Below are 57,671 nucleotides of genomic sequence, written 5' to 3' on the forward strand. Positions count from 1 at the left end.
CATTGACATGCGTGCCGGTGCCTGACTGATCGGGGAAGATCACGCCGACCTTGTCGAACATCGCCTTTTCCTTGGCCTCCCCTCCGGCATAGCGGGCGAGGTAGTAGGTGTTCACCAGCGAGATGCGGCACTGCCCGGCAGCCACCGCCTCGATCATCGCGGTGTCATTGCCTTGCGGGGCCTGCTTGAAGTTGGCGACCACGCCCCTCGCCCACTTTTCCGCCTCCCCTGCCCCCTTATGGGCGATGATGCTCGACAGCAGCGAGATGTTGTAGATGTTCGAGGAAGACCGCATGCAGATCTGGCCCTTGAACTTCGGATCGGCCAGATCGGCGTAATTGGCGAGACCTTCGGGCGCGCCCTTGGCCTTGTCGTAGATGATGATCCGCGCGCGGGTCGACAGGCCGAACCACAGGCCTTCAGGGTGGCGCAGGTTGGCGGGGAGCCGCTCGGCAAGCACCTGCGAACCAACCGGAGCGAGAATTCCCGCTTCCTCGGCACGCCAAAGTCGGCCCGCATCAACCGTGATGAGCAGATCGGCGGGGCTGAATTCGCCTTCGGACTGGATACGCTCGATCAGGGCATCGGCATCGGCTTCGATGCGGTTGACCTTGATCCCGGTCTGCTTGGTGAAGTCATCGTACAAAGCCAGATCGGTATCATAGTGACGCGAGGAGTAGATGTTGACCTCGCCGGTGATCGGTGCGGCGCCTTCCTGCGCCTCCTCAGCACATCCGGGCAGCACGGCAAGGCCGGCAAGAGCAAGAGCGGTCAACGCAGATTTCGTCATGGAGAGGAACCTTCGATTACAAGTTGCGAATGACTTGCAGTATTATTACGGGAAGTGCAAGACCTAACTCTGCTGCGCGCCATGCACAAAGGCGCGCACGCTTCCGGGGTCGGGCAGCACGCCGTAGGTGCGTGCCGGATCGACCGGGAGCGCGGTTTCGACGGTAATCGCCGCGCCGTCCGATGATTCAAGCAGGACGCGGTTGCACGGGCCGAGCGGATGCACATCGCGAACCCGGCATCCGCGCGGATCGGCCACCGGCACCAGCCTGTCGGCCTGCACCAGCAGATCGAGAACGCCTGCTTCGCGGCATTCGCCGGAAAGGCTCTCCAGCGGCCACAGGCCGAAGGGGGTGTCCAACCCCTTATCCACCCGCGTCCCGGCAATCACCTGCGCGCCGCTGAAGATCGCACCGACCGCCGCTGTGGCGGGGGCGTCGTGGAGTTCCTCCGGCGTGCCGAACTGGACGATGCGCCCATCCTCCATCACCGCGATCCTGTCGGCAATATCGAGCGCCTCGGCCGGGTCATGCGTCACCAGCACCACGGTTGCCCCGGCCTCGCGCAGCAGGATGCGGCAATCGCGGCGGAGTTTGCGGCGCAGCACGATGTCGACGCTGGCAAAGGGTTCATCCATCAACAGCACCCGCGGGCCCGGCGCCATCGCCCGGGCCAGCGCGGCACGCTGCTGCTGGCCACCCGAAAGCTCATGCGGATAGCGCCTGTCCATGCCCGCAAGACCGACCCTCGCCAGCCACGCATCCGCCTCACCGCGCTGCGACTTGGGCATCCCGAAGGCGACATTGGCGGCCAGCGTCATGTGCGGGAACAGCGCGCCGTCCTGAAACACCAGCCCCACCGGGCGCGCCTCGGGCGGTGGATTGTCTCTGGCATCGGCCAGCACCGCGCCGTCGAGCACAATCGCGCCCTGCTGCACCCTGAGCAGACCGGCAGCAAGGCCGAGCAGTGTTGACTTACCGCAACCCGACGCGCCAAGCAGACAGGTGATCTCCCCAGCCGGGGCGGTGAAGGAAATGTCCTCCAGCGCCCGAACTGCACCGTAAGCATGGGCAATATGACGAAATTCGAGGCTCAATGGCGCTGTCCGCAGGATTACCGGTGAGCCGCCTTAGGCAAATTGCCCGCTCCGGCGCAAGCGGCGCTTCGCGCACAGCGGGCGGCGGCGGGCGCTGGACGCTGGGTGCGCTAGCGATTGCCGCGCTCGCCGGATTGCCGATCGGCGCGATTGTTTGGGCAGCACTTGCAGGGGGCGAGACAGACGAAGCAAGCGGGACGCTCGGTGATCTCGCCGCGACGGTGCTGCCGACCTATATCGCCAACACCGCGCTGCTGATGCTGCTGGCAGGCGGCATTGCAGCTATCATCGGGACGGGCTGTGCCTGGCTGATCGCCGCAACCCGCTTTCCGGGGCAACGCCTGCTCGGCTGGGCGCTGGTGCTGCCGCTGGCGCTTCCGGCCTACCTTGCCGCCTATATCTATGCCGATATGCTGGACTATGCCGGGCCGGTGCAGAGCGCCCTGCGCAGCCTGACCGGCTGGGGCGCCGAGGATTACATCTTTCCCGACATCCGCTCGCTGGGCGGCGGTGCCTTCGTGCTGGGCTTCGTGCTCTACCCTTACGTCTACCTGCTCGCGCGCACCGCCTTTGCCACCCAGAGCCTGACCCAGTTCCGCGCCGCGCGCAGCCTGGGCGCGCCGCCCGCCCGCGCGTTCCGGCAGGTGGCTCTGCCTGCCGCCCGCCCTGCCATAGCAGGCGGCCTCGCATTGGTATTGATGGAGGTGCTCGCCGATTTCGGCGTGGCTGAATATTTCGCCATTCCCACCTTTTCGACCGGCATCTTCAGAAGCTGGCTGGCGATGGGGGACAAGGCTGCGGCGCTGAAGCTGGCAGCAGTAATGCTGGTCTTCGTCATCCTGCTGGTCGCATGGGAAGCGCAGTCGCGGCGTGGACGCAGCGATAGTCGCGATGGCCTTGCCGCCCGCCCGACGGACGAACCGCTGGTCGGGCTCTCGCCGCTCGGCAAGGTGCTGGCCTTTGCCGCCTGCGCGCTGCCGGTGCTGCTCGGCTTCGTGCTGCCGGCGGGCTACCTGGTGAGCCTTGCCCTGAGCGAGACCGCGCAGAACGCTGCGGGAGAGATTGGCACCTACCTCAAGGGCAGCCTGTGGCTGGGGCTGGCGACGGCGCTGCTGTGCCTGATCGCGGCACTGCTGCTCGCCTTCGCCCGCGCCCGATCACCATCGCGCGCGGCGGCAGGAGCGATCCGGTTGGCAACCCTCGGTTACGCCCTGCCCGGCGCGCTGCTGGCGGTGGGACTGCTCGCACCGCTCGGTGCCTTCGACCAGAGCCTGACCCGCTTTGCCCGCGACAGCCTCGGCTGGACTGGCGGGCTGCTGCTGACAGGGACGAGCGCGATCCTTGTCTATGCCCTGTCGGTGCGGTTCCTGACGGTGGCCTATAACTCGGTGAGCGGTGGGCTGGCACGTATCCCTCCCAGCCTCGATGCTGCGGCCAGGAGCCTCGGCGCGGGGCCATCGCAGGTGCTGGCGCGGATCTATGCCCCGTTGCTTGCACCAAGCCTTGCGGGTGCAGCGGCGCTGGTGTTCATCGACACCCTGCGCGAACTGCCCGCAACGCTGATCCTGCGGCCCTTCAACCTCGAAACCCTCGCCACCCGCACCTATCGCCTCGCGAGTGACGAACGGCTGGTGGAGGCGGCGATCCCCGCGCTGATCCTGCTCGCAGCAGGGCTGCTGCCGGTGCTGGTGCTGAACCGGCTGGGGAAGCGTTAGCGCACGCCTCATCCATTCGTGTCGAGCGAAGTCGAGACACCGCTCACTGGCCTCTCGACTTCGCTCGAGGCGAACGGGCATGGACAAAACTGTAAGGCCAGCCTGTCACCGCACTTGTCCAAACCGGCTGAAGGGTTCACAAGACAGGTTACATGGCACGATTTCCCTTCTCAGCAATCGTCGGTCAGGACGAGATGAAACAGGCGCTGCTGATTGCCGCCGTCGACCCCAGCATTGGCGGGGTGATGGTGTTCGGCGATCGCGGCACGGGCAAATCCACCGCCGCGCGCGCGCTCGCCAGCCTGCTGCCGCCGATCATGGCAGCGGACGGCTGTCCCTATGGCTGCTCGAAGGAGGATCAGGCCCGCTACCCCGACGTGTGCGGCACGGGCAAGATGGTCAAGCGCGCCGTCCCCTTCATCGACATGCCCCTGGGCGCGACCGAAGATCGGGTGATCGGCAGCCTCGATCTCGAACGCGCTCTGAGGTCGGGCGAGAAAGCATTCGAACCGGGGCTGCTCGCCAAGGCGCACCGCGGGTTCCTTTACATCGACGAGATCAACCTGCTCGAAGATCACCTCGTCGATCTGCTGCTCGACGTGGCAGCCTCGGGCGAGAATGTGGTCGAGCGTGAAGGCCTGTCAGTCCGCCACCCGGCCAAGTTCGTGCTGATCGGTTCGGGCAACCCCGAAGAAGGCGAATTGCGCCCGCAGCTGCTCGACCGCTTTGGCCTGTCGGTGGAAGTGCGCACGCCCAAGGATATCGAAACCCGCATCAGCATCATGAAGCTCGTCGCCGCAAACGAGGCTGATCCGGAAGGCTTTGCCGCGCGCTGGGCGGGAGAGGACGAGGCGATCCTCAAGCGTGTCGCCAAGGGCAAGGCGCGTTTGCCCAAGCTTGTCCCCGGTGAGGACGTGCTGCGCGATGCCGCCAACCTGTGCCTTGCGGTGGGCGCGGACGGCCTGCGCGGCGAACTCACCCTGATGCGCGCCGCCCGCGCGCTGGCTGCGCTGCAGGGGGCCAAGGCTGTCACCCGCAAGCACCTGATTGCCATCGCGCCTTCCGCTCTGCGGCACCGGCTGCGGCGCGATGTGCTGGACGAGACCGGCTCCACCACGCGCATCACGCGGGCGATTGCCGAGCTGTTCGGATGACTTCGCCACACGCCGCGTCGGCCGATCCGCTCGACGATGCGGTGCTGGCGGCGCGGCTGTTCGTCCTCGCGCCGAACGTCTTCAGGGGCATGACCTTGCGCGGTTCCAGCCCGGCGCGCGAGGCCTTGGTGGCGGCGCTGAGCGATGCCCTCCTCCTGCGCCGCCTGCCGGGCCACGTCGATGATGAACGCCTGCTGGGCGGGATCGATCTGGCCGCCAGCCTGTCCGCCGGAAAGCCGATCCGCCAGACCGGGCTGATCGAGGAAGCGCGCGGCGGCGCGCTGATTGCGGGCATGGCGGAAAGGCTGGACGGCAGCATTGCCGGGCGGCTGGCGCAAGCGCTCGACGACCCATCGCATGGGGGCGAGACCGCGCTGGTGCTGCTCGATGATGCGAGCGACCCCGATGAAGCACCCCCTGTCAGCCTGACCGAGCGGCTTGCCTTCACCTGTGACCTGTCCGCCTCGCGCCGCTGGCAGGGTGTGGAACTGGCTCCGGCTGCCGGGACGCTGGCCGAAGTCGCGCCGCTGGATGAGGCCGCCCTGCGGGCGCTGGCGGCAACGGCCGAGGTGCTGGGGGTGGATTCCCTGCGGGCGCTGATCTTCGCGGGCGAGGCTGCGCGGGGCCTTGCCGCGCTGGAGGGGCGCACAACCGTCAGTGAGGGCGATCTGGCGGGCGCTGTCCGCCTCGCCCTCGCCCCCCGCGCCACGCGCCTGCCGCCGCAGGAAGCACAGGAACCGCCCCCGCCCGAGGAACCCGACCAGCCGCCACCCGACGGGCAGAACGACAATTCCGAGGATTCCGACCGCCAGCAGCAGGAGCCCGATCTGTCCGAGGTTCTGGTCGAAGCAGCCAAAGCCTCGATCCCGGCAGGCCTGCTGGAACAGCTCACCCAAGGCAAAGCGCCGCGCCGCTCCTCCTCCAGCGGCACCGGTCAGAAACGCAAGGCGGCGACGCGCGGCAAGCCATTGGGCGCGCGCCCGGGAATGCCGCGCGGCGGGGCAAAACTGGCGCTGATCGACAGCTTGCGCGCTGCCGTGCCGTGGCAGGCCGTGCGCCGAAAGGAACAGGGCGCCGACGCCGCATCTGCGATCATCATGCGCAAGGAAGACCTGCGCATCCGCCGCTTCGAGGAACGCGCCGCGCGGGTGACGATTTTCGCGGTCGATGCCAGCGGATCGGCGGCGGCAGCGCGGCTGGCCGAGGCCAAGGGCGCGGTCGAACTGATGCTGGCGCAGGCCTATGTCACCCGCTCCGAGGTCGCGCTGGTCGCCTTCCGGGGGACAAGCGCGGAACTGATCCTGCCCCCCACCCGCAGCCTTACCCGCGCCCGACGCATGCTGGCCGAATTGCCGGGCGGCGGCGGCACCCCGCTGGCAATGGGGCTGAACGTCGCCCGTGAAGTGGCCGAGGCGGTGATTGCGCGCGGACGCAGCGCGGCGCTGGTGATCCTCACCGATGGCAGAGCCAATATCGCTGCCGATGGCTCCCCCGGCCGCGCACAGGCCAAGGACGATGCCGAGGCCGCCGCCAAGGCGATCTGCGCGCGCGGGATTGATGCACTGGTGGTCGATATCTCCGCCCGTCCCGGCCCCGAAGGCGCGGCGCTGGCGCAGGCGCTGGGGGGGCGCTTCCTCGCCCTGCCGCGGGCCGATGCGCGGATGCTGCAAGCCGCGATCAACGCCGTGCAACCGATCGGCAAGGCGGCGTGAGCACGCTCGACTGGCACCGCGAAGGCCTGATCTGGCCCCACCGCGAGGCGAGCGCGTTCGTGCAGGTAGGCAACAGGCGCTGGCATGTGCAGACGATGGGTTCCGGCCCGCCGCTGCTGCTGCTCCACGGCACCGGTGCCTCGGTCCATTCATGGCGCGGCCTGATGCCGCTGCTGGCACAGACCCACACTGTGATCGCCCCGGATCTCCCTCGCCACGCCTTCACCACCGGTCATGATGCCTACGCCATGAGCCTGCCCGCGATGGCGCAGGAGATTGCACGGCTGCTCGACGCGCTTGAGGCCAGGCCCGCCGCGATCATCGGCCATTCGGCAGGCGCGGCGATTGCGCTGCAACTGGCGCTTGACCATGCCTACCAAGGCCCAATCATCGGCCTTAACGCGGCGCTGCGGCCCTTCCCCGGCGCGCTGGCGCAGATCTTCCCCGCGCTCGCCAAGACGCTGTTCGTCAATCCGCTGGTGCCGCGCATCTTCACCGGCAGCATCGACCTTGTCGGCGGGGCGGAGCGGTTCCTGTGGCGCTCCACCCATTCGCGCATCGATGCGGCGGGGCTGGCCTGTTACCGCACCTTGCTCAAGCATCCCGGCCATGCCGGCGGGGCGCTGGCAATGATGGCGAACTGGGATCTGCCCACTCTGCGCACGCGCATGGGGGAGGCCCGCAACCCCGTGCTGCTGATCCACGGCACCCATGATCCCGCTATCCCGCCCGACTGGGCGCGCGATGCGCAAAGCTGGCTTCCCGATGCGCGGCTGGAACTTCTCCCCGGGCTCGGCCATTTGGCCCATGAGGAAGCCCCTGAGGCTGTGCAGGCGCAGATCGCCGCCTTCCTCGCTCAGGCAGGTTAGGAGAGGCAGCAGATGCACAGCGGCAATTACGGCTGGATCGAGATCGTGCTGTTTTACGGCATCGCGATCGGCTTTGGCGCGTGGCAGTTCTGGAAGATGGACCGGATGCTGAAAAAGACCCGTGCGGAAAAGGCAGCCAAGGAGGCGGCCGAACGCGAGGGCGATGGTGAGGCTTCGGCGGAGTAAGGCGGACGCCGCAAGGCTGTCACACCGCAAGCAAGGGAACTGTCATCAGCACAATGTCCGCTCGCGCGCGATCATCGCGGCATGGGTGCGGTTGCGCGCGCCGAGCTTGCGGCAGATCAGCTTGACGTGGAGCTTGATCGTCGGCTCGCGCAGGTCGAGGTCGCGGGCGATTTCCTTGTTTGCCTGTCCTGCGCACAGCCCGGCCAGCACCTGCCGCTCACGCGGCGAAAGGCCGCCGGTTTCGGGCGGCTTTTCCTGTGAGGGGCGGTGGAGATCAATCGGCATATAGGTCTCGCCCGCCGCCATGAAGCGGATCGCATTGACCAGCGACCGGGCAGGCAGGGTCTTGGGGAGATATCCCGCCGCGCCCACAGCAATTACCTTGTCCGCCACGCCCGCCGGACTCAGGCCCGACATCAGCGCGACACGCTGACCCTTGCCCGCCACAATCGCCTGCTCCAGCCCGCGATAGCCGTCCATCCCCGGCATCCCGTAATCGAGCACCACCAGATCGAAAGGCGCGCCTTCGGCATTGGCGGCGTCAATCGCCTGCAAGGCTTCGGGCAGATTGGCGACGGTATCGACCGTGAATTGCCCTGCTGCTTCGAGGTAGGAACGCAGGACATCGCGCAGCAATTCATGGTCGTCGGCAATTAGGATACGCATTGATTGGTCCTTTCACGCGCCGCCAGCAGCGCAGCGCCTGCGGCGGCGGCGAGCTGGGCGGTGCTGGCGGGCTTGCCGAGCACGGCGTCGAACAGGCCGACCTGTTTCTGGTGCAGCTTGTGGATGCGCGGCAGGGCGGTCAGTAGCAGGATCGGCAGATCGGGCCTGAACCGACGCACCGCGCGGGCGAGCTCGGCACCGTTCATGCCGGGCATGTCGTAATCGGTGATGACCAGATCCCACGCCCCGGGATCATCCTTGATCGCGGTGACCGCGTCACGGACATCGAGGCACGGGCCGACCTCGGCGCCCGCATCTTCCAGCATGGCGACCAGCGTATCGACCACCGCCGGGCTGTCATCGACCACCAGCACGGTCTTGCCCGCGAGCCCTGCCACCTCGAGATCACGGTCAGGCTGGCTTCCGTCGGCATCGCCGGTCTGAGGCTGGAGCGGCCAGTAGAGTTCGAAGATCGTGCCCGCACCGGGCCAGCTCTCGATCGCGAGCGCGCCGCCATTGCTGGCGATGATCCCGGCCACGACGGCAAGGCCAAGACCGGTTCCCGCTTCGCCCTTGCGGGTGAAGAAGGGCTCGAAAATCTGGCTCACCTCCTCCGGGTTGATTCCGCATCCGGTGTCGCTCACCCGGATCATGACGGCCGGCCCCGTGGGCAGACAGCCGATCGCCAGCCTGCCGGGGGGCGGTTCGAGCGGGCCGGTCTTGACCTCCAGCTTGATCCACCCGGTCTCCCCCAGCCGCAGCGAATCGCGCGCGTTCAGGACCAGATTGAGCAGCACCTGATTGAGCTCAGTCTCGTCGGTCAGCAGCATGATCGGGGCCGAGGGCATCGCCAGTTCGATCCGGTGGAGCGGATCAGTGAGGCTGGGCTCGACCAGATCGCGAACATTGCGCAGCATCCCGCGCAGATCGACCAGCTTGGGGTGCGGAACCCGGCGGCCGAGTGTCAGCAATTTCTCCACCAGCCGCGCCGCGGTGGTCGTCGCTGTCTGGATGCGCAGCGCGTGGTGCCGCACACGGTCGTCCTCGATATGCCGCAGCAGCTCTGCCGTGCCGGATATGGCAGCGATCAGATTGTTGAAATCATGCGCGATACCGCTCGCCAGCTGGCCCACGACCTCCTGCCGCTGGGCCAGCATCAGCTGGTCGCGCAGCCGCGCCTTTTCCCGTTCCATCCCGCGCCGGTCGCCGACATCGCGGGTAACGCAGACGATCCCGCCATCAGGCGCCAGCGACAGGGCGATTTCCTGTTCGAGCGGAGAGCCATCGGCCTTCAGGCCATTTGTCTCGCCACGCCACTGGCCTGCGGCGAACAGTTCCGGCATGGCCTCGTCATTGATGCGGCGTGCTTCATCAGGGCCGTAGAGCACGCTCCAAGCCTGCCCCATCAGCGCGGCGGCATTGGGATAGCCGAACATGGCCGCGTGGGCGTGGTTCATGAAGATGAAGCGGCCCTCGGCATCGGTCAGGGCGATGCCATCGTCCGAAGCTTCGATGGCGGCGACCTGCCGGGCGAGCCGCGCTTCGGTGGCGACCCGCTCGGCCTCAGACTGCTTGCGGGCGCTGATGTCGCGGATGATCGCGGCAAACCCGTCCGGCGTGCCGCCGGTGGCGCTGCCATCCTCGGACCACATCGCCAACGAGAGCTCGATGGGAAACTCACGCCCGTCCTTGGCCAATGCAGGCACCTCGACCGTCTGTCCGACCAGCTTCGACGGCCCTTTGGCGCGCAGGCGGGCAACTCCGGCATGGTGGCCCTGGCGGTGAACCGGCGGGATGATGAGATCGAGGCTTTGCCCAAGTGCCTCGGCAGCGCTCCAGCCGAACATCGCCTCGGCAGCGCGGTTCCAAAGGATAATGCGGCTGTGCGAATCAGCGCAGACGAAGGCATCGGTGGTGGTCTGAGCAATAAGGTGTGCGATGCGCCGTTCCTGACGCGCTTGTCGCCCTTCAAGCAACGCCACCACCTGCCGCGCCATCAGCTGCAGCACCTCTGCCTCGTGCGCGGTGAAGGCGGCGCGGGGGGCAGGGTCGATCACGCATAACGTCCCGATCCGGTGCCCGCTCGCCAGCACCAGCGGCGCGCCTGCGTAGAAACGGATGTGCGGATCGTCAGTCACCAGCGGGTTTCCCGCAAAGCGTGTATCGGCGGTGGCATCGGGTACCACCATCACCCCGTCCTGATGGATCGTGTGCCCGCAAAACGAAATGCTGCGGCAGGTCTCGCGCGCAGCGAGGCCGTGACGTGCCTTGAACCACTGGCGGTCGGCATCGACCAGGCTGACCAGCGCAGTTGCAGTGCCGAACCGATCGGCGGCCAACCGCGCGATCACGTCAAGCTCGTCCTCGCTCGGTGTGTCGAGAACTGTGAGGCGATGCAGCGCGGCGAGCCGTTCGGGCTCGTCAGCGGGGATCGGGGGAGGGGTGAAGGCAGGCTCAGGCATGGCGGTGTCGGTCCGGTCGGAATGCTGCGTCAAACAGGAGTCCTGCGTGGGTCACGCGCACCTCGCGCGCAACCTGACCATACGGGCAGAATCCTTATCCTTTCGTATAGGTGGCCCCCTCCCACGGTAGCGCCACCTATCCCGCCGGAGGTCGGCCTTAACCCTTCCGCGCCGCGCAATATCCTGTCGCTACCGAGACAGAATCGACCCGGTCCGCCACATGGGGTTCAGCCACGGCAACACCGCCGCTGGACACAACCCATGACCACAAAGGACCAATGAAATGAACAAGATGTTTGCAATCGCCGCCGCTTTCGCGTCGCTCGCCGCGGCCACTTCGGCCCAGGCCCAGTCGGCTGATGCCGGCGCTGGCGCGAAGATCATCGCGCCGCTGGAAATCAGCAACGTAACCGATCTCTACTTCGGCACGATCGCTCCCTCGACCACGGTTGCCGACACTGTCACCGTGCTGGCCGACGGCAGCCGCAAGTGCGGCCCGGCGCTGACCTGCCTCACCGCCGACCACACCGCTGCCGCCTTCGCGGTGACGGGTGAAGCCGACGCCTTCTACACCATCGCGCTCCCCCGCGAGATCAAGATCGTCAACGAAAAGGGCACCGAAATGCGCGTTGCCGACTTCAACGGCTCGAAGGCTGGCGGTCAGCTCCTGAGCGGCGAAGACAGCTTCACCGTTGGCGGCACGCTGGATGTCGGCGTCCGTCAGGAAGCGGGCAAGTACACCGGTAGCTTCACCGTCGCGGTGGAATACCAGTAAGCCCTCCGTGGCAGGGGGAGAAGGGAGCCGCGCATTCCCCCGCGCGGCTCCCCGATCCCCTGGCCACTCTCTTCATCTTCCCCCAAGACCACTCCCTGCCCACGTAAGGTCTTCCCATCATGCACCGTTTCTCTCTCGCCGCCGCGCTGCTCGCGGCGCTTGCCACCCCTGTGCCTGCCGCCGCTGAACTGCTGGTCGCCCCCACCCGCGTGGTGCTGACCCCGGACGCGCGCAGCACTGAACTCGTGCTCGTCAACAAGGGCACCGAGACCGCTGCTTTCCGCATCAACATCGAAAACCGGCGCATGAACGAAAACGGCAGTCTCGATGACGCACCGACGCCCCAGGCGGGCGAGCTCTTTGCCGATGACAAGCTGCGCTATTCCCCACGCCAGCTGGTGCTGGAACCGGGCGCGCGCCAGGTGGTGCGGATCCTGGCCAGCGCGCCGCCTGATCTTGCACCGGGCGAATATCGTTCACACCTGCGGCTGATGTCCGCGCCGGTCAGCGCCGGGGCCTCGACCCTCGGGGGCGAGCCGGCGGGTGACAACAGCCTGTCGATCGAACTCGTTGCGATCCGTTCGCTCACCATCCCGGTGATCCTGCGCGTCGGTACGCTTGAGGCCAGCGTCACCATGGACAGCGCCGCCATGGCCGAGGACGCCCCCAGCCAGCTGGTGGTGCGCCTGACCCGTTCCGGCACGCGTTCGACCTATGGCGATGTCAGCTTCACCCCCGAAGGCGCCAAGGCCCCGTTGTGGGTAGTGCGCGGCGTCGCGATCTATACCCCCAACACCACCCGCGACGTGGTGATCCCGCTCCCGCCTGAAGTGCGCGCGCAGCTGGCGGGCAAGCGGGTACGGATCGACTACACATCAACCGATGCCGCCGATCCGGCGAACGCGGGCAAGCTGCTCGCCAGCCTCACCGCAGCGCTCTGATCCCATGACCCGGCCCGGTAACCACCCATGTCCCGCCGCCCCATCAGGCCACTGCGCTGGCTGTCCGCGCTGCTGTGTGCAGCCGGTCTGGTGGGAGCCGTCGCTGCCCCACTTCGGGCGCAGGATACCGACGCCGACGGGGGCCTGTTCGACCGGCTGTTCGGCACCGACCCCGCTGCGGAGCGGGCCGGTCAGGCCGCTGACGGGCTCGCCCTTCCGGCCCTTTTCGCCGACGGCAGGCTGATCGCCGACACCATCCCGCTCCACGATCTCGGCGCGGCGGGCGGGGCCTGCGTGGCGATTATGCCCCTGCTCGAAGCGCTGGAACTGGCCCACGCAGCCACGCCCGAAGGGCTGAACCTCACGCTGCCTGAACCGCGTCGCACCGTTGCCATCCCCGCCGCCCTGCTGCTGCCGAGCCCCTCGGGCGAGTGCCTGCCGCTTGCCGATGTGCCGGGTGTCCTTCCCATTAGCCTCACGCATGACCGAGTGAGCCAGCGCCTTGTCCTCACCCCGCGCGCCGCGCTTCCCGTGCTGATGCGTCTTGCGCGGGAAGAACGCCAGGCGCGGCTGCGGCCCGAGACGGCGCGACCCGCCTACGCCCTGCTCGCCCGCCCGAACCGGATCGCCGAACTGTGGAGCGCCGATCTGGGCGCTGGGATAGCCGTGGGGCCGCAGGGGCGTCAGCTCTCGGCCAATCTGCTGGCGAGCGGCGGGCTGCTGGGCATGGCCGGGCGGATCGGCGTCGGGCTGACAGCGGAAGGGCGTATCACCCCCGGCTTCGCCCTGTCTGATGCGCGCAACACGCCCGATCTGCTGGGGCCGCTGGCCGCCCGCAGCCTCGCGCTGGGCGATATTGCCGCGCCCGCACAACCGCTGATTGCCGATGCCCTGTCGGGGCGCGGGTTGATCGTGTCTTCGCGTGCGCCCTGGCGGGCCGATCTGATCGATACCATCACCCTCTCCGGCCCGCTTCCGCAAGGCTGGGAGGCCGAGCTATGGCATGAGGAACGCCTCGTCGCCGTCACCCGCGAGACCGATGCGGCGGGTCACTGGCAATTCGGAAACATCCCGGTGCGGATTGGCGCAAACCGCTGGATGGTGCGGCTCTACGGCCCCAATGGCGAAACCGAGGAACAAGTCTTCACCCGCCTCGTCGGCACCGAAATGAACGCCGAGAACGAGGTCGGCTACAGCTTCGGCATCGTCGACGGCGGGCGCCCGCTGATCGGCACCACGCTGGCGGGCGCTCCGGCAGGGCCTGCCGCCTTCGCCAGCATCGACTGGGGCATGACAAACGACGTCACTGTGCGGCTCGATCTGAGAGCAGAACGCCAAGGACAGCCTGCACTGGCGCTGGGATTTAACGGTGCGCTTGGCGAGGGGCTGTGGGCGCTGACCGGGGCGCGCGACCGCAAAGGTGGCTATGGCGGGATGCTGCGACTGGCGCGGCGGATCGGGGCGCAGGACGTGACGTTCGACCTCGCGCGGCATGGCCGCGATGCCGGCCCCGGCCTCCCCCCGCCGGTGCGCGAATTTGCCAGCGTGATGGCGGTCGCCGGACAAGGGCGCATCGGTCTCGGACGCCTCAGCCTACCCTGGCAGGCGCGCTTCCAGACCGGCGAGCGGCGCAGCGGCGGCAGCCGTGAAGTGGCCGCCGCGCGGCTGGTGCTGCCGATGGCGGACTGGCAGGCGAACCTCGCACTCGGCGGCGTGCGGGAGGGCAGCACGCCCTGGCTCGGCACGGCGGCGCTGGGTGTCACCGCCCGCCACGGTGACTGGCGGCTGCGCAGCGCCGTCAACGCCTCTGACCGTCAAGGCTGGCGGATCGACGGCGCCAGCATCAGTGCGGCGCGGCGGCTGGGCCGGGGCGGCAATGTCGCGCTCGATCTCGACTGGCAGGCCGACACTGGCAAGCTCGGCGGCGGGGTGATCTTCGCGCATCAGCTCGGCCCGCTTGGGATCAGCGCTTCGGCCGGGCGCGAGGGCGAAGGCTGGCGGGCGGGGATCGGCCTCACGATCGGGCTTTTTCGCGGCCCCGAACGCTGGCGCACCGCGCCCGCCGGGATTGCCCGTTCCGGCGCGGTGCTGGCCGAGATGTTCGTCGACGAGGACGGCGACGGCGTCCGCGGCTCGGACGAAGTCGGGGTCGAAGGCGGGCGCTTCATCGTTGGCGCAGCGCTGCGGCGCGAGGCGACCGATGCGCAGGGCCGGGTGCTGATCGGCGGGATCGCACCGGGGCCGGATGTCGATATCGAGACCCAGATGTCCTCGCTCACCGACTTCACCCTGCGCCCCGCCCATGCGGGCGACCGCCTTGCCCTGCGACCGGGCGAGATTCGTCACCTGCCCATCGCCCTGCGCCCCACCGGCAGTATCGAGGTGCAGGTTCTGCTCGCAGCCGGTGACAGGCTGACCCCTCGCTCGGGCGTCCCGGTGATCCTGCGCGATGCTCAGGGCCAAGAGGTCGCCCGGGCGATCACCGATTTTGACGGCTTCGTCCTGTTCGATGGGCTTGCCTTCGGGTCGTGGCAGGCCGAAGCGGCTGGCCAGCACACGTCGAGGCTCATCCTGTCCCGTGACAGGCCTGATGACGCGGTGCGCCTGCTGTTGCCGCCAGCGTGAAGCATGATCGTCGCCACAATGCATCTCCTGCCCCCTGAAATGCTGGTCAAGGGGCGGACTGGCTCTGCCAGGGGCCAGCAACGGGCGCCTTTATGCCTTGCGGCGCGGCATCCGGTAGGGGAGCATGAACTGCACGAGCCGCGACGAAAAGCGCCGCATGTCGAGGCTTTCCTGCACCGCCACCACGTCCTCGCCCATGAAGCGCGAGGCGAGTTCACTGCGAGCGTAGAACGGCGTGTCCTCCCACGTCCGGCGCACTTCGGCGACGCCGATGTCGGAACGGGTGCGGCGGGTGATGCCCCACTTGCTGTCGGGAAGCGCGGCAATCGGAGGCAGATCGACCGGCTCCGGCACGCCATGTGCATCAAATCGCAGGGCGCTGGCGAACAGCGAACCATCGCCGCGCTCGCCTTCATAGCATACCAGCGCGCCTTCCTTCAGGTGCGCGCGCGACCAGTGCCAGGTGTTGAAGCCCGTCTCCAGCGGCTCGGCCCCGCGGTTGTGATCGAGATAGGCCTTGCCGCTCCACGACAGGCCGGGGGACTGCATCTCCACCTCGATCCGCGCGCGCGGAGCAAGACAATGCCAGATGTGGCGTTCCTGCGGATCGAGCGCGAAGGCGGCGCGGTTGAGCACTTCGGGGATCACCCGCACCCGCCCGCGCACCGGGCGCTGCCAGGGGACGAACAGGCGCGTGTCGCCTTCATGGATGTCGATGGTGAGCGCCCCGCCCTCCCAGCGCACGCTGCTTGGCCCGATCACGAGATTGCTGGCATCGCGATCCAGCGCGCTGCGGCCCCGCTCGGTCATCGTCCAGCGCGCCTGCGGGCCGTAAAGCGCGACATTGAGCGCCACGTGATCGAGCGGATCGCTCCGCCCAGACCGCTTGTAATAGGGCGAGAACACGCTCCCGAGGAACGCGATGATCGTCAGCCCGTGCTGCCCGTCGTCGCTGATGGCATCGACATACCACCAGGAATAGCCGCCGGGCGGGATGTCTTCATCGAAACGAGGTCCTTCGCGATCACCCGCGCTGCCAGCTGCCCGGACAAGGCTGCCATCGGGACGCCTGCCGCCGGATGGGTCGCCCCGCCCGTGCAATAGAGACCGGGCAGACGGGTTTTCGGCCCCTGCCGCTGGAAGGAGGCCGCCCAACCGTGCGACGCTCTGCCATAAAGGGCGCCGCCCGTGGCCGGGAACAGGCCTTCCCAATCCTCGGGCGTCATGAGCTGGTGCGGCAGTGGCTCCTCCAGTTGCAGGCCGCAGCGTTTCAGCGTTGCCATCATGGCCCGTGTGCATCGCTCTCTCTCCTCGGGTGTATAGTGGTGAACGTCTCCATGAGCGGGGGCGTTGACGATGATCTGGATGCGTTCGCGCCCCGCCGGTGGGGGCGCATGCTCGCCCGCGCCGCGATCAATGGCGCAGACATAGACGGTCGGCTCGGACGGGGTGTTCCCGGCGCCGATCTCGCGGAATTCCTTAGGGTAATCGCGCGAGAAGAAGACGTTGTGGTGGGTAAGATCAAAGCCCTTGGTCTCGGCATGGGCATACCACACCAGCGCCGATAGCGAGCGTTTGCGCACCGGAATGGCAGGCACAGCGCGGGTAGCTGCCGCCCCGAAACGACCAGTGGCAAGCGCGCCGGGATCGCCATTGCAGATCACGACATCGGCCGGGATCACCTCTCCGCTGGCAAGCCGCACGCCGCTGGCGCGGCCATTATGGGTGAGGATTTCCGCAACCGGCGCATGGCAGCGCACCCGTGCGCCCTGCCCCTCAGCCAGCCCGGCAATTGCCCTCGCCAGCGCATGGATCCCGCCCTCGATCAGCCACACCCCGCGCGCCTCGACGTGGGCGATCAGCATCAGGGTCGCGGGCGCACTGAACGGCGAAGACCCGCAATAGGTGGCATAGCGCCCGAACAACTGCTGGAGGCGCGCATCCTTAAAATGGCTGCCGAGCGCCTTCCACATCCCGTCAAACGGACGCATCGCCAGCATATCGCCCATGCGCCACGGCCCGATCCGCCACATCATCGGCAAAGGCGTGCTGGCCTTGTCGCCGCGCAGGAAGGGTTCTTCCAGCACTTCGAAGATCCGCCGCGCCTCGGCGGTGAAGCTGGCGTAACCCCGCGCTGCCTCGGCCCCGGCAAATTCGCCCACGGCTTCGATGCTGCGCGCACGGTCGGCATAGAGATCAAGCTGGCCTGCATCATCCCACGCATGACGGGCGATCACATCGGCCTTGTTGACGGTGACATGATCCTCCAACCGCGCGCCGCAAGCGGCAAAGACCTCGTCGAAGACCTCGCGATAGGTGAAGACTGTCGGCCCGCCGTCGATTGCCGCGCCATCGACGCTGATACGCCGCGCCTTCCCGCCGACCCAGGCCTCCTTCTCGCATACGGTCACATCCGCGCCGCGCGCGGCGAGCAAGGCGGCGCTGGTCAGCCCGCCCATTCCCGCTCCGATCACGACGACTCGCGCAGTCACTCGTCTTCGCTCCCGTCCATCCGGCGATTATCATTGACCTTACGCGCGTATCTGTCCAACTATTTAGACATATGGCCTGTGAAACTTCTCGATCATGAGCAAATGGGCCGCTTTCAAGCTCGGATATGTGGCGCGCCGCAACCGGGTGTTCGCCTCGCCAAGGTTCCAGCACTGGGCCGCGCGCCTGCCGCTGATCCGGTGGATCGCTCGCAGCCGTGCCAACGGCGCTTTCGATCTCCTCGCAGGGTTTGCCTATTCGCAGGTGTTGCGCGCCTATGTTGAAGGCGGACTGTTCGATGTGCTCAAGGACGGTCCGCTGGGGCAGGCGCAGATTGCCGCGCGCATGAACCTGTCCGAAGCCGCAACGCTGACCCTGCTGCGCGCCGGACGCCCGCTGATGCTGTCGGAAGAACCGGCCCCCGATCACTGGATGCTGGGCGAGCAAGGCGCTGTATTCGCTTCCAATCCCGGTGTGCAGGCGATGGTGCGCCACCACCGGCTGCTCTATGCCGATCTCGCTGATCCGCTTGCCCTGCTGCGTGCCGACCGGGCTGAGCCGACGGCGCTTTCACAATTCTGGACCTATGCCGGGGCGCTCCATGGTGTCGCCGAGCGTGGAGAGCAGACCGCCGAATATTCGCAGCTGATGGCTGCCTCGCAACACTTCGTCGCGGACGAGGTGCTGGCGACAGTCGCCTTCCGGGACGTGACCCGCCTGCTGGATGTCGGGGGCGGGCATGGTGCCTTCCTTGCGGCAATCGGCAGTGCGCATCCGCATCTGCGGCTCGGCTTGTTCGATCTGCCGGAAGTCGCCGAGACCGGCGGGCGCGTACTGGCCGAGGCCTTCGGTGCTGAGCGCGTGACCGCGCATCCCGGCAATTTCTTCAGCGATTCCATTCCACAAGGCTATGACATGGTGTCGCTCATCCGCATCCTCCACGATCATGACGATACCCCGCGCAAGCCCTCCTCGCCAATATCCGCGCCAGCCTCGCCCCTGGAGCGCGGCTGCTGATCGCCGAACCGATGGCGCAAATTCCCGGCGCCGAGGCGATGGGCGAGGCGTTTTTCGGGCTGTACCTGTGGGCGATGGGCTCAGGCCGCCCGCGCAGCCCGGTCGAGATCGCCGCCATGTGCCGCACTGCCGGCTTTTCCCGCGCACAGCCCGTCGCAACAGCGCAACCAGTCAACGCAAGCGTCATCATCGCCACCGCCTGAGCAAAACTTGTCCAATAAATTTGACAGTGAATAGCGTAAGGCGTAGCTAACAGGTGGGAGAACGTTTTTTCGGACTTTCGAGTCGGCGTTCGCGCCGCGGAATCCGAGCACGGAGAGCGAGTCGATGAACACCCTGGCGGTCATTCTTGAAGCACCTGAGCGCATCGCGCTCCGGCCGCTTGAGATGAAGCCGCTGGATGCTGCCGACGTTCTCGTGGATATCGCGTACAGCGGCATCAGCACCGGCACTGAAAAGCTGCTTTTTACCGGGCGAATGCCGCCCTTTCCGGGCCTCGGTTATCCGCTGGTGCCGGGCTACGAATCGGTGGGCCGCATCGTCGATGCCGGGCCTGATGCGCGCGGACGGATCGGTGACTGGGTGTTTGTACCCGGTGCCAATTGCTATCAGGATGCGCGCGGCCTGTTCGGCGGCACGGCACAGCGCGTGATCGTGCCTTCGGCGCGGGCACTGCCAATCCCTGAACATCTTGGCGATGCCGGCGTGCTGTGCGCGCTTGCTGCGACCGCGCTTCATGCGATCAAGGGCGGCTTCGACCGCCGCGAGGCCCTGCCCGATCTCATCATCGGCCACGGCGTTCTGGGTCGCCTGCTCGCTCGCCTTACGCTGGCGCTGGGCGGCGCTGCGCCCACGGTGTGGGAAGTGAACCCCGCGCGCCGCGCAGGTGCATCCGGTTACAATGTTATCGACCCTGCCGCTGATGAGCGCCGCGATTATCACGCCATCTATGATGCCAGCGGCGATGCCGGGCTGATCGATGATCTCGTGATGCGCCTCGCCAAGGGTGGGGAGATCGTGCTGGCGGGCTTCTATTCCGAACGGGTGAGCTTCGCCTTTCCGGCGGCCTTCATGAAGGAGGCGCACTTCCGCGTTGCCGCCGAGTGGCAGCCCGGCGATCTCGCCGAAACCCGCGCGCTGATCGAATGCGGGAGGCTCGATCTTAAGGGCCTCGTTACCAACCGGCGTCCTGCCGGGGAGGCGCTCGACGCCTATCCGCAGGCTTTCACTGACCCCGACTGTCTCAAGATGGTCCTCGATTGGAGCGAATGCTGATGTCCGTGCTCGACACCCAGACTGCAAGCCTGCGCGAAGAAGCGAGCATTGAACCGGATCCGGTTCACACCGGTGAGGTGAAGAGCGAAACGCAGATCATCGCGATCTACGGCAAGGGCGGCAGCGGCAAGAGCTTCGCGCTCGCCAATCTCAGCTACATGATGGCCCAGCAGGGCAAGCGCGTGCTGCTGATCGGCTGCGACCCCAAGTCCGACACCACCAGCCTGCTGTTCGGCGGCAAGGCGACCCCGTCGATCATCGAAACCTCGTCGAAGAAGAAGCTGGCCGGCGAGGAAGTGCGCATCGAGGATGTGTGCTTCCAGCGTGACGGTGTCTTCGCGATGGAACTAGGCGGCCCCGAAGTCGGGCGTGGCTGCGGCGGGCGCGGGATCATCCACGGCTTCGAAACGCTCGAAAAATTGGGCTTCCACGACTGGGGCTTCGACTACGTGCTGCTCGATTTCCTTGGCGACGTGGTGTGCGGCGGCTTCGGCCTGCCGATCGCCCGCGACATGTGCCAGAAGGTGATCGTGGTCGGCTCGAACGACCTGCAGTCACTCTATGTCGCCAACAACGTGTGCCACGCGGTCGAATACTTCCGCAAGATGGGCGGGAATGTCGGTGTGGCGGGCATGATCGTCAACAAGGACGACGGCACCGGCGAAGCCCATGCCTTTGCCAAGGCGGTCGGCATTCCGGTGCTCACCGCGATCCCCGCCAACGAGGACATCCGCCGCAAGAGCGCCAATTACCAGATCATCGGCATGCCCGGCGGCGAATGGGGCAGCCTGTTTGAAGAACTTGCCAGCAACGTCGCCAGCGCGCCGCCGCTGCGGCCCACGCCGCTTGATCAGGACGGACTGCTGGGCCTGTTCAGTGCCGATGTGGTCGGCGGCAATGTCGAGCTCGTCCCCGCGACCCAGGCCGACATGCGCGGCGGGGTGTTCGAAACCAAGCCCAGCCTCGAAGTGATCTACGACGAGGCCTGAGCATGAGCGACGCCTTCCCCCCCAACGCGACACGCGCCCCTGACCGGATCGAACTCGATACCGCCAGCGCCCCTGTGGTCGAAGGCGGCTGTGCGTCGAAGGACACCATGCGCGAGGCTGCGCGTGCTGCAGGCAAGAGCGATATCCTCGATCAATATGCCGCCGATTATCCGGTCGGCCCCCATGATCAACCCCAATCCATGTGCCCCGCGTTCGGGTCACTCCGGGTGGGCCTGAGAATGCGGCGCACCGCGACCGTGCTCTCGGGCTCGGCCTGCTGCGTCTATGGCCTGACCTTCACCTCGCACTTCTACGGCGCGCGGCGGACGGTGGGCTATGTGCCGTTTTCCTCCGAAACGCTGGTCACCGGCAAGCTGTTCGAGGACATCAAGGAAGCGGTCGAAGGGATGGCCGATCCCGATCTTTATGATGCGATCGTGGTCACCAACCTGTGCGTCCCCACTGCCAGCGGCGTGCCGCTGCGGCTGCTCAAGAAGCAGATCAATGGCGTGCGCATCATCGGCATCGACGTGCCGGGCTTCGGCATCCCCACCCATGCCGAGGCAAAGGACGTACTTGCCGGCGCCATGCTGCAATATGCGCGCGAGGAAGTGATGTCCGGCCCGGTTGCCGCCCCGCGCGAACGCGCCGACCGCCCGAGCGTCGCGCTGCTGGGCGAAATGTTCCCGGCTGATCCGGTGGTGATCGGGCAGATGCTCGAACCGCTCGGGCTGGCTGCTGGCCCCGTGGTGCCGACCCGCGAATGGCGCGAGCTCTATGCCGCACTCGATTGTGCGGTCGTGGCCGCAATCCACCCCTTCTACACCGCCTCGATCCGCGAATTCGAAGCCGCGGGCCGCCCGGTGGTGGGCTCGGCTCCGGTAGGCGCGGATGGCACGGCGGCCTGGCTGCAATCACTCGGTGATACGCTGGGCCTGCCCCAGGCCAAGGTCGACGGCGTCAAGAACGCCATGATTGGCGCTTGCAAAGGCGCGCTCGGTGCCATGCCGATCAAGGGGCGCATCACGGTTTCGGGCTATGAAGGCTCCGAACTGCTGGTCGCCCGCCTGCTGGTCGAAAGCGGCGCGGATGTGCGCTATGTCGGGTCGGCCTGCCCGCGCACGAAATGGTCGGATGCCGACCGCGAATGGCTCGAAGCGCGCGGCGTGCAGGTGCAATACCGCGCCAGCCTCGAACAGGATATCGCCGCGGTCGAGGAATATCGCCCCGATCTCGCCATTGGCACCACGCCTGTCGTGCAGCACGCCAAGGCGAAGGCGATCCCGTCGCTCTACTTCACCAACCTGATCTCGGCCCGCCCGCTGATGGGCCCGGCAGGGGCCGGCAGCCTCGCCACAGTGATCAACGCGGCGATGGGCAACAAGGCGCGCTTCGATGCGATGCGCGACTTCTTCGAAGGCGTCGGGACCGAGCATGCCGCAGGCGTGTGGGAAGACCTGCCGGTCGATCGGCCCAAGTTCCGCAAGAAGTACGCCGCCCTCAACGAGGCCGCGCGCAAGGCATCGGAGGCGATCGGCACATGACCCTCGTCCTCGACCATGATCGGGCAGGCGGCTACTGGGGCGCCACCTACGTCTTCACCGCCGTGAAGGGCTTGCAGGTCATCATCGATGGCCCGGTGGGTTGCGAGAACCTGCCCGTCACCAGCGTCCTCCACTACACCGACGCCCTGCCCCCGCATGAACTGCCGATCGTGGTGACAGGGCTGGCTGAGGAAGAACTGGGCAAGACCGGCACCGAAGGCGCGATGAAGCGGGCGTGGAAGACGCTCGATCCCGAACTGCCCTGCGTGGTGGTGACCGGCTCCATCGCCGAAATGATCGGTGGCGGCGTCACGCCCGAAGGCACCAATATCAAGCGCTTCCTGCCGCGCACCATCGATGAAGATCAATGGCAGTCGGCTGACCGCGCGCTGACCTGGCTGTGGACCGAATTCGGCCCCAAGAAGATGCCCGCGCGCCGCGAACGCCGCGAGGGCGAGAAGCCGGTCGTCAACATCATCGGGCCTTCCTATGGCATGTTCAACATGCCCAGCGATCTGGCCGAGATCCGCCGTCTGATCGAAGGCATCGGCGCCGAGGTCGGTGTGGTCTTCCCGCTCGGCACACATCTTGCCGACATCGCCAAGCTCGCGAATGCGGACGCGAATGTCTGCCTCTACCGCGAATTCGGTCGCAACTTGTGCGAGACGCTGGAACGACCCTATTTCCAGGCACCGGTGGGCTTGTCGCAGACCACCAAGTTCCTGCGCGCCCTCGCCGCTGAGCTCGGCCTTGATCCCGAGCCCTTCATCGAGCGCGAGAAGCACACCACGATCAAGCCGCTGTGGGATCTGTGGCGTTCGGTCACGCAGGATTTCTTCGGCACGGCGAGCTTCGGCATCGTCGCCAATGAAACCTATGCGCGCGGCATCCGCCACTTCCTCGAAGACGACATGGGCCTGCCCTGCGCCTTCGCCTTCTCGCGCTGCGCGGGGGTCAAGCCCAAGAACGAAGACGTGCGCGCCGCGATCCGCGCCAACCCGCCGCTGGTGGTGTTCGGCAGCTACAACGAACGCATGTACATGGCCGAATGCGGGGCGCGGGGGATGTATATCCCGGCGAGCTTCCCCGGCGCTGCCATCCGCCGCCATACGGGCACACCCTTCATGGGCTATTCGGGCGCCACCTATCTGGTGCAGGAAGTGTGCAATGCGCTGTTCGATGCGCTGTTCCACATCCTCCCGCTCGGCACGGACATGGACAAGGTCGACGCAACGCCCGCCCGCACCGAGGCCCCATTGATCTGGGACAAGGACGCCAAGGCACGGCTCGATACACTTGTCGAAGCCCAGCCGGTGCTGATCCGCATCTCCGCCGCCAAGCGCCTTCGCGACGCGGCCGAGCGGACTGCGCGCCAGCGTGGCGAAACCACAGTTACGGCAGACTGCCTTGCAGAGGCTCTGCTTGAAGGAGCGGGAGCATGACGACGATGCTTCTCTCCAACCCATTGTCGCTGCTGCGGAACCTTTCCGCTCCGGCGCCATGCCATGCCCCCCGCAAGGGGGCTCTCCAATCCACGTGGGGGATCACGCGGGGATGCCGACGGGGGCCTTCGGGCTCCCACTCACACCCAACTGAATGGAGACAACCCAATGAATGAACGCATCGGGACCCACCTGACCCCGGAAGAGGCTCAGGAAATCCACAAGGGCTTCATGGGCACCTTCACCATCTATGTGGTGATTGCTGTCGTTGCCCACGCGCTGCTTTGGGCCAACAAGCCCTGGCTGCCGCTCTGATCCTCAGCTGAGATCGGCTGATAGCTGCGGGGCGTTCCCGTGGTTCCTGGCCGGCAAAGGCTCCTGAAAATCTGAAAGGAACTTCACCATGTGGAGACTCTGGTTCTATTTTGACATTCGCCGCACCCTTGTGGCGCTGCATGTTGGTCTCGCCGTTCTGGCGTTCACCATCCACTTCATCCTGCTCAGCACGGAAAACTACAACTGGCTCGAAGACGCCAGTGCCGCGCCGGCGCAGGCTGCTATCGAATCGTCGGAAGCTCCGGCGGCGGGATAGTCCTGCTCGAAATGTGAGGGGGCAGGTTCGCCTGCCTGCCTCCTAACACTCGTCGAACAACCCTATTGAACCCGCCCTTGTGGTGGGGAGGATGGACCTATGGCGCTCCTTAGTTTCGAGCGGAAATACCGCGTCCGCGGTGGCACATTGATCGGCGGCGACCTTTTCGACTTCTGGGTCGGGCCGTTTTATGTCGGATTCTTTGGAGTGACGACGGCAATCAGCGCGCTGCTTGGCACCGCGCTGATCTTCGCTGCAGCCACACAAGGGCCGACTCTCAACCCCTGGCTGATTTCGATCAACCCGCCGCCGGTCGAATACGGCCTTAACCTGGCACCGCTCTCTCAGGGCGGGTACTGGCAAATCATCACCGCTTGCGCTGTCGTCGCATTCGGGTCGTGGGTGCTCAGGCAAGCGGAAATCTCCCGCAAGCTCGGCATGAGCTACCACGTCCCGATCGCATTCAGCGTTGCGGTGTTTGCCTATGTCACGCTCAACGTCATCCGTCCCTTGTGGATGGGCGCGTGGGGCAACGGCTTCCCCTATGGCATCTGGACCCACCTCGAGTGGGTTTCGGGCGTGGGCTATGCCTTCGGCAACTTCCACTACAACCCCGTGCACATGCTCGCGATCACGTTCTTCTTCACGAACTGTCTCGCGCTCGCGCTGCATGGCGGCCTGGTGCTGTCGGCGGTCAATCCCAGCGGGGGCACCGACGTCAAGACGCCCGAATACGAAGACACCTACTTCCGTGACTTCATCGGCTATTCGGTCGGCACGCTCGGCATCCACCGGGTGGGGCTCTTCCTGGCGCTCAACGCCGGGTTCTGGAGCGCCATCTGCATCGTCATCTCCGGCACTCTGTATGTCGGCAGCTGGATCGAATTCTGGGACTTCTGGAAGAAGATTCCGATCTGGTCGTAAGGAGCACCTGAACCATGGCGACATATCAAAACATCTTCACGCAGGTTCAGGTGCAAGGGCCGCCCGAAATGGGCGTTCCCCACCTTGACGGCAGTGATGAACGGCTTCCCTTCACCACCCATAACCACTGGATGGGCAAGCTTGGGCAGGCCCAGATCGGGCCGGTCTACCTCGGCACCACCGGGGTGATCAGCCTGGCCTTCGGCACGCTGGCCATCATGATCATCGGGCTCAACTTCTGGGCTCAGGTCAACTGGAGCCCGCAGGGATTCATGCGTGAGTTCTTCTGGCTCACGCTCAACCCTCCGGGGCCGGAATACGGCTTCAGCCCCTTCGTCCCGCTGGACAAGGGTGGCTGGTGGATCCTCGCAGGCTTCAGCCTGACGGTCTCGATCCTGCTGTGGTGGGTGCGCACCTATACCCGCGCGAAGGCGCTGGGCATGGGGATGCACATTCCCTGGGCCTTTGCCTCGGCGATCTGGCTCTACCTGGTGCTGGGCTTCATCCGCCCGATGCTGCTGGGCCAGTGGTCGGAAGCGGTGCCGTTCGGCATCTTCAGCCACCTCGACTGGACCAACAACTTCTCGCTGGTCTACGGGAACCTGTTCTACAATCCGTTCCACGCGCTCTCGATCGTCTTCCTCTACGGGTCGGCGGTGCTGTTCGCGATGCACGGGGCGACCATTCTGGCGCTGGGCCGTTACGGCGGTGAGCGCGAGATCGAACAGATCACCGATCGCGGGACGGCTGCCGAACGCGGCGCGCTGTTCTGGCGCTGGGTGATGGGCTTCAATGCTACCTTTGAATCGATCCACCGCTGGGCCTGGTGGTTTGCGGTGCTGACGACGCTCACGGGCGGCATCGGCATCCTGCTTACCGGCACCGTGGTCGATAACTGGTACCTGTGGGCGCAGGAGCACTACTATGCTCCGACCACCGAAAACTACGATCCGAGCGGCGCGATCGGCGCAGCTTCGGGCCAGTAGGCAAGAGAGGCCGGGCTTTCGCGGCCCGGCTTTCTCACGCAGACGACAAGACAAACCCGGTCGGGCCTCAGCGGCCCGGCCGGGTTTTCTTTTGTCCGATTGAAGGAAGCCTAAGGTTCCCGCGCTACCGCCAGCCGGGCGCGCAGATCCATCAGGTGCAGCGGGAAAGACGCAGCCAGCGGCAGGGCAATCCACCACCACCCCGCCCCGACCAGAGCCGCACGCAGCCCGAGCACGATCAGCACCGCAGGCCCCAGCAGCCCGGCAATCGCGCCCCAGCGCCAACCCCGCGCCATCCTCAGCCAGACCGCCTCACCCGCCAGCACGGCGATCACGACATCGGCGGCATGACCGCTGGCGAAGAACCATTCCATCATCGCTGCCCCGCTTTCCAGTCCACCCTGCCTGGCCTCGACCCGTGCAGCTCCAGCGCCGTGTCAGCCGAAAGGCGCGTTGAGTTCGACCACCGCCCAGTTGAGCGCGCCGGCGAAGCTGACCCAACCAAGATAGGGCAACAGCAGCAGCGCCGCCTGCTTCGAAAAACGGCCGCAATAGATGATCAGCGCCAGGATCGAGAGCCACAGCAGGATCACCTCGGCGAACGCCCAATCCGGTCGCTGGAGGCGGAAAAAGATCAGGCTCCAGGTGATGTTGAGAAAGCCATTGAAGGCGAACAGCCCGATCACCCACTCTGCCTGCGCCGAGGTGCGCGCGGCGCGCCATGCGGTGATCGCCGAAACCGTGATCAGCGCATAGATCACCGTCCAGCCGATCGGAAAGACCACGTCGGGCGGGTTCCAACCGGGCTTCGCCAGCCCCTGATACCACGGCCCGAGATCGGTCACGGTCGCGCCCAGCGCAGCCACGCACAGCGCCGCCACGGTCGCCACCGTCACCGGAATGATCATCATCCTGTTCATCGGCGAAGCTTAGTTACGCGCTCCGCATCCTGCAATGGCCCCCGGCACCGCGATCAGGTGGCAGGTCGCAGGCCCAACAGGTGCGCAGTATCCTTGAGGAAGATCTTGACGTGGGCGAGCGGTTTGGCGCGCACCAGCTTCTTGTGCATGTAGGCCTGCCAGGTCAGTTCCTGCACGTCCTTGTCGTCGCACATGGTCACGAAGCGTTCGCGGCGCTTGTCGGAGGAGTACCAGAAGTACTGCATCATCCCGAGCACCCAGAACACCGTTCCGTGCTCCTTCATGAAGCGCTTGCGCGCGGTGCGCAGCTGCTTGGCATCTCCGGTCTTGAGGAAGGCCGCCGCCGCCTCACCGACCACCCGGCCACCGACCATGGCGTAATAGATCCCCTCGCCCGAGGCCGGGGCCACCACGCCCGCAGCATCGCCGGCAACGATCACGTCAGCGCCATTGTCCCAGCGTTTGAGGGGCTTCAGCGGGATCGGCGCGCCCTCGCGGCGCACCGTCTCGCAGCGGTCGAGCCCCAGGTCGTCGCGCATCGTGGCGATCGCGCCGCGCAAGCTGAAGCCCTTGTTGGCGCTCCCCACTCCGATGCTCGCCGTGTCGCCATGGGGGAAGACCCAGGCGTAGAAATCGGGCGAGAGGCGGCCCTGATAATAGACATCGCAGCGCGAGGCGTCGAAGGCCTCGGAATTCTGGCGCGGGGACTTGATGATCTCGTGATAGGCAAAGACGCAGGGGATGCGTTCGGCGCCCGGAAGGCATTGCTTGGCCACCGCCGAGCGCGCCCCGTCCGCGCCGATCACCACGCGGGCGCGCACGCTTTCGAGCGCGCCGCCGCGGGTGCGGCGGAAGGTGACAATGGGGTGCGCGGCATCATCGCGCTCGATCTTCTCGAAGGTCGCGGTCAGGCGTTCCGCGCCCGACAGGCGCGCGCGTTCACGCAGCCATTCGTCAAATTCCTCGCGGTCAACGAGGCCGACATAGCCGATCTCGCCCACCGGCATGTCGACCGCACGGCCAGACGGCGCAATCATCCGGGCCGAGCGCGCCTTGGCGACCAGCAGCGATTGCGGAATGTCGAAATCGGCGAGCAGGCGCGGCGGGATCGCGCCGCCGCAGGGCTTGATCCGCCCACCGCGCTCGATCAGCAGAACCGAATGGCCAGCCAGTGCCAGATCGGTCGCCGCCGTGGAACCGGAAGGGCCGCCGCCGATGATGACCGCGTCATAGATAGTCTGGTTCATGCGAACACCTTTCCTTCCTGTTTTGTCATGCTGGCCCGCACCGCCGCGCCGCCCGTGGCCTTGACCGCGAGAAGCGCCGCGAGGACGAAAGCCGCCGCTTCAAGCGCAAAGACCAGCTGGAATGCCGTGCCATCATTGCCGAGCATCCTGCGTGACAGATCGACCCCGACCGCGCCGGACAGCCCGCCAAGCCCGAAGGCGATGGCCTGACTGGCACCCCACACGCCCATGCGTACGCCTTCGCGTGTGGTCTCCCCAGCACCGGCAAGGCCCATCATCGCGCCAATCGCGGCGACCGCGAAGACGCCATTGCCGAAGCCGAGCACGAACACGTTCACGCCCAGCGGCCAGGGCGGGCCGCTTACCGCCGCCAGCGCCAGCGTGCCGAGCCCCACGGCGGACAGCAGGCACCCGCCGATCACCCAGGCGCGAAGGCCATCAGGCCGCTTGCCGGTAAAGGCACTGCCGCCCACGCCGGTCACGATCATGCCAAGCAGAATGCCGCCCTGATGCTGCCCGCCAAGCTGGGTCGATTCGCCCGGCGACAGGCCGAAGATCAGCCCGGCAAAGGGTTCGAGGATCAGATCCTGCATCGAAAAGGCGATCATCGAGACAAAGATGAAGATGGTGAAGCGCCGCGCGGCAGGCTCGTTCCAGATCTCTGCCAGCGCAGCGCGGAAATCCGGCGGCGCAACATCATCGCGTGCGGCATCGCCAAACCGGCCCGCCTGCCGTTCCAGCCGGAAGGTGGCGAGCACGGTGATGCCCACCGTCACCAGCGCCAGTCCGCCCGCGACCACCAGCAGCCGCTCGGCCGAGAACGGCTTGAGCAATTCGCCCACAGTAATCGCCGAGACCACAATCCCGGCGACCATCATGATCCAGGTCACCGCCGCTGCTGCCGCACGGCGCTGCGGTGCAACGCCAGAAGCCAGCAGCGCCAGCGCCGAGGTGCCGCCCGCGCCCACGCCCATCCCGATCAGCGCATAGGCCAGCACCGCCAGCGCGAAGCCCGCAGCAAACGCGCCCTCCAGCATCAGTGTCGCCTGCGTCGCCAGCAGCGCGCCTGCGGCCAGCACCACCAAGCCGCCGATTATCCACAAGGTGCGATTATTGCCCTTGTCCGAGGCATGGCCCCACAAGGGCCGCCCCAGCTGAACCGCATAATGCCATGCCACCAGCCCGGCAGGGATCGCGGCCAGCAGCCCGAGTTCCACCACCATCACCCGGTTCAGCACCGTCGTCGCCATCATCACCAGCGCGCCGATCGAGGCCTGCACCAGCCCGATGCGGATGATCGCCAGCCACCCGAACCCGGCATCAGCCTTGCTGGCCCGAGGCGAGGCAAGGGAGCCGTGCATCAGATATAGCCTCCAAGGCCGAGCGCCGCTGCCAGCATCCCCAGCACATAGAGCGTCACGCCGACGCCATTGTACCACGGGGCATATTTCGCCGGATCGCGGATCAGCTTGGGCATGGCGGCAATCTGCGCAGCCAGCACCGCCGTCACGATCAAGGCCGAGAACGTGAAGCCCCAGATCGCCAGCAGGGCGATCACCACGATCTGCGCCGAGGCCATGGTGATGCAGGCAAAGCGCGCCGCGTGTTCGACCCCCATCGTCACCGGCAGCGAGGTCAAGCCGGTCTGGCGATCCCCTTCGACCGCCTTGAAATCGTTGAGCACCATGATCCCGTGCGCGCCGAGCGAATACATCACCAGCACGCAGATCACCTCGACAGAGGGCATCGCGCCCAGCATCACCGTGGCCCCGGTGAACCAGCTGAGCCCTTCATAGGTCAGCCCGCACACCAGCGGCCCGACCATGCCATTGGCCTTGAAGCGCAGCGGCGGCGCGGAATAGGCCCAGGCAAAGGCAAGGCCGACCAGCGAGGCGACAAACACGATCGGCCCCAGCAACCAGCCCACACCCGCCGAAATCAGGCTGGCGAGACACGCAATGTACAGCCCCCAGCGCCCCGGAATGCGGCCCGAGGGGATCGGGCGATGCGGTTCGTTGATGGCATCGACATGGCGATCAAACCAGTCGTTCACCGCCTGGGACGTGCCGCACACCAGCGGGCCTGCCAGCAGCACGCCGCCCGCCACAAACCACCAGCGCCCTTCAAGCCCGGCGCCGGACGAAACCGCCCCGCACATGAAGGCCCACATCGGCGGAAACCAGGTGATCGGCTTGAGCAGCTCAAGCACGTCGCGCGGCCTGAGCCCTGTCTTGGACTGCGCCGCTTGAATGGGCGCATTGCGAGTCGAGGGTACCGAATGCTCCATATTGAGAGGCTATGCCTGACAGGGCAAAGCGTCAAATTATTTTGACACTCTATTCCCGGCAAACCTCGATTTTCGTGTTCATATTTGTCGGCAGCGATGGAACCTGTCCACTTCGGGCACAGTGCAATCGTTTGACAGTTGGACAAGGTGAGTCGGGCAGACTGACAAATTCTGGCTAGTGCCAGATCAGGTCAGACCGCTTCCAGCCCTCCTCTGGCCCGCGTCAGACCGGGGGCAGCCCGCTTTTGCAGGGCCCTTGCGAAAGCGTGGATTGAAAGGCCGCCATACCCTACATCGGGCCGCGGCTGGGGCGCGTCAGTCGCCGTCGCCCGCCAGATTGCCAAGCCCGTAGCGGTGCAGCTTGGAATAGAGGCTCTGGCGCGAAAGGCCGAGGATTTCCGCCGCCGATGCGCGGTTGTCCGAGGTGTAGGACAGCGCAGCCTCGATGCACAAACGCTCAATCAGATCGGTGCTTTCGCGCACAATATCCTTGAGGCTCATGCGCCCGACAAGGTCGGTGAGCTGTTCGACCGAGCGCGGGAGATCCTGCGATCCGGGCGGCAGATCGCGCAGGCGGCGACCGATCGGGCGGATCACGAAAGCATAATAGCCATCCTCACCCGCCGTCCGAACTGCCGACAATTCAACAGGTTCGCCTTCAACATCATGGCCCACGCGCAGCACCGTGACGACATTGCGCGCTGCGCCATGCTGGTCGATCTGACCCTCGATCAGATCAAGGTCGATCCCCGGCCGGCCAATCGATTCCGACAGGTGACGCCCGCGCAGTTGATCGACGCTGGCGGCCTGCAACATCTCGACGAAAGCGGCATTGGCAGTCACGATCTCCAGGTTGCCGTCAGCCACCACAAAGGCATCCGGCATCTGGTCAACCAGTTCCAGCACCGGCGAGAAATCGGCCACCGGACGGTCGCTCGCAGGCACCAGTCGCACCAGCAGAAACTGACCGCGATCCTGCGTAAAGCCGCTGACCGAGGCCATCACCTCGCGCGCGCCGCGGGCAATGCGGATCCGGGCCGGGCTCACCGTGTCCGAGACCAGCGCCGCGCCGACCAGCGACTGCACCGCGTCGTGCGAATTTTTGTCGATGAAAGTCAGTAATTTCTTGCCCGGGAGCCCCGCAGGACGCGCGCCAACCAGCATATGGGCTGCCGGGTTGGCTTCGCGAATGCGCAGCGTGCCGGCTTCGATGATCATCACCGGTTCGGTCGAGCGTTCGAACAACATCCGGTAACGCGCTTCAAGCTGGCGCATCCTGAGATAGTCGCGCTCAAGCGATTGCTGGACTTGCAAGAGACGCTGCTGGAGCTTGCCCGCCTCACGCAGGTCGCGGCCAAAGGCGATGCGGTGTTCGCCCCCGTTGACACTCAGCACGGCATAGCGGATCGGCACATCGCCATCGCGCGAAGGGTGGTTGACCTGTCGCCAGTGCTGCACTTCACCACGCCGGGCAGCAGCCAGCATCTCCATGATTTTAGGGCGAGATTCGTCGGTGACAGTCTCAATCCAGTTATTGCCGACAAGCCCGGCGAAGGTCGGGAATTCGCGCGGATCGAAGGCGGCATCGAGGATCGTGCCGGTATCGTCGAGCACCAGAGTCACATCGCCGGCCACCATCGCCAGCTTCATCGCCGCATCGGCATCGAGCGTGTTGAAGAGTTCAGCTGCATTGCCGAACCCATGCTTGCCTTCGATGCTGTGTTTGCGGGTGAGCATGGCGCGCCGAACCTATCGCAGGTTCAAATCGCGCGTTGCAGCCGTCTTCACCAGACCATTTGCAAGCTCGAGCGCGGCAAGCGCATCCGAACCCGTCCCGTCGGCCCCCACTTCCATAGCGATTTCAGGGTTTTCGTTGATCATTCGTCCCCCGACAAGCACGATGATGTGTGGATTGGCAGACACGTTGCGCATCGCCTTGATCAAGTTTCCGAGCGCGGCGCTAGGGCAATCGCGGGCGAGCGTCAATCCTACGAGGTCGAAGGGCTGTCGTGAAAGCCGGTCGAGCAGCTCGCGCCGCTCAGGCTTGACCAGCGCCTCACTGTTCCAGCCGCCACGCGCGAAGACCTCCTCGATCATCAGCGTGCCGAAATTATGGTGATCGCCCGGCATCGGGGTGAATAGCGCGGAACGCGGCGTGACCAGCCCGCCATGTTCGATCGGAGAGCGCGCGGCGATTTCGCGCATGACTTCCTGAAGTCGCCACAAACCCATTGTAACGTCAAGGAAATCGCACTCGTCATTGTCCCACATCTCACCCAGCTTGCGCGCCGCGGGCGCGAGCAGATCGAGGCAGATCGTCTCCACGCTCGCCCCTTCTGCGATGAAGGCATCGACTTCCGTCAGCAGACTCGCAGCCTCAAGGCGGAGCGGAAGGAGAGCAAAGCGGGAAGCATCGTCGGGGGTGATCGTGCGGAAGCGTCGTGATCGCTTTCGTTCTTCCCCGCTGGAATGGGCCATAAGAAGGCGGGGGATAATCTCCCCCTCGATGATCGAATTGACCGAATCGACCTGATCGAGAGCGCCATTCGCGGCGTTGCGCCGTCGCACCCGTTCGAGCGGTGCCGATATCACCCCGCGCAGCACCGCCGATCCGGCGCCGAACATTCCTGAACCCTTCGTCTCTCCCATTCGTCAGACCCTCCCAGGTCGTGCGGACGAACCTTCCGCAGGAGGTAGTGACCGGACGAAATTTCCGGCCTTGGCCGCGATCCCGAAAAGCCAGCGACTCCAACCTACGCCTTTTTCCCTTCCGGCGCAAACGACCTTACCCGCACGATACCAATCGTCAACAAAACTGAACGTCCAATCTAGTTGACACTTGTGTTGGAACCGGCGTAATCTCCGAGTCTGAGAGAAAAGGCTAACGCATCAAATGACTCGGAAGGATCAGGCATCCCCGGTCGAACCTGGAACCAAGGTGACAGGGGCGGGCCACGAGAGAGGCAGGAGCCGCGCGCTCTATACCGCCGACCAGCGCGCGCGCCGCGACTCGTCGATCTGGACCCTTGTTCAGGGCGTCCTCGCACCGCTGCAATTTGTGGTGTTCCTCGTCAGCCTCGGGCTTGTTGTCCGCACGCTTGCAACAGGCGAAGGTGCCTTTGCTGCTGACGTCTCGATCGTGATCAAGACGCTGGTGCTTTACACCATCATGGTGACCGGCTCGATCTGGGAGAAGGTGGTGTTCGGCAAGTGGCTGTTCGCCGAGTCCTTCTTCTGGGAGGACGTGTTCTCCATGCTCGTGCTCGCGCTGCACACGCTCTATCTCGTGATGCTGTTCGGTGAATACGGCACGCTTCAGGAACGCATGCTGGTCGCGCTGGCCGGTTATGGTGCCTATGTCATCAACGCGGGCCAGTTCCTCTGGAAGTTGCGTATGGCCCGTCTTGAGGGAACCGTGGCTGATGCCCCCGGCCAGGCGGTGGCGGCATGAGCGCGCTTGACATCCTTGACGGCTGCGCCAGCGAGATCGCCGAAGCCAAGGCCCCCTCGGCGCGCGACGGTGGCCGCCCGGTGCTGCGCGAACGTGGGCAGCGCGAGGTGTTCTGCGGGCTCACCGGCATCATCTGGCTGCACCGCAAGATGCAGGACGCGTTCTTCCTCGTGGTCGGCTCGCGCACCTGCGCGCACCTGCTGCAATCGGCGGCGGGCGTGATGATCTTCGCCGAACCGCGCTTTGCCACCGCGATCATGGAAGAGCGCGACCTCGCCGGCATGGTCGATGCACAGGATGAGCTTGACCGGGTGGTGAACCGCCTGCTCGAACGCCGCCCGGACATCAAGACGCTGTTCCTGGTCGGCTCATGCCCGTCTGAAGTGATCAAGCTCGATCTCGCCAAGGCGGCCCAGCGCCTCGGCGCGGTGCATATGCCCCGGGTGCGGATCCTCAATTACTCTGGCAGCGGCATCGAGACCACCTTTACCCAAGGCGAAGACGCCTGTCTCGCCGCGCTGGTGCCGGTCATGCCCGCCCTTGCCGCAGGCGCGCCCAAGGAGCTGCTGATCGTCGGCAGTCTGCCCGACATCGTCGAAGACCAGTTCCTGCGCCTTTTCGCCGATCTTGGTATCGGCAAAGTGGGCTGTCTGCCTGCGCGCAATGCGCGTGATCTTCCTGCGGTTGGCGCCAATACCCGCTATCTGCTGGCGCAGCCCTTCCTGGGCGAGACCGCGATGGCGCTGGAAGGGCGCGGGGCAAAGCGCATTGATGCCTTGTTCCCCTTCGGAGTCGAAGGCACTTCGGACTGGCTGCGCGCTGCCGCCCGTGAATTCGGGATCGACACGGCCCTCACCGAACGCGTGATCGCGCCCGGCCGCGAACGCGCCCGCATCGCCTTGTCGAAACTGCGCCCGCAGCTTGAAGGCAAGCGCATCAGCTTCCTGCCGGATTCGCAGCTCGAAGTCCCCCTCGCCCGCTACCTGCAGGACGAACTGGGGATGGAACTGGTCGAAGTCGGCACACCTTATCTCCACCGCGCCCACCTTGCCCGCGAACTCGAAAGTTTCGGCCCCCATGTGCGCCTGTCCGAAGGCCAGCATGTCGAGCGCCAGCTTGATCGCGTGCGCGCCGACCGGCCCGATATCACCGTCTGCGGCCTCGGCCTTGCCAATCCGCTGGAGATGGAAGGGCTTACCACCAAGTGGGCGATCGAACTCGTCTTCTCGCCGATCCATGGCTTTGATCAGGCCGCCGATCTCGCTGAACTCTTTGCCCGGCCGCTAAGGCGCCGGGACATGCTGGAGGTATAGGACCATGCAGCTGGCCGTCTGGACCTATGAAGGGCCGCCCCATGTGGGTGCCATGCGGGTCGCGACGGCCATGGAAAAGCTGCACTATGTCCTGCACGCGCCGCAGGGCGACACTTACGCCGACCTGCTGTTCACGATGATCGAACGGCGCGGCAAGCGTCCGCCGGTAACCTACACCACCTTCGAAGCGCGCGATCTGGGCAAGGACACCGCGCAGATCTTCCAGGACGCTGCGCGCGAGGCGGTGACGCGCTTCAATCCGCAGGCGATCATCGTCGGCGCGTCCTGCACCGCCGAACTGATCCAGGACGATCCGGCCGGCCTTGCCGAGGCGATGGGGCTTCCGGTGCCGGCCATCCCGCTCGAACTGCCCAGCTACCAGCGCAAGGAAAACTGGGGGGCGGCGGAGACCTTCTACCAGATCGTGCGCCAGCTGGCCGACAAGTCGGTGGTGCGCGCGCCCCGCGAAGGCCGACCAGCCCGCGCCAATATCCTCGGTCCCACGGCGCTGGGCTTCCGCCACCGCGACGATCTGGTCGAGATCCGCAAGATTCTCGATGCCCTTGGCGTCGAGGTGAACCTCGTCGCCCCGCTGGGCGCCACCCCGGAGGACATCGCGAGGATCGGCGCCGCCGACTTCAACATCGTCCTCTACCCCGAAATCGCAGATGAGGCCGCCCGCTGGCTTGAGCGCACTTTCGCTCAACCCGCGGTGCGGACCGTCCCTATCGGCGTGGGAGCAACCCGCTCCTTCATCGCCGACGTCGCCGAGCTGGCAGGTGCAGATCCCACGCCTGCCCTCGGCGACACCTCTTCCCGGATGCCCTGGTGGTCACGCTCGGTCGATTCGACCTATCTGACCGGCAAGCGCGTCTTCATCTTCGGCGATGCGACCCACGCCGTCGCCGCCGCCCGCATTGCGCGCGAGGAACTGGGCTTCGAGGTCTGTGGGCTGGGCTGCTACGCCCGTGAATTCGCCCGCGACGTGCGCGCCGAAGCCGCGCGCTGCGGGGTCGAGCCGCTGATCACCGACGATCACCTAGCGGTCGAAGACGCCATCGCTGCGGCTGCGCCCGAACTGGTGCTCGGCACGCAGATGGAGCGCCACATCGCCAAGCGGCTCGGCATCCCTTGCGCGGTCATCTCCGCGCCGGTGCATGTGCAGGATTTCCCCGCGCGCCACTCGCCCCAGATGGGCTTCGAAGGCGCCAACGTGATCTTCGACACCTGGGTGCATCCGCTGGTGATGGGCCTTGAAGAGCACCTGCTCACCATGTTCCGCGAGGATTTCGAATTCTCTGACGAGGCCGGTGCATCGCATCACGCCGCCCACTCCCCGCGCAAGGCAGCGGTACCGGTCGTTTCGGAAGCACCGGTTACGGACATCCCTGCCCCCGTCGCGGAAACGGCTGTGGAGGGCGGCACGCTCTGGACGGCTGAGGCCGAACGCGAGCTGAAAAAGATTCCCTTCTTCGTGCGCGGCAAGGCGCGCCGGAACACCGAAAACTTTGCCGCTGCCGAGGGACGGGCGCGGATCGACCTTGAAACCCTCTATGATGCGAAGGCGCATTATGCACGGTAGCGTCCCCTCGGCTTCCACGCTCGACCCCCACGCCCCCGTCCGGGTGGTGATCGTCACGCTCGACAATCACCTCAAGGGCGCGGTTGATCGGGCAGAAGAGGCGCTCGGGGCCGAAGGGATCGTCCTCAGCCTCCACGCGGCATCCGAATGGGGCAGCGACGCGGCCGAGCTTGACGTCGTCAAATCCGCCATTGCCGAGGCCGACATCGTGATCGCAACGATGCTGTTCCTCGATGATCACATCCGCATGATCCTGCCCGCTCTCGAAGCGCGGCGCGAGGAATGCGATGCGATGGTGTGCCTGATGTCGGCGGGCGAAGTCGTTCGCCTGACCAAGATGGGCAACTACCGGATGGACGCGCCGGCGAAAGGGCCGCTGGCGCTGCTCAAGAAGCTGCGCGGTTCGTCGAAGCCCGGCGGCAATTCGGGCGCGGGACAGATGAAGATGCTGCGCCGCCTGCCCAAGCTGCTCAAGTTCATCCCCGGCACCGCGCAGGACGTGCGCGCCTATTTCCTGACGCTGCAATACTGGCTTGCCGGCTCGGACGAGAACGTGGTGGCAATGGTGCGCGCCCTGATCGACCGCTATGCTGCGGGCGAGCGGCTCTATCGCCGCGGCATCACCAAGGCCGAAGCCCCGCTCGAATATCCGGAAACCGGGGTCTATCACCCGCGCACCCAGCAGCGCATTTCCGAAAGCCTGCGCCTGCTCCCGCCCGAAAAGGGGACGAAAGGCACAGTCGGGCTGATTTTGCTGCGTTCCTACCTGCTCGGCCGCGACTGCGCGCATTACGATGGTGCGATTGCCGCCTTTGAAGCAGCGGGAATGAAGGTCGTACCGGTCTTCGCCAGCGGGCTTGATGCCCGCCCGGCGATCGAGGCCTTCTTCATCGGCCCGGACGGCAAGCCGACGGTGGACGCCATTGTGAACCTCACCGGCTTTTCACTGGTCGGCGGCCCGGCCTATTCCGATGCCGCCGCTGCGCGCGAAGTGCTCGGTCATCTCGACCTGCCTTACCTTGCCGCCCACGCCATCGAGTTCCAGACAATCGAGGATTGGGCGCACCGCCCGCAGGGCCTGCTCCCGCTTGAGGCGACCATGATGGTCGCCTTGCCCGAGCTCGACGGCTCGACCGTGCCGAGCGTGTTCGGCGGACGTGCGGGTCACGGCGGCGAAGGCTGCACCGGCTGTGATCGCAAGTGCGCCCGTCCGGCCTCGCACAACGCGCGACCGATGCAGGCCTGCCCGGAGCGCGCCGAAGCACTCGCCGCACGCACCCTGCGCCTGATTCAGCTGCGCCGCGCCGAACGGGCGGAGCGCAAGCTGGCGATTGTCGTCTTCAATTTCCCGCCCAATTCCGGCGCGACCGCGACAGCAGCTTTCATGGCCGTGCATGAATCGCTCTACGCCACGCTCCAGCGGCTGGCAGCAGAAGGCTATGACGTCGAGGTTCCCGAAAGCCTCGATGCGATGCGCGAGATCCTGCTCAAGGGCAATTCCGAACGCTACGGCACCGATGCCAATGTCGCAGCGCGCATTCCGGCTGACGATCATGTGCAGCGCGAGCCGTACCTTGCTGAAATCGAAGCGGCCTGGGGCCCTGCCCCGGGCAAGCAGCTGGCCGATGGCGGGCATATCCTCGTGCAGGGCGCGCATTTCGGCAAGGTCTTCGTCGGGGTGCAGCCGGGCTTTGGCTATGAAGGCGATCCGATGCGGTTGCTGTTCGAAGGTGGCTTTGCCCCGACCCACGCCTTCAGCGCCTTCTATCGCTGGCTGCGCGAGGATTTCGGCGCCCATGCCATCCTCCACTTCGGCACCCACGGCGCGCTCGAATTCATGCCGGGCAAGCAGGCGGGGATGTCGGGCAAGTGCTGGCCGGACAGGCTGATCGGCGACACGCCCAACTTCTACCTCTATGCTGCCAACAACCCTTCCGAAGGGATGCTGGCAAAGCGCCGTTCGGGCGCCACGCTGATCAGCTATCTCACCCCGCCGCTGGCGCAGGCCGGGCTCTACAAGGGATTGTCGGAACTGAAGGCCAGCGTCGAGCGCTGGCGCGCCACCATCGATGATGCCGATCACGCTGATGAGCGTGCCGATCTTGCCCAGATGATCGCCGACCAGTGCGAGGCGCTCGACATCGAATACACCGATATCGGCGAACTGCCCGAGCGGCTGTATGAAATGGAAGAGGCGCTGATCCCGCACGGCCTCCATGTCTTCGGCCGCAATCCTTCGGGGGCGGAGCGCGAGGACATGCTCGATGCGATGATGGAAGCCGGCAGCCATGATGGCCCGACGCCTGATCGTGCGCGGCTGGCGGCCAAACTCGATTCCTCGGACGAACTGGGCGCGCTGATCCATGCGCTTGATGGCGGCTATGTCGCACCTGCGCCGGGCGGCGATGTGGTGGTCAATCCCGATGTCCTGCCCACCGGACGCAATATCCACGGCTTCGACCCCTTCCTGCTGCCATCAGGCTTTGCCTGCCGGATGGGCAGTGAGCAGGCTGAACAGCTGATCGCGCGCCACGTGAACAGTGGCCAACCCTTCCCCGAAAGCATCGCCATGGTGCTGTGGGGGACGGACAACATGAAATCGGAAGGCGTACAGATCGCGCAGGCGATGACGCTGATGGGCGCCCGTCCCCGGCGCGACACCTATGGGCGGCTGGCGGGCGCGGAACTGATCCCGCTGGCTGAACTCGGCCGTCCGCGGATCGACGTGGTGATGACGCTGTCGGGCATTTTCCGCGACCTCTTGCCGATGCAGACCCGGATGCTCGCCGAAGCCGCACTGCTTGCCAGCCAGGCCGAAGACGAAGCGCCCGAGGCGAACTTCATCCGCAAGCACACGCTGGCGCAGATGGAAAAGCACGGCTGTGATCTCGAAACTGCCGCCCTGCGCGTGTTCTCCAATGCCGAAGGCGCCTATGGCGCGAACGTCAACCAGATGATCGCAGGCGGCGTGTGGGCCGACCCTGACGAACTGGCCAATGCCTTCGAAGTCAACAAGGGCTTCGCCTACGGGGTTTCCGGCAAGCCGGTGCAGCAACGCGAACTTCTGCAAAGCGCACTCGGCACGGTCGATTTCACCTATCAGAACCTCGAGAGCATCGAACTGGGCATCAATGATGTCGACCAGTACGTGGACGGTCTCGGCGGCGTGACCCGTTCAGTTGCGCGGGCCAAGGGCGCGGAAACCCCGGTCTACATCCTCGATGCCACGCGCGGGAACACCAAGGTGCGCACCTTGGCCGAACAGATCGACCTCGAAACGCGCACCCGCACTTTGAACCCCAAGTGGTTCGAGGGGCTGCTGGAGCATGGTTACGAAGGCGTCCGCCAGATCGAGGGGCATGTGACGAGCACGCTCGGCTGGTCGGCGACGACGGGGCAGGTCGCGCCATGGGTCTATCAGAAGATTTCCGAGACCTTTGTTCTCGATGCCGAAATGCGTCGGCGGTTGTCGGCGCTCAACCCCAAGGCCTCAGCGCGGGTGGCAGGGCGACTGCTCGAAGCCTGCGACCGGAATCTCTGGGAACCTGACGAAGCAACGCTCGCGGCTTTGCGCGAAGCCAATGACGAGCTCGAGGACCGCCTCGAAGGCGTGTTCGTGGGCGAATGAAACCAAGGGACAGGACAGCATGAACCTCCACAACCCCCGCTCGACTTTCTCTCCCCCCGATGGTGAGGGCTCTGTTCAAGTCCAGCTCGATCCGCGCGACCGGATCGGCGGGGCCAAGGTCTTTGCCGTCTACGGCAAGGGCGGGATCGGCAAGTCGACGACCTCCTCGAACCTGTCGGCCGCTTTCTCGAAACTAGGCCACCGCGTGCTCCAGATCGGCTGCGATCCCAAGCATGACAGCACCTTCACCCTGACCAAGAAGCTGATGCCCACCGTCATCGACGTGCTGGAAACGGTCGAATTCCACGCCGAAGAACTGCGGCCCGAAGACTACATGTTCGAAGGCTATAACGGGGTGATGTGCGTTGAGGCAGGCGGGCCTCCTGCGGGAACCGGCTGCGGTGGCTATGTCGTGGGTCAGACGGTCAAGCTGCTCAAGCAGCATCATCTGCTCGAAGAAACCGACGTGGTGATCTTCGACGTGCTGGGCGATGTGGTGTGCGGCGGCTTTGCCGCCCCGCTCCAGCACGCCGAACGCGCAATCGTCGTGGCGGCGAATGATTTCGACAGCATCTTCGCAATGAACCGGATCGTGGCGGCGATCGGGGCCAAGTCGAAGAACTACGACGTGCGGCTCGCCGGCGTCGTGGCCAACCGCAGCCGAGAGACCGACGAGATCGATCGTTTCTGCGACAGGATCGGCATGCAGCGCCTGGCGCACTTCCGCGATGTCGACGCGATCCGCCGCTCGCGCCTCAAGAAATGCACCTTGTTCGAGATGGGCGATGATCCCGAGGTGATACAGGCGCAGAACGAATATCTGCGGCTGGCCCAAATGTTGTGGGACGGGGTCGAGCCTTCGGCGGCTCAGCCGATGAAGGACCGCGACATCTTCGACTTCCTGGGGTTTGAATGATGGCGACGCGTCTTCCTTCAGATTACGACACCCGTCGCGAGGCGCTGGCGACCTATTTCGACAGCACCGCACGGCAAGCGTGGATCGATCTCACCTCCGATGCCAAGGTCAGCGGCATTCGCGCAACGGTGCGCGCCGGGCGCGATGCGATGCGCGCGACCCTGCTGGACTGGCTGCCGACGGATCTGCGGCGCACCAGGATCCTCGACGCGGGTTGCGGAACCGGATCACTGGCGGTGGCGGCCGCCTGCCGGGGCGCAGAAGTGACCGGGATCGACGTCGCTGCAGGCCTCGTCGAGGTCGCGCGTGAACGCACGCCATCCTTCATCGGCCACGGACGCATCCACTGGAAAAGCGGCGACATGCTCGATCCCGAACTCGGGACCTTTGCGCATGTTGTGGCGATGGACTCGCTGATCCATTACCAGCCCGAAGACCTTGTCGATGCGCTCGGCCAGCTGGCGAGCCGCACGACCCACTCGATCCTGTTCACTTTCGCTCCGCGCACCACGCTGCTGGCCGCGATGCACAATATCGGCAAGGTCTTCCCCAAGTCTGACCGTAGCCCTGCGATCGTGCCGGTGGCCGAGGGCGACCTGCGTGAACGTCTTGCCCGCCTGCCGGGCTGGAGCATCGGCCGCACCCAGCGCATCCAGTCGGGGTTCTACACCTCGCAGGCGCTTGAATTGGTGAGACACGGATGACCCGTCCCGCTCGCCCTGCCCCGCCACGGCTGGCTGAGCTGGTGTTCCAGCTGCTCCCGTTTGCGGATGCGGCGAGCGTCGACCTGCCGTTGCCACGCCTGCTGCGGCTGGCGCTGTTTCAGGTCAGTGTCGGCATGGCGATGGTGCTGCTCAATGGCACCTTGAACCGCGTGATGGTGGTGGAGCTTGGCACGCCCACCTGGCTTGTCGCGCTGTTGATCGCGGTGCCGATGTTCGCTGCCCCGTTCCGCGCCCTGATAGGCCACAAGTCCGACACCCATCGTTCGGTCCTCGGCTGGCGGCGCGTGCCCTATATCTGGTTCGGCACGATGATGCAGTTCGGTGGCCTTGCGATCATGCCCTTCGCGCTGCTGCTGCTGGCCCTGCCCGACCGGTTCACGCTGGGCCTTGTCGCAGCGACAGCGGCCTTCCTGCTGACCGGCATTGGCTTTCATGTCACGCAGACCGCAGGTCTTGCGCTGGCAACCGATCTTGCGCCCGAAGACAAGCGCCCGCGCGCTGTCGCATTGCTTTATGTGATGTTGCTGGTCGGCATGATGTTCGCAGCTTTCGTGATTGGCGGTTTCCTTGCGGATTACTCCCCCGAAAGGCTGGTTCAGGTGATCCAGGGCTGCGCCGTGCTGACCATCATTCTCAACGTGACAGCGCTGTGGAAGCAGGAAGCGCGAAATCCTGCTGCGACCGCGCCTGACCGCGAGACGGCGACCTTCTCGGAAATCTGGCAGGCTTTCGTCAAGGATGGGCGCAACGCCCGCCTGCTGACGGCGATCGGCATTGGTGCGGCAGGATTTGCCATGCAGGATGCCCTGCTGGAACCCTATGGCGGCGAAATCCTCGGCCTGTCGGTCGGCGCAACCACGGGGCTGACAGGGGCCTGGGCGCTGGGTTCGCTGTGCGGATTCATGCTGTCGGGACGGGCCTTGTCGCGCGGCTGGGATCCTTTGCGTCTTGCCGGTGCGGGCCTCGTGATCGGGATCAACGCCTTCCTGCTGGTGCTGTTCGCAGGCCCCTTCGGCGCGCCGCTTATGCTTTATGCGGGTGCGGTGGGGATCGGGGTCGGGCTTGGCCTTTTCTCGGTCGGAACGCTGATGGAGGCGATGAGCCTCGCCAAGAGCGAAACCGCTGGTCTGGCGCTGGGTGCCTGGGGCGCGGTGCAGGCCACCTGTGCCGGTCTGGGGATCGCGGTGGGCGGCCTGCTGCGCGATGGTGTCGCGGCCCTGCTGCAAAGCGGCGAGCCGACAGCCAGCATGGCCATGCGCGCGACCGGCTACGGCACCGTCTACATTCTCGAAATCACTCTGTTGCTGATCGGCCTTGCCGCGATCGGCCCGCTTGTCGGCCATCAACGCCGACTTTCACCCGATGCCGAGGACCCTTCCGGTCAGCCCTTTGGCCTGATGGAGTTTCCGACATGATTACCCGTGCCCGCCAGTCCTGTCCCTTTTCCGGCTCCGCCTCAGCCGGTCTGTTCCATGAGAGGAATATGAAATGAACGCTGCCTATATCGTCGGCACATTCGACGTCGCCGAACTCGCCTTCCTGCTGTTCTTTGGCTTCTTCATCGCGCTGGTCTTCTACCTGAACCGCGAGAGCCGCCGCGAGGGTTATCCGCTGGAGGATGAGGACACCGGCAAGATCCACCCCGGCAGCCTGTTCGACGCCGGCAAGAAGAGCTTCCAGCTGCCGCATGGGCGTGGCACCTACGTGCCGGAAGACGTGGCCCGTGACGACATCAACGTGCCTGCCGTCCCGGCCTTCAGCGCCGCCGGCGCGGCGCTGGTGCCGACCGGCGATCCGATGATCGACGGCATGGGGCCGGCCGCCTGGGCGAACCGCTCGAAGTATCCCGACCTCACCTTCGATGGCCGTCCGCGCATCGTGCCGATCGCTCAAAGCCACGAGCTGGTCGTCTCGCCTCAGGATCCGCAGCTGATCGGCTGGGATGTCGTCGCCGCCGACAAGCAGGTGGCTGGCAAGGTCACCGACATCTGGGTCGATCAGGCCGAGCACCTGATCCGCTATCTGGAAATCGAAACCACCAGCGGCAAGAAAGTGCTCGCACCGATGATGGTCGCACTCGTCCATGGCAACAGCCTGCTGGGCAAGATCCTGCCGACCACCAATGATGAGCCCGAATATGTCGAGATCGACGCGATCACGGCGGCTCAGTTCGAAAACGTCCCGGCGCTCGAAACCGCAGGGATCATCACCCGCTACGAGGAAGACCGCATCCAGGCCTATTTCGGGGGCGGTTACATGTACGCGACACCGGAAAGGTCGGAAGCATGGATCTGACACGCTCCGCAGGCGCGGCAGCGGCGATAGCGCCGCTGCCCGCCGGCATCGATCACGCCGAGCTCGAAAATGACGGTCCCAAGGCCTTTGGCGATCGCCTCGGCACCCCGGCGCCCGATGAAAAGGTGCTGTGGAAGGGCCGCCCGAACCTTGGCCTGCTGGCGCGCACCGCGTTCCACACACGCAAGGCCGGGATCTACATGGGCGCCCTTGTGGTGATCGCACTGGCAATGGGCAACACCGATGCCGCGATTGTCTCAGCCGTGCTCGGCATTGCCCTGATCGCGATCCTTTATGTGCTTGCCTGGGCGAGTGCGCGAAGCACGCTCTACATCCTCACCGATGCGCGGCTGATCATGCGGATCGGCATGGCGATCGAGACGCGGATCAATATTCCGCTCAAGCAGGTCGAAGCGGCGCATTTGCGTCCCCGCCCTGACGGGCATGGCGACATCGCCTTTGAAGTCGCTGGCGAACGGCTGCTCGGCACGGTGCTGCTGTGGCCGCATGTGCGTCCGTGGCACTATGCCAAGCCCCAGCCGATGCTGCGCGCCGTGCCTGAGGCGGAGACGCTGGCAAAGATGATCGCCGAAGTTCGCGCCCAATACGGCACGATCGAACGGAATTTGACAGAGATCAAGGAAGCGGCCCCGACTGGCGGCCACACGGGACAACAGCCCGCGGCCGCTCCCGGTCGCCTCGCCCCGGTGATCCACCGCGGCGAACCGGGTCTGGAGGGAGCCCCCGCATGATCGTTCGCGAATACGAAAAGGACGAGATAACGGTCCACAAGGTGCCGCTCATGCTGATGGGCGGGATTGTGCTGATCTCGCTGGCGCTGACAGCTTCGGTGACGCTCGGCTTTGTCGATCGCACCTCGGTCCCGTCGGAAGCCCGTGCTGCGGCCGGGGTGAAGGCATCGGCTGAACGCACGCTCAAGTTCTTTGACGAGCCCGATGGCACTGTGCGCATCGAGGATGGCGCCACGCAGGAAGTGCTCGCACGCTTCGGTCAGGGCGAAGGCGGCTTCATCCGGGCAACCGTGCGCAGCCTCGTCCATCAGCGCCGCATCCGGGGCGAGGGGCCAGCGGTCCCCTTCACCCTCACCCAGTGGGATAATGGCGGATTGACGTTGCACGATCCGGTGACCGGACGCAGCGTCGAAGTCAGCTCTTTCGGCCCGCAGAACCGCGCCGTCTATGCCGATTTGCTCCCCGGCAAGTCAGCCGCACAGGACGAGGCGCACTGATGGCCCTGCCTTTTCTTGCCACCCAGTCTTTCGAGCTGCCCTGCACGATCACCGTCGAGCAGAGCTCCGAGCATTTCCACGCCCATGTCGAGCTCGCGGATGAGGTCGACATCCAGCCGGGCGACAAGGTGCGTGTTCACGGTGCGCCGATCCAGATCCCGTTCGGCACCCGTCAGGTGTTCGAACGCAGTGCTACCGTCACCCGCGCCAGCCCGCTGATGCGCGCGCTGACACGGATTGCCGCCTATTTCGACCTGGCTGAACTTTATGAAGTCAGCTTCAACGCCGGGAGGATCAAATGAACGCCTACAAGCCGATGACCAGCGAAGAGGCGATGGCCCTGGCGACGCAGGACACCATGCTCACTCCGCGGTTCTACACCACCGATTTCGACGCGCTCGATGCGATCGATGTCAGCCCGGTGCGCGCCGAATGGGATCAACTGATCGCGGACATGGTGGGCGACCCCAACAAGCTGCACTTCAAGCACAATGACAGTTTCAAGGGCGTGATCGAGGGATTGGAACCGGCCCTGCGACAGGAGTTCACCGATTTCCTCGTCAGCTCGATGACGTCGGAGTTTTCGGGCTGCGTGCTCTATGCCGAAATCGCGCGGCGCACCAAAAACCCGGATGTGAAGCAGTTGTTCCGCCTGCTCGCCCGCGATGAAAGCCGCCATGCCGGTTTCATCAACGAAAGCCTGAAAGATGCGGGCATCGGTGTCGATCTCGGCTATCTGACCAAGACCAAGAAATACACCTATTTCAAGCCGAAGTTCATCTTCTACGCGGTCTATCTCAGCGAGAAGATCGGCTATGCGCGCTACATCACGATCTTCCGGCATCTGGCGCGCAATCCGCAATACAAGTTCCACCCGATCTTCGACTGGTTCGAGGAATGGTGCAACGACGAGTTCCGCCACGGCGAAGCCTTCGCCATGCTGCTGCGCTCCGATCCAAAGCTGCTTGAAGGCGCCAACAAGCTGTGGGTGCGCTTCTTCCTGCTATCGGTCTACGCCACCATGTACGTGCGCGATCACAACCGGCCGGTGTTCCACGCCGCTTTGGGCGTCGATCCGACCGAGTACGACTACAAGGTCTTTGCAATCTGCAACCAGATCGCCCGCCAGGTCTTCCCGGTGGAACTCGACATCGACAGCCCGGCCTTCCGCCGCCAGATGGAAAAGCTGCGCCTTGCGGCTGAACGCATCGAGGAAGGCAAGGCGCGGGGCGGGATCGGCGGGATGCTGGCCCGCGCCTCGGGGACGCTGGGAGCAGGCCTTGCCTTTGCGCGGATGTATCTGCAACGGCCCAAGCCCAACGCCCTGCCCCGTTCGATCAGGCTGCAGCCCGCGTGGTAAGCTGGAGCGGCCATATTGTGCCGTTCATTGTGACGGTGGTGATCTGGTTCGTCGCAACCGGGCTGATTGCCTGGGCGGACAACCGCGAGCGGGCCACCTTCTCGCGCAGCCTGATGATCGGCAGCGTGGCGGGGATTGCGGGGCTGATCGTGATCCTGATCGCCTCGCTTTCCCCGGCGGTCTGGGCCGTCTATCTCGCTTTTGTCGGTGCGCTGATGGTGTGGGGCTGGCACGAACTTTCGTTCCTGACCGGTGCCTCGGCCGGCCCGCGGCGCGGGCTGGCTGACCCTTCGCTGACCGGCCTTGCCCGCTTCCGACAGGCCGCCGCGACGGTAATGCATCATGAGGTCGCTCTCGCGCTGACAGCGCTGTTGCTGATTTCGCTATCGTGGAGCGTTCCCAACCAGATTGGCGCGACGGTGTTCGTGCTGATGTTCGGGATGCGGCTGATCTCCAAGATCAACCTGTTCGTGGGCGTGCCGAATTCGACTTCTGAAATGCTGCCCGAACATCTCGGCTACCTAAAGTCCTATTTCGGGCCAAACCGGATGACCGTACTTCTCGCGCTGTCGATTGCGGGGATTGCAGGGGTGACCGCCTATTTTGCCAAACTCGCCCTCGCCGCTCCAGTCGGCAGCGCCGAAATGGTGGGCGCGAGCCTGCTGACCACGCTGAGCCTGCTCGGCGTGCTCGAACACCTGTTTCTGGCCCTGCCCTTCCGCGACGGAATGCTGTGGGGTTGGGCTTTGCCCAAGCGCCGGATGACGACGCCGGGCCATCAAGACTGAGAGAATGATAATGACGACCGAAGGAACACCCATGGATTTCGAAGCCTTTTTCGCTGGCGAGCTTGATGCTGTGCGCGCCGATGGCCGTTACCGGGTGTTCACCGATATCAAGCGCCATCGCGGCCGCTTCCCTCACGCTACCCGCTTCGTTGACGAAGAGACGCAGGCGGTGACGGTGTGGTGTTCGAACGACTATCTCGGGATGGGACAGCACCCTGCCGTGCTTGAGGCGATGCATGATTGCCTCGATGAATGCGGCGCCGGCGCCGGCGGCACGCGCAACATCTCTGGCACAAATCACTATCACGTGCTGCTCGAACAGGAACTGGCCGATCTCCACGGCAAGGAAAGCGCGCTCCTGTTCACGAGCGGCTATGTCTCGAACTGGGCGGGCCTCGGCACGCTCGCCAGCAAGATCCCGGGCTGCGTCGTGTTCTCGGATGCGCTCAACCACGCCTCGATGATCGAAGGCATCCGCCACTCCCGCGCGCCCTACAAGGTGTGGCGCCACAACGATGCCGAGCATCTCGACGAACTGCTCTCGATGTATGGCTCCGAAGTGCCCAAGCTGGTCGCCTTCGAAAGCGTCTATTCGATGGACGGCGATATTGCCCCCATCGCCGAGATCCTCGACGTGTGTGAAAAGCACGGGGCGATGAGCTATATCGACGAAGTCCACGCGGTCGGCCTCTACGGCCCGCGCGGCGGCGGGATTGCCGAGCGCGAAGGCCTGATGGACCGCATCACCGTGATCGAAGGGACGCTCGGCAAGGCCTTCGGGGTGATGGGCGGCTATATCGCGGCGAGCGCCAACCTCGTCGACTTTGTGCGCTCTTTCGCCAGCGGCTTCATCTTCTCGACCGCCCTGCCCCCCGCCATCGCGGCAGGGGCTGCGGCGAGCATCCGGCACCTGAAAACCAGCAGCGCCGAGCGCGAGTTGCAGCAGGAGCGTGTTGCACAGGTGCGTCGCAAGCTCGACCTGATGGGCATCCCGCACCTCGACAACCCCAGCCATATCATCCCGGTGATGGTCGGCGATGCCAAGAAGTGCAAAATGATCAGCGACTGGCTGATGGACAATCACGGCATCTATGTGCAGCCGATCAACTACCCGACTGTCCCCGTCGGCACCGAGCGGCTGCGGGTCACGCCCTCACCGGTGCATACCGATGGCGACATCGACCGGCTGATCAAGGCGCTGTCCGAAATCTGGTCGCACTGCGAACTGGCCCGGATGGAACAGGCCGCGTAAGGGCGCTTCCCGACTGACAGGACTACCGGCTCTCCCTTGGACGGGAGTGAGGGCGGACGCCATGGGGGTGGCGTCCGCCCTCTTTGCGTGTGGAGGGCGCGCGGCGGCTTTCGGGTGATGGCGATTGGGGGCGGATAACGGGGATTGGGTGGATTTCAGAAGGGCAGCTTTGTGCAACCCATAAATCTACCTCGCCGGCAATTGAGAGCGCATTGCCAATGCGTTGTGCCACTCATATCCCAGTTGAATGACCGCCGACAGCTCCGGAATATTGGAACAGCTCATTGGGTCTTGGATCGCCACTCCCTCACCGGTCGGAGAATCCGGCTGCGGGGTGCTGCGCCTCGATGATCGCGAGGGACAAACGGTTGCCTACCTGAAACACGGCAAGGATGCGCGCGGCGATGCGGTTGCAGACGAGATGATCCGGCTCCGGTGGCTACACTCCCGCCTGCCGGTTCCCGAGATTATCAGGTTTGTCGCTACCCAAGACGAGTGCTGGCTGATGACAAAGGCGCTGGCAGGCAAAAGCGCGCGAGCCTTGCTCGATGAAGACCCTGATGACCTCGGCATTATCGTCGACGCACTCGCTGATTTCCTCCGCCTGATCCATGAATTGCCAATCGTTGAATGTCCCTTCGACGCGCGGCTAGAGCGCAGGCTCAATGAGGGCCGCGTGCGGATTGATGCCGGACTGGTGAATGAAGCGGATTTTGACCGGGAGCAGCAGGGATGGTCCGCAGAAGATGTTTGGAAGGCCATTCAGGCCCAGTTGCCTCTAGAGACTGACCTTGTCGTAACCCACGGTGATTTCTCGCTGGATAACGTCCTGATCGAAGATGGCGGGATCACGGGATGCATTGATGTCGGTGGTGCCGGGCTGGCTGATCGTTATCACGACCTCGCAATTTGCTGGAGAGATCTGGCTGATTATGGATCGGACGCCCAAGCGCGATTTCTCATGCGCTACGGCGTCGGCGAAGGCGACCGCCGCAAGCTTGAGACATATCAGCTCTTGAATGAGTTATTCTGAGTGCGTGAGAGAAATTGAACGACCGCTTCGGGGTCGCTTCCTGATTGTCGCCTTCTGGCCAGCGAGCGACGGTTGCTGACATTTCCTACGCCCCCGCCAGACTCTATGGTGCCTGCGGCTCTTTCCCATCGTTGTGTCCGGTCCCAAGAAGCCGTTGAACCCCCGGAGCGCAAGACAAGCCCCCCGCTCCCTGTCCGTCCACTTTCCAGAATCGGACGCAGGCATCTGAAAAAATTCAGAAAGTTTCGAGCAGCCGAAGTTGACACGGTGTCAAGTTTGTAAAGCTCAACGGCCCGGATTGCCCTCACTTCACCGGGATGAACCTTACCGCGAACCCGCCGCCTGCCGCCATCCGCGCCGCGAAGGCATCGCCGCCGGTGACGACCTTCTCCTCGATCACCATCGCATAGGGGTTGGTCTTCCAGTCGGCATCCGGCCCGTCGCGGTAGATCTGGGCGCGATATTTCCTGCCCTTTGCGAGGAAGTCGAGCGGCAGCGACAGATCGCGGGCTTCCTCGTCCGTCACCGCGCCGAGGAACCACTCCTTAGACTTCCGCCCCTGCCGCGCGATCGCGACGTAATCGCCGATCTCGCCTGCGAGCGCGATCGACTCCTCCCAGTCGGCCTCTACGTCCTTGATGAACTGGAAGGCGTCGGGGCGTGCTTCGTAATTCTCCGGTAGGTCGGCGGCCATCTGCACCGGGGAATAGAGCACCACATAGAGCGCCAGCTGTTTGGCCAGCGTGGTCTCGGGGCGGTTGGACGGATCGCCGCGCGGCATGTCTTCGCGCAAGGGCGGCCGCTCGTTGGGCCTCAGGTCGAAGATGCCGGGGGTGAAGTCCATCGGCCCGGAGAGCATGCGGGTGAAGGCCAGCATCGCCTCGTGCTCGGGCGGGTTGGGCGGCGTCCCCCAGGCGTTGTATTCCATCCCGCGCGCGCCTTCGCGGGCGAGCCAGTTGGGGTAGGTGCGGCGGAGGCCCGTATCCTTGACCGGCTCGTGCGCGTTGATCGAAATCTGCCGCTTGGCAGCCTCCTGCACGACCTTGAGGTGGTGGCGGACCATGAACTGGCTGTCGTGCCATTCGTAATGGCGCACACCGTTTGCGTCGATCCGCACCGCATCGCCCGCATCGGCGACATAGCCGGTCTTGACCTGCCGCACCCCGACCTTTTCGTAGAGGTCGAAGGCGGCTTCCATTTGGTTTTCATAGTTGGTGATGTTGGCCGAGGTTTCGTGGTGGCCGATTAGGCGCACACCCTTGGACCGGGCATAGCGGCCAAGCTCCTCCAGATCGAAATCAGGCATCGGCTCGGTGAAGCGGAACAGGTCGCCGTTATTGTACCAGTCGCCGTCCCAGCCGATGTTCCAGCCTTCCACCAGCACGCCGGCAAAGCCGTGCCTGGCGGCGAAGTCGATGTAGCGCTTGGTTTCTTCGGTGGTGGCGCCATGGATCTGATCGCGCCCCCAGCTGCGGTCGCGGATGTGCATGGCCCACCAGATGCCGACATATTTGCCGGGCTCCACCCATGACACGTCGCCCAGCTTGTTAGGCTCGTTGAGGTTCAGGATGATGTCCGAATTGATCAGGCCCACCGCGTTCGCCGCCACCTGAATGGTGCGCCAGGGCGAGGTGAAGCCAGTCCTCGTCTTGACCTTTGGCCCGCCGCTCCAGCCGCGCAGCTTGGATTCGAAATTGCCGGGGCGTAGCTGGTCGAGCGACATGGCGGCGTAATCGACCAGCGCGGCCTCGTGGATGCTGAAATAGATCCCGTCCTCGTTGCGGAAGGTCGCCGGGGTGTGCGCGTCGTCGACCTTGCCAGCGGGGGCCACGCGGGTGAGATATTCGTAGCGGTTGAACTCGTCCGAGGGGGTGTACCACATGGTGGTCTGCTCGCCGACGCCGAACTGGGTCAGCTCCTCGGTGATGGCGACGTCGCCTTGGAGCGCCGCCTGCTCGGGCAATTCGTAGCGGAACCCTACGCCGGTATCGAATGCGCGAAAGCGGACGGTCATCTGGCGGTCAGGGCCATCGGCGGGTTTGAAGGTCACGGCGAGTTCATTGTGCTGGTCGCGCACCAAGCGGCGCTCGCCCCACGGTTGTTCCCACGTCGTGTCCTTGGCTGTGCGGATCGATGCGGTGATGGCAAGCCCGCGCTCGAAACCGTGATGATCGGCAAACAGCATCCCGAGCTTGGAGGGCGCGATCACCTGCTTGCCTTCGTAAGCGACGGTGTAGGTCGCCTGCCCCTTGTCATCGCTGACGGTGACGGTGATCCGGCCATCAGGCGAGGCCAGCGTCAGGCTTTCGGCATGGGCCGGGGCCGCGGCCCAGCTGATGGCGGCCAGTGCCACGAGCGGTTTCCAGTGCTTGGTCATGCGTCCCTCTCCCGCGCCTTGGCGGCGCCTCACTTGGTCTCGGCGAAAATGTAAAAGCCCCAGGCGGGCAGTTCGAGCGTCTCGCCGCCTGTGAATGCCGCCGCCTCGCCGCTCAGCGCATCGCGATAGGTGCCATGGTGACGGGCGTGGCTGAAGGTGACGGCCTGCGGTCGGGGCGAGAGGTTGAACACCGCGAACACCCGCTCGCCGTCAGTTCCGCGCGTAAAGGCGAAGACGTCGGCGGTGGCGTTGGTCGGCACCTCGACCATCGGTGCGCCGAAGCGCCCATTGTGGAGCGCCTGGGTCGCGGATTTGAGCGCGATCAGCTTTTTGAAGAGATCGGCGTGGCGGCCTTCTTTCCACACGATCGGATCACGCTCAAAGAATTCGAGTTGCCGGTCGTTATCCGCCTCCTGCCCGTTATAGATCAGCGGCAACCCGCCGCCGACAAAGGATAGGGCAATCGCCGCCTCGTAGGCCGGGCCGTAGATTTCCGCCGCCACCCCGTCCCACGAATTCTGATCGTGGTTCTCGGTGTAGACCATGCGCATCGCGGCATGCGGCCAGGTTTCGGACTGCCCGGCGTAATAGCCGCGCATCGGCCCTGCTCCCTCGCCGCTTTTGACAAGGCGCTGCATCGCCTCCTTCCAGCCCCAGCCATAGGTCGCATCGAAGGCGCGGGCGTGGAGATCGCGCTGCTCCCATTCGGCGAGCATGAAGACGGGCTTCACCTTGTCCAGCTCGGCCCGCGCCGTCTCCCAGAAATCGGTCGGGACATAGCCGGCGACATCGCAGCGATAGCCGTCGATCCCGAATTCACGCACCCAGTAAACGAGGCTTTCGGTCATGTAACGGCGCAACGCGGGCTGGCTGTAGTCGAAGTCGGCGACATCGGACCAGTCGGTTCCCGCCGGGCTGGTGAGCGCGCCTTCCGGAGTGCGGGTGTACCATTCGGGATGGCTGAGGGTCAGCGGATTGTCGGTGGCGGAGTGGTTGGCGACCCAGTCGAGGATGACCTTGAGGCCCAGCCGGTGGGCCTCGTCCACGAAGGCGCGGAATTCGGCCTCGGTGCCGAGCTCGGGATTGACCGCGCGATAGTCGCGCACGGCATAGGGGCTGCCGAGCGTACCCTTGCGGTTCGCCTCGCCGATGGGGTGGATCGGCATCAGCCAGATGATGTCCACCCCCATCGCGGCCAGACGCGGCAGCTGTTCCTGTGCGGCCTTGAAGGTGCCTTCCGGTGTGAACTGGCGGGTGTTGAGCTGATAGAGCACCGCATCGCGCGTCCAGTCGGCGTTCTGCACCTGCACCGCGTCGCGCGGGGTGTAATCCGTCTCGGCCAGTACAGGATTGGCGGCGAGCGTCAGAGCCAGCAGCGCGAATGCCAGACGCATCATGCCGTCTGCTCCTTCACCAGCAGCGTTGCCCCCGCCGCCAGTACGAAGCTCACCGCCGCAATCACGAAGGCATAGATCGGCACGCCGCCGAAAATATTGGTGACAAGAAAGCCGAGCAGCGTCGCCGCGAGCAGCTGCGGCACCACGATGAAGATGTTGAACACCCCCATGTAGATGCCCATTTTCTCGGGCGGAACCGAGCCCGCCAGGATCGCGTAGGGCAGCGACACGATCGAGGCCCATGCTATGCCGATGCCGATCTGCGGCACCCAGAGCAGCGCCGGATCGCGGATCAGCAGAATCGCGGCAAAGCCCGCTGCGCCCAACATCAGGTTGATGGCGTGAAGGCGGGTGCGGTCGATCTTTGCGGCCACCACCACGAAGCCCAATGCGGCAGCGGCAGCAAGGCCGTTCCTCACCGATCCCATCAGGCTCCACCAGTCGGCGCCGTCCTGATAGGCGGCGCTCGCTGCGTCGCCCGCGCCGAAGTGGTAGGCGGTCACCCCCGGCGTACCGTAGATCCACAGCGCAAACATCGCGAACCAGCTGAAGAACTGCACCACGGCCAGCTGGCGCATGGTGCGCGGCATGGCGAACAGATCGCTGACGACTTCCATGAAGCCGTTGTCGCTTCGGCCCTGCGCGCGCAGCATCCCCGCAATGAGCTGAATGACCCCGAACCCTCCGACCAGACCCGCGAGAACATAGAGGTCTTTCTCGATTTCAATCGCGCCGAAAAGGGCCGGTCGCGGTTCGCTGCGACCGAGCATCACGAAGCCAGCGAGGATGACCCCGGCGATGATCCATGCCGTGCCGCCACTGACAAACTGCGCGGCACTACGCTGGACACTGGAGGGTCGCGCACCTGCACCCTCGCCTTCCGCCGCTGCGAACCCGGCGAGTTCCTGCGGCGAATATTCCTTCGTGGTGAACACCGTCCAGCACACCGCCGCCAGCAGCGCCGCGCCGCCGATGTAGAACGACCAGCGCACCGTCTCGGGGATCTCGCCCACCGGCGCAACATTGCTGAGACCCAGCCAGTTGGTCATCACCCAGGGCAAGGCCCCTGCCACCACCGCGCCAGTCCCGATGAAGAAGCTCTGCATCGCATAGCCCATGGTGCGCTGGCGGTCGGGCAGGTTGTCGCCGACGAAAGCGCGGAACGGCTCCATCGTGATATTGAGCGAGGCGTCCATGATCCACAGCATCCCCGCCGCCACCCACAGGGCGGGTGCATTGGGCATGACGAACAGCGCAAGACTGGCAAGCAGCGCGCCGATCAGGAAGAACGGACGGCGGCGCCCCCAGCGCGGGCTCCAGGTCTTGTCGGAAAGGTGACCGATGATCGGCTGCACGATCAGGCCTGTCATTGGCGCAGCAATCCACAGGATGGCCAGTTCGCCTACCTCGGCACCCAATGTCTGAAAGATACGACTGACATTGCCGTTCTGAAGCTCGAACCCAATCTGGATACCGAGAAAGCCGAAGCTCATATTCCAGATCTGCGCGGCATTGAGCGCAGGCTTGCGGCCGGCTTCAATCATATCATCTCGTCCTCTCCCCCGCGTGTCCACTAGAGAACGGATGACGCGGCTCCCGGCCGAGGCTATGTCTGAACGGGTCTGCTGCCCGGTGACGAATAGCCCCTGCCGACTATAGTCTGGACGCCCTGCAAAATTTTGCAAGAAACTTTCGAATTTTCCCTGAAAAATTCACTTAGACGCTCGCCTATTCCTCATTTTAGCATTGAATTATAGATCTTTGTGATGAAAATGGGACCATGAAAAAGCCGCCCACAAAGATTTGCAAAATTTTTCCCAAGCTGGCAGAAAGCCCGGTGGAGGGAGTTGGGTCATTATGCGAATCTTTGTCGCGCTGGTCGCTGCGCTTTGCGCAGGCAGTGCCTTGGCAGGACAGCCTGGCGCCATGCCGCTCACCGAGCGCCCGCCCGAGGACGAGATCATCTATTTCGTCCTCCCCGACCGGTTCGAAAATGGCGACGAACGCAATGATCGCGGCGGGATCGCCGGGACACGGCTCGATCATGGCTTCGATCCTGCACACAAGGGCTTCTACCAGGGTGGCGATCTTGCCGGACTGACCGCACGGCTCGACTATATCCAGCGCATGGGAGCAACCGCGATCTGGCTTGCGCCGGTGTTCAAGAACAAGCCGGTGCAAGGCGCGCCTGGGCGCGAGACGTCCGGCTATCACGGTTACTGGATCACCGATTTCCTCGACGTCGATCCGCATTTCGGCACGCGCGCGGAGTTCAAGGCGCTGGTCGATGCCGCCCATGCGCGGGGGATGAAGGTCTATATGGACATCATCACCAACCACACCGCTGACGTGATCAAGTACGAGGAATGCCACGGCAAGAACGCCGGCGTCAGCGTGCAGGCCGATTGTCCCTATCGTTCGATCGGGGATTACCCCTGGAGCACCCGCGGCGGGCTGGATGGTGAGCCGATCAATCAGGGTTTCCTCGGCACCGATCCGCAGCATTTGACGGCGGACAACTTCGCCCGGCTGACCAATCCGGCATGGGCCTACACCCCCTATGTTCCCGCGAGCGAAAAAGCCGCCAAGAACCCCGCCTGGCTCAATGATCCGATCTATTACACCAATCGCGGCGATTCCGTGTGGGAGGGCGAAAGCCGCACCACCGGCGATTTCTCGGGGCTTGACGATCTGCTCACCACCCACCCGCGCGTGGTCGAAGGTTTCATCGAGATCTACAAGCAGTGGATCACCGATTTCAAAGTCGACGGCTTCCGGATCGACACCGCCAAGCACGTGAACCCGGAATTCTGGCAGGCCTTCGCCCCGGCGATGCTCGAACACGCCAGGGCCGAAGGCATTCCCAACTTCCACATCTTCGGCGAAGCCTACGAATTCGATCCGGCCCACCTTGCCAAGTTCACCACAGAGGCAAGCCTGCCTGCAGTGCTCGACTTCGCCTTTCAGGGCCGGGTGCGCTCTGTGGTGGCAGACGGCAAGCCCGCGACGACGCTGAGCTATCTGTTCGAAACCGATGCGGTCTACGCCAAGGGCTTTGCCACCGCGCGGCAACTTCCGACCTTCCTCGGCAATCACGACATGGGCCGCTTTGCCATGTTCGTGAAGCAGGCCAACCCCGGCATTTCCGATGCCGAGCTGGTGCGCCGCATCACGCTGGGCCATGCGCTGATGATGTTCTCGCGCGGGGTGCCGACGATCTATTACGGGGACGAACAGGGCTTCGTCTCGGACGGCAATGATCAGGACGCGCGCGAGACGATGTTCCCGTCGGTCACGGCGGTCTACACCGATAATGTGCTGGCAGGCACCTCAGCGAGCGTCGCGCAGAGCAATTTCGACGAGAGCCATCCCATCTATCGCGCGATTGCTGCGATGGCGGCGATCCGCAAGGCAGAGCCAGCACTGCGCCAAGGTTTGCAGATCACCCGCCATGCCGATCATGAGCCTCGCGACGGCAGCAATGCGCTGGTGTTCTCGCGGCTTGATCCTGATGGGCAGGGCGAAGTGGTTGTCGCCTTCAACGCCGGAAATGCCCCCCGTGACGTCGCCTTCCCGGTCGATGCCCGCGCGCGCCGCTGGAT

The 57,671-nt window shown here is 65.2% G+C and carries 50 protein-coding genes (2 of these 50 cut by a window edge); 34 read left to right on the forward strand and 16 right to left on the reverse strand.

What is annotated here, in order from left to right; translation table 11 throughout:
* Together CHX26_RS14435 and CHX26_RS14440 are read right to left on the reverse strand one after the other, a co-directional pair.
* Positions 1–790, reverse strand: partial view of a Fe(3+) ABC transporter substrate-binding protein gene (locus tag CHX26_RS14435; protein WP_104942976.1) — the 5' portion only. The gene continues 254 nt to the left of window position 1, outside the view; 790 of the gene's 1,044 nt are visible here — the first part of the coding sequence; the start codon lies at positions 788–790; its stop codon lies beyond the left edge, outside the window.
* Positions 791–853: 63 nt separating this feature from the next.
* A complete protein-coding gene (locus CHX26_RS14440; RefSeq protein WP_104942977.1) occupies positions 854–1,885 on the reverse strand; it encodes an ABC transporter ATP-binding protein in 1,032 nt (343 codons plus the stop codon).
* 23 nt (positions 1,886–1,908) lie between these two features.
* Here CHX26_RS14440 and CHX26_RS14445 point away from each other — a divergent pair, with 23 nt between their 5' ends.
* From CHX26_RS14445 to CHX26_RS15930, 5 genes are all read left to right on the forward strand, one after another.
* Complete coding sequence (locus CHX26_RS14445) at positions 1,909–3,600, forward strand: ABC transporter permease (protein ID WP_233997182.1); 1,692 nt, start codon at positions 1,909–1,911, stop codon at positions 3,598–3,600.
* A gap of 152 nt (positions 3,601–3,752) precedes the next feature.
* Positions 3,753–4,754: a magnesium chelatase ATPase subunit I gene (gene bchI / locus CHX26_RS14450; RefSeq protein WP_104942979.1), complete on the forward strand. Its 1,002-nt coding sequence runs from the start codon at positions 3,753–3,755 to the stop codon at positions 4,752–4,754.
* The gene (locus tag CHX26_RS14455; protein WP_104942980.1) at positions 4,751–6,466 is read left to right on the forward strand and encodes a magnesium chelatase subunit D; all 1,716 of its coding nucleotides are present in this window, start codon (positions 4,751–4,753) and stop codon (positions 6,464–6,466) included. Before bchI ends, CHX26_RS14455 begins: the two co-directional genes overlap by 4 nt.
* Positions 6,463–7,335, forward strand: coding sequence for an alpha/beta fold hydrolase BchO (bchO, locus tag CHX26_RS14460; protein WP_104942981.1), 873 nt, complete (start codon positions 6,463–6,465; stop codon positions 7,333–7,335). The genes CHX26_RS14455 and bchO overlap by 4 nt, the downstream gene beginning before the upstream one ends.
* A gap of 12 nt (positions 7,336–7,347) precedes the next feature.
* Positions 7,348–7,521: a hypothetical protein gene (locus CHX26_RS15930; protein WP_172449856.1), complete on the forward strand. Its 174-nt coding sequence runs from the start codon at positions 7,348–7,350 to the stop codon at positions 7,519–7,521.
* Positions 7,522–7,566: 45 nt separating this feature from the next.
* On the opposite strand, the gene CHX26_RS14465 is transcribed toward CHX26_RS15930, so the two are convergent.
* Positions 7,567–8,187 carry a response regulator gene (locus CHX26_RS14465; RefSeq protein ID WP_104942982.1) on the reverse strand — a complete coding sequence of 207 codons (621 nt, stop codon included), beginning with the start codon at positions 8,185–8,187 and terminating at the stop codon, positions 7,567–7,569.
* A complete protein-coding gene (locus tag CHX26_RS14470) occupies positions 8,175–10,649 on the reverse strand; it encodes a hybrid sensor histidine kinase/response regulator (protein WP_146107750.1) in 2,475 nt (824 codons plus the stop codon). Before CHX26_RS14470 ends, CHX26_RS14465 begins: the two co-directional genes overlap by 13 nt.
* A 283-nt stretch (positions 10,650–10,932) precedes the next feature.
* Here CHX26_RS14470 and CHX26_RS14475 point away from each other — a divergent pair, with 283 nt between their 5' ends.
* From CHX26_RS14475 to CHX26_RS14485, 3 genes are all read left to right on the forward strand, one after another.
* Complete coding sequence (locus tag CHX26_RS14475) at positions 10,933–11,424, forward strand: DUF4402 domain-containing protein (RefSeq protein WP_104942984.1); 492 nt, start codon at positions 10,933–10,935, stop codon at positions 11,422–11,424.
* Between the two features lie 119 nt (positions 11,425–11,543).
* Positions 11,544–12,365 (forward strand): fimbrial biogenesis chaperone, encoded by an 822-nt coding sequence (locus CHX26_RS14480; protein WP_104942985.1) that lies wholly within the window; start codon positions 11,544–11,546, stop codon positions 12,363–12,365.
* Positions 12,366–12,392: 27 nt separating this feature from the next.
* Positions 12,393–14,990, forward strand: a complete 2,598-nt coding sequence (locus CHX26_RS14485) for an MSCRAMM family protein (RefSeq protein WP_104942986.1) — start codon at positions 12,393–12,395, stop codon at positions 14,988–14,990.
* A 90-nt stretch (positions 14,991–15,080) separates the two neighbouring features.
* On the opposite strand, the gene CHX26_RS14490 is transcribed toward CHX26_RS14485, so the two are convergent.
* The gene (locus CHX26_RS14490; protein ID WP_104942987.1) at positions 15,081–15,896 is read right to left on the reverse strand and encodes a hydroxyneurosporene dehydrogenase; all 816 of its coding nucleotides are present in this window, start codon (positions 15,894–15,896) and stop codon (positions 15,081–15,083) included.
* 23 nt (positions 15,897–15,919) lie between these two features.
* Positions 15,920–17,482: a 1-hydroxycarotenoid 3,4-desaturase CrtD gene (gene crtD, locus CHX26_RS14495; protein ID WP_104942988.1), complete on the reverse strand. Its 1,563-nt coding sequence runs from the start codon at positions 17,480–17,482 to the stop codon at positions 15,920–15,922.
* Between the two features lie 94 nt (positions 17,483–17,576).
* Here crtD and CHX26_RS14500 point away from each other — a divergent pair, with 94 nt between their 5' ends.
* The 10 genes from CHX26_RS14500 to pufM all read left to right on the forward strand — a co-directional run bounded on the left by CHX26_RS14500 (position 17,577) and on the right by pufM (position 26,249).
* Positions 17,577–18,497, forward strand: a complete 921-nt coding sequence (locus tag CHX26_RS14500) for an acetylserotonin O-methyltransferase (RefSeq protein WP_250645323.1) — start codon at positions 17,577–17,579, stop codon at positions 18,495–18,497.
* The gene (locus tag CHX26_RS16140; RefSeq protein WP_250645326.1) at positions 18,497–18,700 is read left to right on the forward strand and encodes a hypothetical protein; all 204 of its coding nucleotides are present in this window, start codon (positions 18,497–18,499) and stop codon (positions 18,698–18,700) included. Before CHX26_RS14500 ends, CHX26_RS16140 begins: the two co-directional genes overlap by 1 nt.
* 124 nt (positions 18,701–18,824) lie before the next feature.
* Entirely contained in the window at positions 18,825–19,772 is a 948-nt protein-coding gene (bchC, locus tag CHX26_RS14505; RefSeq protein ID WP_104942989.1) for a chlorophyll synthesis pathway protein BchC, read from the forward strand.
* Positions 19,766–20,761, forward strand: a complete 996-nt coding sequence (locus CHX26_RS14510) for a chlorophyllide a reductase iron protein subunit X (protein WP_442956911.1) — start codon at positions 19,766–19,768, stop codon at positions 20,759–20,761. The genes bchC and CHX26_RS14510 overlap by 7 nt, the downstream gene beginning before the upstream one ends.
* A gap of 2 nt (positions 20,762–20,763) precedes the next feature.
* Complete coding sequence (gene bchY / locus CHX26_RS14515; protein WP_104942990.1) at positions 20,764–22,305, forward strand: chlorophyllide a reductase subunit Y; 1,542 nt, start codon at positions 20,764–20,766, stop codon at positions 22,303–22,305.
* Complete coding sequence (gene bchZ, locus CHX26_RS14520) at positions 22,302–23,747, forward strand: chlorophyllide a reductase subunit Z (protein WP_104942991.1); 1,446 nt, start codon at positions 22,302–22,304, stop codon at positions 23,745–23,747. The genes bchY and bchZ overlap by 4 nt, the downstream gene beginning before the upstream one ends.
* A 168-nt stretch (positions 23,748–23,915) precedes the next feature.
* Positions 23,916–24,062 (forward strand): light-harvesting antenna LH1, beta subunit, encoded by a 147-nt coding sequence (gene pufB / locus CHX26_RS14525; RefSeq protein WP_104942992.1) that lies wholly within the window; start codon positions 23,916–23,918, stop codon positions 24,060–24,062.
* 88 nt (positions 24,063–24,150) lie between these two features.
* Positions 24,151–24,339, forward strand: coding sequence for a light-harvesting antenna LH1, alpha subunit (gene pufA, locus CHX26_RS14530; RefSeq protein ID WP_104942993.1), 189 nt, complete (start codon positions 24,151–24,153; stop codon positions 24,337–24,339).
* 99 nt (positions 24,340–24,438) lie between these two features.
* Positions 24,439–25,263 (forward strand): photosynthetic reaction center subunit L, encoded by an 825-nt coding sequence (pufL, locus tag CHX26_RS14535; RefSeq protein ID WP_104942994.1) that lies wholly within the window; start codon positions 24,439–24,441, stop codon positions 25,261–25,263.
* Positions 25,264–25,277: 14 nt separating this feature from the next.
* Positions 25,278–26,249, forward strand: coding sequence for a photosynthetic reaction center subunit M (pufM, locus tag CHX26_RS14540; RefSeq protein WP_104942995.1), 972 nt, complete (start codon positions 25,278–25,280; stop codon positions 26,247–26,249).
* Between the two features lie 110 nt (positions 26,250–26,359).
* On the opposite strand, the gene CHX26_RS14545 is transcribed toward pufM, so the two are convergent.
* From CHX26_RS14545 to CHX26_RS14575, 7 genes are all read right to left on the reverse strand, one after another.
* The gene (locus tag CHX26_RS14545) at positions 26,360–26,626 is read right to left on the reverse strand and encodes a hypothetical protein (RefSeq protein WP_104942996.1); all 267 of its coding nucleotides are present in this window, start codon (positions 26,624–26,626) and stop codon (positions 26,360–26,362) included.
* A 60-nt stretch (positions 26,627–26,686) separates the two neighbouring features.
* Complete coding sequence (locus tag CHX26_RS14550; RefSeq protein WP_172449857.1) at positions 26,687–27,169, reverse strand: TspO/MBR family protein; 483 nt, start codon at positions 27,167–27,169, stop codon at positions 26,687–26,689.
* A 53-nt stretch (positions 27,170–27,222) separates the two neighbouring features.
* Positions 27,223–28,416: a geranylgeranyl diphosphate reductase gene (locus tag CHX26_RS14555; RefSeq protein ID WP_104942997.1), complete on the reverse strand. Its 1,194-nt coding sequence runs from the start codon at positions 28,414–28,416 to the stop codon at positions 27,223–27,225.
* On the reverse strand, positions 28,413–29,777 hold the full coding sequence (locus CHX26_RS14560; RefSeq protein WP_104942998.1) for a BCD family MFS transporter: 1,365 nt from the start codon (positions 29,775–29,777) through the stop codon (positions 28,413–28,415). Before CHX26_RS14560 ends, CHX26_RS14555 begins: the two co-directional genes overlap by 4 nt.
* Positions 29,777–30,703, reverse strand: coding sequence for a chlorophyll synthase ChlG (chlG, locus tag CHX26_RS14565; protein ID WP_104942999.1), 927 nt, complete (start codon positions 30,701–30,703; stop codon positions 29,777–29,779). The genes CHX26_RS14560 and chlG overlap by 1 nt, the downstream gene beginning before the upstream one ends.
* A gap of 315 nt (positions 30,704–31,018) precedes the next feature.
* Positions 31,019–32,440 (reverse strand): transcriptional regulator PpsR, encoded by a 1,422-nt coding sequence (gene ppsR / locus CHX26_RS14570; RefSeq protein ID WP_104943000.1) that lies wholly within the window; start codon positions 32,438–32,440, stop codon positions 31,019–31,021.
* Positions 32,441–32,452: 12 nt separating this feature from the next.
* Positions 32,453–33,352: a cobalamin B12-binding domain-containing protein gene (locus CHX26_RS14575; RefSeq protein ID WP_233997183.1), complete on the reverse strand. Its 900-nt coding sequence runs from the start codon at positions 33,350–33,352 to the stop codon at positions 32,453–32,455.
* A gap of 244 nt (positions 33,353–33,596) precedes the next feature.
* On the opposite strand from CHX26_RS14575, the gene bchF reads away from it, so the two are divergent.
* The 15 genes from bchF to CHX26_RS14650 all read left to right on the forward strand — a co-directional run bounded on the left by bchF (position 33,597) and on the right by CHX26_RS14650 (position 50,295).
* Positions 33,597–34,154: a 2-vinyl bacteriochlorophyllide hydratase gene (gene bchF / locus CHX26_RS14580; protein WP_104943002.1), complete on the forward strand. Its 558-nt coding sequence runs from the start codon at positions 33,597–33,599 to the stop codon at positions 34,152–34,154.
* Entirely contained in the window at positions 34,151–35,467 is a 1,317-nt protein-coding gene (locus CHX26_RS14585; RefSeq protein WP_233997184.1) for a ferredoxin:protochlorophyllide reductase (ATP-dependent) subunit N, read from the forward strand. Before bchF ends, CHX26_RS14585 begins: the two co-directional genes overlap by 4 nt.
* A gap of 4 nt (positions 35,468–35,471) precedes the next feature.
* A complete protein-coding gene (gene bchB / locus CHX26_RS14590) occupies positions 35,472–37,049 on the forward strand; it encodes a ferredoxin:protochlorophyllide reductase (ATP-dependent) subunit B (RefSeq protein ID WP_104943003.1) in 1,578 nt (525 codons plus the stop codon).
* Positions 37,039–40,677 (forward strand): magnesium chelatase subunit H, encoded by a 3,639-nt coding sequence (locus CHX26_RS14595; RefSeq protein ID WP_104943004.1) that lies wholly within the window; start codon positions 37,039–37,041, stop codon positions 40,675–40,677. Before bchB ends, CHX26_RS14595 begins: the two co-directional genes overlap by 11 nt.
* Positions 40,678–40,696: 19 nt before the next feature.
* Positions 40,697–41,593: a ferredoxin:protochlorophyllide reductase (ATP-dependent) iron-sulfur ATP-binding protein gene (gene bchL / locus CHX26_RS14600; RefSeq protein ID WP_104943464.1), complete on the forward strand. Its 897-nt coding sequence runs from the start codon at positions 40,697–40,699 to the stop codon at positions 41,591–41,593.
* Positions 41,593–42,297 carry a magnesium protoporphyrin IX methyltransferase gene (gene bchM, locus CHX26_RS14605; RefSeq protein ID WP_104943005.1) on the forward strand — a complete coding sequence of 235 codons (705 nt, stop codon included), beginning with the start codon at positions 41,593–41,595 and terminating at the stop codon, positions 42,295–42,297. The genes bchL and bchM overlap by 1 nt, the downstream gene beginning before the upstream one ends.
* Positions 42,294–43,733: a BCD family MFS transporter gene (locus CHX26_RS14610; protein ID WP_104943006.1), complete on the forward strand. Its 1,440-nt coding sequence runs from the start codon at positions 42,294–42,296 to the stop codon at positions 43,731–43,733. Before bchM ends, CHX26_RS14610 begins: the two co-directional genes overlap by 4 nt.
* A 73-nt stretch (positions 43,734–43,806) precedes the next feature.
* Positions 43,807–44,613, forward strand: a complete 807-nt coding sequence (gene puhA, locus CHX26_RS14615; RefSeq protein WP_104943007.1) for a photosynthetic reaction center subunit H — start codon at positions 43,807–43,809, stop codon at positions 44,611–44,613.
* A complete protein-coding gene (gene puhB, locus CHX26_RS14620) occupies positions 44,604–45,365 on the forward strand; it encodes a photosynthetic complex putative assembly protein PuhB (protein ID WP_104943008.1) in 762 nt (253 codons plus the stop codon). The genes puhA and puhB overlap by 10 nt, the downstream gene beginning before the upstream one ends.
* Positions 45,362–45,862, forward strand: a complete 501-nt coding sequence (gene puhC / locus CHX26_RS14625; RefSeq protein ID WP_104943009.1) for a photosynthetic complex assembly protein PuhC — start codon at positions 45,362–45,364, stop codon at positions 45,860–45,862. Before puhB ends, puhC begins: the two co-directional genes overlap by 4 nt.
* The gene (locus CHX26_RS14630) at positions 45,862–46,164 is read left to right on the forward strand and encodes a hypothetical protein (RefSeq protein ID WP_104943010.1); all 303 of its coding nucleotides are present in this window, start codon (positions 45,862–45,864) and stop codon (positions 46,162–46,164) included. The genes puhC and CHX26_RS14630 overlap by 1 nt, the downstream gene beginning before the upstream one ends.
* Positions 46,161–47,222, forward strand: coding sequence for a magnesium-protoporphyrin IX monomethyl ester (oxidative) cyclase (gene acsF, locus CHX26_RS14635; RefSeq protein ID WP_104943011.1), 1,062 nt, complete (start codon positions 46,161–46,163; stop codon positions 47,220–47,222). The genes CHX26_RS14630 and acsF overlap by 4 nt, the downstream gene beginning before the upstream one ends.
* Complete coding sequence (gene puhE, locus CHX26_RS14640) at positions 47,216–48,010, forward strand: putative photosynthetic complex assembly protein PuhE (protein ID WP_104943012.1); 795 nt, start codon at positions 47,216–47,218, stop codon at positions 48,008–48,010. The genes acsF and puhE overlap by 7 nt, the downstream gene beginning before the upstream one ends.
* A 31-nt stretch (positions 48,011–48,041) precedes the next feature.
* Complete coding sequence (gene hemA, locus CHX26_RS14645) at positions 48,042–49,262, forward strand: 5-aminolevulinate synthase (protein ID WP_104943013.1); 1,221 nt, start codon at positions 48,042–48,044, stop codon at positions 49,260–49,262.
* Between the two features lie 247 nt (positions 49,263–49,509).
* Positions 49,510–50,295 (forward strand): APH(3') family aminoglycoside O-phosphotransferase, encoded by a 786-nt coding sequence (locus CHX26_RS14650; RefSeq protein ID WP_104943014.1) that lies wholly within the window; start codon positions 49,510–49,512, stop codon positions 50,293–50,295.
* A gap of 304 nt (positions 50,296–50,599) precedes the next feature.
* Here the strand turns inward: CHX26_RS14650 and CHX26_RS14655 are convergent, their stop codons facing one another.
* Genes CHX26_RS14655 through CHX26_RS14665 form a run of 3 tightly spaced genes read right to left on the reverse strand, consistent with a single transcriptional unit; the run spans position 50,600 to position 55,613 of the window.
* Positions 50,600–52,672 (reverse strand): glycoside hydrolase family 97 protein, encoded by a 2,073-nt coding sequence (locus CHX26_RS14655; RefSeq protein ID WP_104943465.1) that lies wholly within the window; start codon positions 52,670–52,672, stop codon positions 50,600–50,602.
* Between the two features lie 29 nt (positions 52,673–52,701).
* Positions 52,702–54,069, reverse strand: a complete 1,368-nt coding sequence (locus tag CHX26_RS14660; protein WP_233997186.1) for an alpha-amylase family glycosyl hydrolase — start codon at positions 54,067–54,069, stop codon at positions 52,702–52,704.
* Positions 54,066–55,613 (reverse strand): MFS transporter, encoded by a 1,548-nt coding sequence (locus CHX26_RS14665; RefSeq protein ID WP_104943015.1) that lies wholly within the window; start codon positions 55,611–55,613, stop codon positions 54,066–54,068. The genes CHX26_RS14660 and CHX26_RS14665 overlap by 4 nt, the downstream gene beginning before the upstream one ends.
* Before the next feature lie 313 nt (positions 55,614–55,926).
* Here CHX26_RS14665 and CHX26_RS14670 point away from each other — a divergent pair, with 313 nt between their 5' ends.
* Positions 55,927–57,671: the 5' portion of an alpha-amylase family glycosyl hydrolase gene (locus tag CHX26_RS14670; protein WP_104943016.1), read on the forward strand. Its footprint extends 100 nt past the window's final position; 1,745 of the gene's 1,845 nt are visible here — the first part of the coding sequence; it begins with the start codon at positions 55,927–55,929; its stop codon lies beyond the right edge, outside the window.

This window comes from Porphyrobacter sp. HT-58-2 (assembly GCF_002952215.1).
Taxonomy (GTDB): domain Bacteria; phylum Pseudomonadota; class Alphaproteobacteria; order Sphingomonadales; family Sphingomonadaceae; genus Erythrobacter.

What these genes read in the sequence shown, in the direction of transcription:
- bchI (WP_104942979.1), top strand. Translation starts at nt 3,753, where the DNA reads ATGGCACGATTTCCCTTCTCAGCAATCGTCGGTCAGGACGAGATGAAA.
- CHX26_RS14455 (WP_104942980.1), top strand. Translation starts at nt 4,751, where the DNA reads ATGACTTCGCCACACGCCGCGTCGGCCGATCCGCTCGACGATGCGGTG.
- CHX26_RS15930 (WP_172449856.1), top strand. Translation starts at nt 7,348, where the DNA reads ATGCACAGCGGCAATTACGGCTGGATCGAGATCGTGCTGTTTTACGGC.
- CHX26_RS14465 (WP_104942982.1), bottom strand. Translation starts at nt 8,187, where the DNA reads ATGCGTATCCTAATTGCCGACGACCATGAATTGCTGCGCGATGTCCTG.
- CHX26_RS14470 (WP_146107750.1), bottom strand. Translation starts at nt 10,649, where the DNA reads ATGCCTGAGCCTGCCTTCACCCCTCCCCCGATCCCCGCTGACGAGCCC.
- CHX26_RS14475 (WP_104942984.1), top strand. Translation starts at nt 10,933, where the DNA reads ATGAACAAGATGTTTGCAATCGCCGCCGCTTTCGCGTCGCTCGCCGCG.
- CHX26_RS14480 (WP_104942985.1), top strand. Translation starts at nt 11,544, where the DNA reads ATGCACCGTTTCTCTCTCGCCGCCGCGCTGCTCGCGGCGCTTGCCACC.
- CHX26_RS14485 (WP_104942986.1), top strand. Translation starts at nt 12,393, where the DNA reads ATGTCCCGCCGCCCCATCAGGCCACTGCGCTGGCTGTCCGCGCTGCTG.
- CHX26_RS14500 (WP_250645323.1), top strand. Translation starts at nt 17,577, where the DNA reads ATGAGCAAATGGGCCGCTTTCAAGCTCGGATATGTGGCGCGCCGCAAC.
- bchC (WP_104942989.1), top strand. Translation starts at nt 18,825, where the DNA reads ATGAACACCCTGGCGGTCATTCTTGAAGCACCTGAGCGCATCGCGCTC.
- CHX26_RS14510 (WP_442956911.1), top strand. Translation starts at nt 19,766, where the DNA reads ATGCTGATGTCCGTGCTCGACACCCAGACTGCAAGCCTGCGCGAAGAA.
- bchY (WP_104942990.1), top strand. Translation starts at nt 20,764, where the DNA reads ATGAGCGACGCCTTCCCCCCCAACGCGACACGCGCCCCTGACCGGATC.
- bchZ (WP_104942991.1), top strand. Translation starts at nt 22,302, where the DNA reads ATGACCCTCGTCCTCGACCATGATCGGGCAGGCGGCTACTGGGGCGCC.
- pufB (WP_104942992.1), top strand. Translation starts at nt 23,916, where the DNA reads ATGAATGAACGCATCGGGACCCACCTGACCCCGGAAGAGGCTCAGGAA.
- pufA (WP_104942993.1), top strand. Translation starts at nt 24,151, where the DNA reads ATGTGGAGACTCTGGTTCTATTTTGACATTCGCCGCACCCTTGTGGCG.
- pufL (WP_104942994.1), top strand. Translation starts at nt 24,439, where the DNA reads ATGGCGCTCCTTAGTTTCGAGCGGAAATACCGCGTCCGCGGTGGCACA.
- pufM (WP_104942995.1), top strand. Translation starts at nt 25,278, where the DNA reads ATGGCGACATATCAAAACATCTTCACGCAGGTTCAGGTGCAAGGGCCG.
- CHX26_RS14545 (WP_104942996.1), bottom strand. Translation starts at nt 26,626, where the DNA reads ATGATGGAATGGTTCTTCGCCAGCGGTCATGCCGCCGATGTCGTGATC.
- CHX26_RS14550 (WP_172449857.1), bottom strand. Translation starts at nt 27,169, where the DNA reads ATGAACAGGATGATGATCATTCCGGTGACGGTGGCGACCGTGGCGGCG.
- CHX26_RS14555 (WP_104942997.1), bottom strand. Translation starts at nt 28,416, where the DNA reads ATGAACCAGACTATCTATGACGCGGTCATCATCGGCGGCGGCCCTTCC.
- CHX26_RS14560 (WP_104942998.1), bottom strand. Translation starts at nt 29,777, where the DNA reads ATGCACGGCTCCCTTGCCTCGCCTCGGGCCAGCAAGGCTGATGCCGGG.
- chlG (WP_104942999.1), bottom strand. Translation starts at nt 30,703, where the DNA reads ATGGAGCATTCGGTACCCTCGACTCGCAATGCGCCCATTCAAGCGGCG.
- ppsR (WP_104943000.1), bottom strand. Translation starts at nt 32,440, where the DNA reads ATGCTCACCCGCAAACACAGCATCGAAGGCAAGCATGGGTTCGGCAAT.
- CHX26_RS14575 (WP_233997183.1), bottom strand. Translation starts at nt 33,352, where the DNA reads ATGGGAGAGACGAAGGGTTCAGGAATGTTCGGCGCCGGATCGGCGGTG.
- bchF (WP_104943002.1), top strand. Translation starts at nt 33,597, where the DNA reads ATGACTCGGAAGGATCAGGCATCCCCGGTCGAACCTGGAACCAAGGTG.
- CHX26_RS14585 (WP_233997184.1), top strand. Translation starts at nt 34,151, where the DNA reads ATGAGCGCGCTTGACATCCTTGACGGCTGCGCCAGCGAGATCGCCGAA.
- bchB (WP_104943003.1), top strand. Translation starts at nt 35,472, where the DNA reads ATGCAGCTGGCCGTCTGGACCTATGAAGGGCCGCCCCATGTGGGTGCC.
- CHX26_RS14595 (WP_104943004.1), top strand. Translation starts at nt 37,039, where the DNA reads ATGCACGGTAGCGTCCCCTCGGCTTCCACGCTCGACCCCCACGCCCCC.
- bchL (WP_104943464.1), top strand. Translation starts at nt 40,697, where the DNA reads ATGAACCTCCACAACCCCCGCTCGACTTTCTCTCCCCCCGATGGTGAG.
- bchM (WP_104943005.1), top strand. Translation starts at nt 41,593, where the DNA reads ATGGCGACGCGTCTTCCTTCAGATTACGACACCCGTCGCGAGGCGCTG.
- CHX26_RS14610 (WP_104943006.1), top strand. Translation starts at nt 42,294, where the DNA reads ATGACCCGTCCCGCTCGCCCTGCCCCGCCACGGCTGGCTGAGCTGGTG.
- puhA (WP_104943007.1), top strand. Translation starts at nt 43,807, where the DNA reads ATGAACGCTGCCTATATCGTCGGCACATTCGACGTCGCCGAACTCGCC.
- puhB (WP_104943008.1), top strand. Translation starts at nt 44,604, where the DNA reads ATGGATCTGACACGCTCCGCAGGCGCGGCAGCGGCGATAGCGCCGCTG.
- puhC (WP_104943009.1), top strand. Translation starts at nt 45,362, where the DNA reads ATGATCGTTCGCGAATACGAAAAGGACGAGATAACGGTCCACAAGGTG.
- CHX26_RS14630 (WP_104943010.1), top strand. Translation starts at nt 45,862, where the DNA reads ATGGCCCTGCCTTTTCTTGCCACCCAGTCTTTCGAGCTGCCCTGCACG.
- acsF (WP_104943011.1), top strand. Translation starts at nt 46,161, where the DNA reads ATGAACGCCTACAAGCCGATGACCAGCGAAGAGGCGATGGCCCTGGCG.
- hemA (WP_104943013.1), top strand. Translation starts at nt 48,042, where the DNA reads ATGGATTTCGAAGCCTTTTTCGCTGGCGAGCTTGATGCTGTGCGCGCC.
- CHX26_RS14650 (WP_104943014.1), top strand. Translation starts at nt 49,510, where the DNA reads ATGACCGCCGACAGCTCCGGAATATTGGAACAGCTCATTGGGTCTTGG.
- CHX26_RS14655 (WP_104943465.1), bottom strand. Translation starts at nt 52,672, where the DNA reads ATGACCAAGCACTGGAAACCGCTCGTGGCACTGGCCGCCATCAGCTGG.
- CHX26_RS14660 (WP_233997186.1), bottom strand. Translation starts at nt 54,069, where the DNA reads ATGATGCGTCTGGCATTCGCGCTGCTGGCTCTGACGCTCGCCGCCAAT.
- CHX26_RS14665 (WP_104943015.1), bottom strand. Translation starts at nt 55,613, where the DNA reads ATGATTGAAGCCGGCCGCAAGCCTGCGCTCAATGCCGCGCAGATCTGG.